The following is a 57671-nucleotide window of genomic DNA, read 5'->3' on the forward strand; positions in this document are numbered from 1 at the left end:
GAAGCTGAACAAACAGCTTAGGACTAATTTTAACAAATTCGGTCACATTAATGCAAGCTTTTGCGAAGTAAAAGCTTGCATTAATGTGAGCCTTGGTTTTAGGACATTTTAACTTTCGCTTGACACACCGCCATATCACGGTTTTACAATTCTTTAGGCTCGTTTAAATTTTCTTTTTGATTTATAAGATTTTTTCCACACTAAAAAATAGATTAAAGCGAAAATGATTGCCGTAAGCGCCCCAATGCTGTCTAAAAATATATCTTCTAACAAAGGTGTCCTATCAGGTGTCAACCCTTGATGGAACTCATCAAAAGAAGCATATCCAACTGCCAGCATCCATGAAAGAATTGCCGTCAAGTAAATGCCGCTTACTCGATCCTTTAATCCTAAAAACCAAAAAAGGGCCAATAAAAAATACGAACCAAAATGAGCTGCTTTTCGGATAAAGAATTCAATAAAATCATTGTAGCCGCTAGCACCTATACTCACTTCGCTGCCTGCATACGTAAAACGAACATGACTCAATAAACCTTTTAAGGGTTCATTTGCCAATAATTGGTCCAATAGGCCAGTGACTGATTGATCGCCGTAAGGTTGGGAAGAACTGTAAAAAAGTACCCCCATCATTAAAAAGGCCATGCCCAAGTAGATAGTACTTTTGATAGTTGTATTCATAATTCTCTCCTCATTTTCGTGTTAAAATAAACTTCAATTATATATTTTACCGTAAATACATAGATTTTTGTATAAATTAATTCTACAATAAGAGAGGAAGATTAAAATTTAGAAAGGAAGTTATGGATGAAATATAATATTAACTGGGACATGGACTCTGTTTTTTCCGGTGGAAGTTCATCCGCCGATTTGCAAGAGAAAATCCAGCTCATGAAACAGCAGTTAACAGATTTTTCTCAGAAAATAACCGATTGGGAATGGAAGAATGATCAACCATTATACACGGAGCTAAAAGATATTTTAACCTTACAGGAAGCACTCTCTTTTGGTTTGAGCGAGTCCAGTACCTTTATTCGCGGTCTAATGTCTGCTGATGTTACCGATAAACAAGCCGGTGCTGTTTACGGAAAGATTACTGAGATACGCAGCTCTTTTTCTACTGTACTGACTGTTTTAACGAAAAAGACAGTGGCTATCCCAGATAGTGAATGGGAAAAACTGATTTCACAACCTCCGTTTAATGAAGTTGCTTTCGTCTTAAACGAAGATCGGACTCAAGGGAAAGAATTATTAAGTGAAGAGGAAGAAGCTTTGATCAATAGTTTATCCTTGGATGGATTTAATGGCTGGGGTGATCATTATAACTCTATCGTTGCCACTATCTCCATTCCTTTTACGGAAAAAGACGGTAGTATCACGCAGCTTTCCGCTGGGCAAGCTCAGAATAAAATGGAGTCTGACCCAGATACAGCCGTTCGTCAGCAACTATTTACGGAGTGGGAAAAAGTCTGGAGCAAAAAAGCTCCTTTGTTTTCTGATTCTCTAAATCATTTAGCCGGTTTTCGTTTAGCAAATTATAAAGCGCATGGCGTAACAGACTTTATGAAACGGCCATTGGAATACAACCGTATGAGCAAAGCTACTTTAGATACTATGTGGGAGACGATCAATACCAATAAATCCATTGTCGTAGACTACTTAAATCGCAAAGCTGCTTTGCTCGGCAAAAATCAGCTTTCATGGGCAGATGTAGAAGCGCCCGTTTTATTAGGTGATTATGCACCTCAACGGTATCCTTTCGATAAAGGGGCAGACTTTATCGTAGAAAATTTCCGGAAATTCAGTGGAAAAATGGCTGATTTTGCTCAATACGCTTTTGATCACAGTTGGATAGAAGCAGAAAACCGAGGTGGAAAACGTCCTGGCGGGTATTGCGCCAATTTACCTGAGTCGGGTGAATCAAGGATATTTATGACTTATGCAGAGTCTCCAAACGAAGTATCCACTTTAGCTCATGAACTAGGACATGCTTTCCATAGCAGTGTGATGCGTGAATTACCAGCTTTGAATCGCGGTTATGCTATGAACGTTGCAGAAACGGCTTCTACTTTCGCAGAACTCATCGTTGCAGATGCGACCGTTCAAGAAGCTCAAAGCGAAGAAGAAAAAATCAATTTATTAGACAGCAAGATTCAACGTGCGGCTACGATGTTTATGAATATTCAAGCACGTTACCTTTTTGAAACTCATTTCTATAAAGAACGCCAAGAAGGCATTGTTACTGAAGATCGCTTAAACGAGTTGATGGAAGCTGCTCAAAAAGAAGCTTTTGAAAATAGTTTAAGTGACTACCACCCTGCTTTTTGGGCAAGCAAGCTGCATTTTTACAATACTGGAGTACCTTTCTACAATTTCCCTTATACATTTGGCTACTTGTTCAGTATGGGAATCTACGCCAAATCCTTAAATGAAGGAACAGAGTTTGAAGAACAATACATTTCCTTATTGCAAGACACGGGTTCTATGACTACTGAGGATCTGGCTCAAAAACATTTAAGTGTTGATTTGACTCAGCCTGACTTTTGGCAGCATGGAATCAATTTGATTGCAAATGATATTCATACATTTATGGCAATGACAGAAAAATATACTCATTAACTTATCGAAAGGACTGTTCACTATGAAATACAGTTTAACTTGGGACTTAGAATCTATTTTCCCTGGAGGAAGCGAATCTGCTGCATTACAAGACAAATTAGCTTTATTAGACAAACAAGCAACTGAACTAACCAACTCTGCTAAAGAATGGAATCCAGAGGCAGACAGCCCTAACTACACGGCCTTAGAAAAATTATTGAAGGTACAGAATGCTTTAATGGATGGAATCTCACAAACTTATACCTTTATTGAAGCTCTTCGTTCAGAAGACGTCAACAATAAACAAGCGGGAGCTTTATTTGGAAAGATTTTCGCTGTTACAAGTCGCTATCAAACAGCTCAAACTATCTTGACGAAAAAATTTGTACAAATTTCTGATACGGATTGGGCGCAATTGATTCAATTACCTGCTTTTAAGCCTGTTGAATTCGTTTTGAGTGAAACACGGTCGGAGGGAAAAGACCTCTTAAGTGAACAAGAAGAAAAGTTGATCAATGATTTATCCATCGATGGTTTTCAAGGTTGGAGCAATCACTATGATTCTCTAGTAGCTCAAATAGAAATCCCTTTTAAGGAAAAAGATGGAACAATTATTTACTTGTCAGCTGGACAAGCACAGAATAAAATGTACGGCGATCCAGATCCAGCCGTTCGTGAACAGCTCTTTGAAAATTGGGAAAAAGCATGGAGTTCACAATCTGCTCTGTTTTCTGACACGTTGAATCACTTGTCTGGGTTCCGTTTAGCGAATTATAAAGCACACGGTATTACAGATTTTTTAAAGAAACCGTTGGAATACAACCGTATGAAACGTGAGACGTTGGACGCTATGTGGAAAGCTATTAGCGATAACAAACAACCTTTTGTCGACTACTTAAATCGGAAAGCTCAATTATTAGGAAAAAATCAGTTAGCTTGGCAAGATATCGAAGCTCCTGTTATTGTCGGAGATGCTAAACCGAAAAAATATCCTTATGATGAAGGTGCTGATTTCGTAGTAGAAAACTTCCGTAAATTTAGTCCTAAAATGGCTGATTTTGCTCAACAAGCCTTCGATAATCAATGGATTGAGGTGGAAGATCGTCCTGGAAAAGCTCCCGGCGGTTATTGTTCAAGTCTTCCAGAAAGCAAAGAATCACGTATTTTTATGACGTATTCTGAATCTGCTAATGAAGTAGCTACCCTTGCTCATGAATTAGGCCATGCTTTCCATAGCGATGTGATGAAAGATCTGCCGGCAATGAACCAACAATATGCCATGAATGTTGCTGAAACAGCTTCTACATTTGCAGAACTCGTCGTTTCAGATGCTACGGTCAAAGATGCTAAAACAAAAGAAGATAAAATAACATTATTAGACAGCAAAATGCAAAACGCTTTAGCCATGTTCTTGAACATCCATGCTCGTTTCTTGTTTGAATCTCATTTTTATGAAGAAAGACAACAAGGTATCGTAACTGATGAACGCATTTCAGAATTAATGAAAGAAGCTCAAAAAGAAGCTTATCAAGGTGCTCTAAGCAATTATCACCCTACTTTCTGGGCCAGTAAATTGCACTTTTATATCTCAGATGTTTCTTTCTACAACTTCCCATACACTTTTGGATACCTGTTCAGCTTAGGTATTTACAACAGCTCTGTAGAAGATGGAGCAGGTTTTGAAGATAAATACATCGGCTTACTGAGAGATACTGGCCGTATGACCACTGAAGAATTAGCTCAAAAACACCTGAATGTCGATTTAACAAAACCAGACTTTTGGCAAGCAGGTATTTCTTTAGTGAAACAAGATGTGGAAACTTTCTTGGAATTGACCGAACGTTATCTAAAATAATGTTTTAAATAAAAACTAAGACCACCTATCAAGCTATTTCTTGATAGGTGGTCTTAGTTTTATTTTTTTTCAGTAGCCTTATTTGAAGATTTAGGTACCAATACCGTTAAATGCTGCGGCAATACTTGCAATGTCAGAGGTAAAGAATCACCTTCGTCACCATCGACATTTGCTACTAATTCTTTCGTTTCCTTTATTTGGATCGTTCCTGTTTTAAATTTTCGGTAAATAACTTTTTCATCCTCAATTGCTTTACCAGTAAATATTTTTGGAATCACTTTCAGCTTATCGATAACTGTTTTTCCTTTTAATGCCAACAAATGCAAATACCCATCATCTGTACTTGCATTAGGCAATAATGACTCAAATCCTCCTACTGAATTGGTTAGAGCTACTAAGACCAGAATAGATTCTTGCAAAATTTTTTCTTCATCCAAATCCAATTCAAAAGTGTAAGCTTCATTAGTACTAAGAGCTTTTGTTCCTTCTAAAAAATAAGCTAAAGGCCCTAGTTTAGTCTTTTGTTCTACATCGACCCCTTGTACTGCTTTTGGAATAGACCCAATAGCCACAACATTCGCAAAATAATGGTCATTGATTTTACCAATATCCAACTGTTTTCTCTCTAAAGTATCCAACCGAGCGATTGCTTCTTCAGGATCTAGAGGAATCCCTAATGCTCTGGCTAAATCATTTACTGTTCCTAAAGGAATAAAACTAAAGTCGGGCCTATATTCTTGTTCTGCTAATCCATTTATGCCTTCATTTACTGTCCCATCTCCCCCCATTACAAAAACAGCTGCTATCCCTTCCTCAGCTGCTGTTCTGGCAAAGTAAGCAGCATCTCCGCCTTTTTCCGTAAACTTAACGGTTACTTTATCATAGATCCCTGATAATTTTTTTTCAACTGCACCTGCTAAATTTTCAGCTTGTTCATTACCCGATGAAGGATTTACGATCAATACTGCTTCACCCATTCACATCACCTCATTTATCATTTCAAAACTTGTATAATTCTATTTTACGCATTTTAGATTTGTATAGCTACTTTAATGCTAGAAAAGACGCATAAAAAGAAGTTTTAAACTCTTCTTTTTATACGTCTCTTTTTTACATATTATTTAGCTCTATTTTAATATCTACCATAGAATACTGTAAAATTACCCCAATATACATTAGATTTGAAGTTGCTTACATAAGCTGGACCAGTGCTTGATTGAGATCCAACCATACTTCCATTACCTGTATAAATAGTTACATGGAAGATTCCACTTGGACTGCCATTGTTACTAAAGAATACTAAGTCTCCTGGTTGAGGGCTTGTTACTTTAGTTGATGAAGTATATTGAGCTCTTGAGTTACTTGGAATAGATTTTCCGGCTTTTGCAAAAACATATTGCGTAAATCCAGAACAATCGAATCCACTAGTTGACTTTCCACCCCAGCGATAAGGTATTCCTTGACCAGTTAGGCTGCCAGCAACTTGTAATACACTTCCGCTGGATACCACTGGTGCTTTTTCTTGTTCTTTTTCCTTCTCAGCTTCTTCTTTTGCTTTTTGAGCTGCTTGTTGTGCTTTTTCGCGCTCTCTTTGTTCTTTAGCTTGCTGTTCTCTTTCAGCTTGTGCCTTTTCTTGAGCTTCAGCTTTTTGAGCTGCTGCTTGGCTTGCTTGATTGTTATTTTGAGAAGATGGAGATGCAGTTTCTGTAGTTGAACTTGCATTTGATTCTGTATTCACGGCTTCAGTTGTTTCTGATACAGTCGCTGCAACAGACTCTTCTTGAACAGTCTCTTCAGAACTAGCTGTACTTTCTTCTTGCTCAGCGGCTGCAATTTGCGCTGCTTCTTCAGCTTCAGCAGCAAGACGCTCTTCTTCTTCTTTTTGTAATTGAGCTTCTGCTTCTGCTTGAATGCTCGTAAATTGAGCGACTTCTTGTTCAGCAGCTTCTTTTTGAGCAAGGAATGCAGAAATATCTTCTTCAGTAGTGGCCTTTTCCATAGCTAATTGAGCAACCAACACTTCTTTTTCTAGTAATTGTTGATCCATTTCTGAACGAGTTTGCTCTAATTCCATAGCAATTGCATTTTGTTGGTTGATCTTTTGTTCTGTTTGTTCAGTTTTCTTTACTACAGCTTCTTGATCGGCAATTTGTTCTTGAACTAAACTTTTATTTGCATCTACTAAGTCTGTTACTACATCAATTCTTCCGATGATATCGGCTAAAGATTCTGATTCAAGGATAAAATCTATGTAATTTTGACTGTATCCACTAGTTTGAACTGTTCGTGCTTGTTCTTTTAACTTTTCATTTCGTTCAGCTATTTTTGCTTCCAGCACTTCGATTTCATCTTTTAATGTTTGCATTTCTTTTTGAGCTGCTTCAATATCTTTGGCTAGTGCAGCAGTTTTTTCTTCATTATTGGTGATATTATTTGTAATAGTTTTTAATTCACTTTCAGTTGTAGAAACTTGAGATTGAATTTGGTTTAATTGAGTATTTTTTTCATTGATCAATAATTGAGTATTTTCAGCTTCTTTTTGAGCTTCTTCAATCTTATCAGTGTATTGTTCAGCTGCGACTTGAGTTGGTAAAATAAGGGAGCTAAATGTCATCGTTCCTAATAATGCGATAGTTACAAATTTCTTTTTCACAGAATCTTCTCCTCCAACGGTTGTTTTACTTCTTTCAAAGTCAAGGTATCCTTCTGGAATCCTTTTTACGATAAACGAAGTATAGCATACCTTATATATCAGCAATGTAACGTCAATATTACAGAATGATTAACAGCTCATTTGTCGAAATTCAGTCACAACTCCATCAAAAAAAAACTTTTATTTTCCTTTTTTATTGCTTTTCTCCCAAACTACTTAAACGCACACTCTATATGATGATCATTCATCAAGCCAGCAGCTTGCATATACGCATAACAAACGGTTGGACCCACAAAGGAAAATCCTTTTTTCTTTAAATCTTTCGATAATTTTTGTGACAATTCGTTTTGTGTCGGCACTTCTGACTCATCCCTAATTTGATGATCAATTGGTTGTCCATCTACATAGCTCCATAAATAGTGATTAAATGAGCCCCATTCTTTTTGAACTTCAATAAGAGCTTTTGCATTTGTCACAATAGATTTCACTTTTAACCGATTGCGAATAATATCAGGACTTTCTAAAAGTTGGGCTTGTTTTTCTATAGTATAGTCTTTGATAATATCTGGATTGAAATCATCAATAGCTTGACGATAGTTCTCTCTCTTTTTAAGGACGGTTTCCCAACTTAATCCTGCTTGCATGGTTTCAAGGATCAGCAGTTCAAATAATTTTGCATCATCATGCAATGGTTTTCCCCATTCTTTATCGTGGTACGCTTTCAGCAAATCTGTTTTTGCCCAAGAACATCGTTTCATCTTCATTCCTTCTTCCTCTACTTTTAAGAATTTCTGCTTATATGTCTTTTTTTCATCACTTTTTCCAAGTCCTTGATTTTATTTCTTTATATGGTGTATAATGTGTTGCTAGAATAGCAGACTTATATAGGTAAACCGTTTTTGCCTATTGTTTAGTGAATATTTTGGAGGTTATAACATTGACTATGGATTATCGAGTACTACTTTATTATAAATACACTACTATCGAAGAGCCAGAAGAATTTAGACGTCAACACCTTGCTTTTTGTAAAGATAACGAATTAAAAGGAAGAATTCTAGTGTCTGAAGAAGGTATCAACGGTACTGTTTCCGGTACTATTGAGGCTACTCAACGCTATATGGATACTATGCGTGCTGATGACCGTTTTTCAGATATGGTCTTCAAAATAGATCCCTCTGAAGGTCACGCATTTAAAAAAATGCATGTTCGTTACCGTCCAGAGATTGTCTCATTAAATTTGGAAGATGATGTGGATCCTAATGAAACTACAGGGAAATACTTAGAGCCAAAAGAATTCCGTGAAGCCTTGTTGGACGAAAATACAGTTGTCATCGATGCTCGGAATGACTATGAATTTGACTTAGGTCATTTTAGAGGCGCTGTACGTCCAGACATTAAAAATTTCCGTGATTTACCAGAATGGATTCGTGAAAACAAAGAACAATTTATGGATAAAAAAGTAGTTACTTACTGTACAGGTGGAATTCGATGTGAAAAATTCTCCGGCTGGTTATTAAAAGAGGGCTTCGAAGATGTTGCCCAATTGCATGGCGGAATTCACACTTACGGCACCGACCCAGAAGTTCAAGGAGACTTATGGGATGGAAAAATGTACGTATTTGACGAACGCATCAGTGTCCCAATCAACCGTAAAGAACACGTGGTTATAGGAAAAGACTGGTTTGACGGAACTCCTTGCGAACGTTATGTGAACTGTGGCGATCCAAAATGCAACCGCCAAATTATTACCTCTGAAGAAAATGAACACAAACATTTACGCGGTTGTTCTCATGAATGTCGTATTTCTCCAGAAAACCGCTATGTCAAAGAACACCATTTAAGTCGTGAAGAAGTTGCCGAACGTTTAGCAGCTATCAGCGAAAAATTGCCTGAAACAGTTTAAAAAGGAAAGAACATTTGACCAATCAAAAAAAGCCGTCTGACGCAAAGCTCATTTGCACCAGACGGCTTTTTTCATAGTATCGACTCTTTAGTGAATCTAGCCAAATCTTTACTATCCTTTATAAGCTTTTTCCAATTCAGCAATATCCATTTTTTTCATTTGCAAAAAGGCATCTGTGACGCGTTGCTTTTGTTCCTCATCTTTAGTGTCCATCAAGTCCTCTAAAATACTTGGAGAAATTTGCCAAGATACACCAAAGCGGTCTGTCAGCCACCCGCATTGTTCTGCTTCAGGAACTACAGAAAGTTTGTTCCACAAGAAGTCGATTTCCTCTTGCGTATCACAATTCACTAATATCGAAAAAGCTTCATTGAATTTAAACGCATGTGCTTCCACACTATCCATCGCTGAAAATTCCTTTCCTGCCAAAGTAAATGATGCATACTGCAGCATACCGTCTTGTTCAGGATTCTCTTTAGGATCATAGTAAGAAACGTTTTCTACTTTACTGTTTTCAAATAGAGACGTGTAAAAATCAATAGCTTCTTTTGCTCTTCCAGCTTGTTCACCAGCATACATCAAATTAGGAACGATTTTTTGCTCAAACGGCTGATTTGCATAAAATAGCTGCCATGAAACACCATAGCGGTCATTTATCCAGCCATACCACTCATTAAAAGGATAGTTGCCTAAATCCATTAAGACTGTCCCTTTTATTGATAAAGCTTTCCATAGATGATTGATTTCTTCTTTCGTAGTACAATTCACCATGAGGGAAATAGACGGATTTAATTGGAAAATGGGCCCTGCTGAGATAAACATGAAATCTTGTCCCTGTAATGTTAACGATACGGTGTCTGAATCGCCAGCAGGGGTCCCATGAAGTTGAACAACAGAATCTATTGTTGAATCTTCAAACAAAGAGGTGTAAAATTCGGCTGCTTCTACAGCTTCTTTATCAAACCAAAGATGTGGCACTATCTTTTGCATGTTAAACTCTCCTTTTTTATAGCCATCTTTTTTCATTTATCCATCTATATGCAATGACTGGTGAACGATTTGTGAATAAGGAACAACGTATAATCCATTTTCTTGAGACCATTCAGCATAGATAATTTTTTCAGGATCTGGATATCCAGCATTCGACAGTTCTTCCAACAACCAGTTTTTTTCTTTTCCAATGCTTTTGAGCGTCTTTTCCTCCATCTGGCCTTCATCAATCAGTAAGACGGTCAAAATAGACTCTACGTCAGATTTTTTCATCACGCTCACTTCTCCACCCGTCTCTAGGATAACGTAGCGGGCTTCTTCCAAAGAAAAACAATTTTGACTTCTCAGCAATGCACGTAACTGTTCCATCTCCATGTGATTTTTCCCTAGTTCCTCTTCATTCAATTGGCCATTTTGAATAAGAACGCTGGGTTTCCCTTTAACGATATGATTGATTTCATCATTTTTCTGGACAAATACTTCTATCCCATAAATCAACATTCCCCAAACAGCTAAAGCAAATAAAATATGTCCAGCATGGACAGCATCATCATAAATGGACTCTTCAAGTATCCCTCCTAAAACGAGTGTATAAATCAAATCAAAAGGGGTGATTTCAGACATGGCTTTTTTCCCTAACGTCCGCATAACAATCAACAAACCAACTAATCCAACTAATAATTTGATCCCTATAGTGACAAACATTTTTCGACCTCCTACTATTCTACTGAATAAAAAAGGGGATTGAATTCCTTTTTTGTTTCTCCTTTAATTGTAAACCGTCACAACAAAAAATCCATCAAAGAGACTTAAAAAAAAAACAAAAAAGAGGTATTCGTATAAGAGAACAATTCTTACACAAATACCTTTTTTAGTGGTTTCTTCTAACTGAGTATTAAGGCATCTTCATTCAACACACTACCGCTGTTTTTATGGAATAATTCCAGTAGACCTGGAATGGTTAACTGTTGTTTTTCTTCTCCCGTAATGTCCACCACAATATGTCCTTCATTCAACATGATCAATCGATTTCCATATTGAATAGCTTGTTCCATATTATGTGTGATCATTAAAGCCGTCAAGTTTTCTTCCTGAATAATTTTATTGGTCAAGTTCAATACCATTTGACTGGTTTTTGGATCTAAAGCAGCAGTGTGTTCATCCAATAATAATAATTTAGGGGTTACCAAACTAGCCATCAACAGCGTAACGGCTTGACGCTGTCCGCCTGATAACAATCCAATTTCCATTTTCATTCGTTTTTCCAGTCCTAACCCCAATCGTTTCAAGGCTTCTTGAAACAGTTCACGTTGCTCTTCTTTTACTCCTACTCCAAACCCGCGTTTTTTTCCTCTCTTCCAAGCAACTGCCATGTTTTCTTCTATAGTTAAACGAGAAGCTGTTCCCATACGAGGATCTTGAAATACGCGGCCAATATATTTAGCTCTCTTCATTGTCGGCTCTTTGGTGATGTCTTTTTCATCTAACAGAATCGTGCCTTCATCTACCATAAAACTTCCTGCAATACTGTTCATTAAGGTAGATTTTCCGGCTCCATTTCCTCCAATAATCGTGATAAAATCTCCTTCGTTTATCGTCAAATCGATCCCTTTTAACACGTGGTTCTCATTCACTGTACCCATTTCAAAACTTTTATGGATATTTTTCATTTCTAAAACAGGTCTCATAAAACTTCGGCTCCCTTCTTATTCTGTGGACGAATATTTTTTCTCGATTTTCCTGGCAGTTTAACTAGGGGAGAGGCTAAAGCTGCAATCAGCAGTAATGCAGAGAATAATTTCAGGTCTTGCGGATCAACGTTCATTTCTAGTACTAACGACAGCATCAAACGATACAGAATAGAACCTATAACGATAGTCATCAATCGTTTAGCAAATGTCATATTTCGGAAAATGACTTCCCCAATAATAATAGAAGCTAATGCGATAACAATCGTCCCGATACCGCTACTGATATCTGCAAATCCATTGTCTTGAGCAATCAATCCACCTGACATGGCAATCAATCCATTACATAACATATAAGAGATGATTTCCATTTTATCGGTATTGATCCCGTTTGCTTCACTCATCTCTGGATTGTCCCCTGTTGAACGAATTGCCAATCCTGTTTCTGTACTGTAAAAGACTTTTAAACATAGAATGACAAGAATTACTACGATTCCACCTACTACAAAAGTAGACAGCTTTGTCCCTACGCCCCACGATTCTACTGTTCTCATCAAAGTCGGTTCACCTAACAAATTGACATTGGCTTTTCCCATAACCCTTAAATTAATCGAATAAAGCCCTGTCATCGTAATGATTCCAGAAATCAAAGAAGGGATTTTCAATTTGGTGTGCAGCAATGCTGATATGACTCCAGCCAACATACCACTAACCAAGGCACACAATACGGCTATCCATGGTGGAACCCTGTTGACAATTAAAGTCGCTGTAATAGCTGCTCCTAATGGGAAACTACCTTCCGCTGTCAAATCAGTAATATTCAAGATTCGAACATTTAAATAAACTCCTATCGCCATCACTGACCACAATAAGCCTTGGGACGCACTTGATAATAAAATATCCATTAATTTTTACCGCTCCTTCATTTACAACCGCAAATTGTTTTATTCTGGCAATACAATACTATCCGGATCGATACCTAATGCTTCTGCCATTTCTTTATTGACAACTAATTCCAAACTATCAGAAGTTTCAACAGCGATATCTGCTGGATCAGCATCTTCTTCAATAATTTTCAGGGCCATTTTTGCTGTTTGCCGTCCTAAATCTTCATAATTGATCCCATATGTTGCCAACCCTCCAGCTTCTACTTGTTCAGCTGATCCAGCAACAACCGGCAATTGATATTCGATGGCAATATTTCCTACAGTTGCTGCTGTACTGGCCAGTGTGTTGTCTGTTGGAATATATAATCCGTCTACATCTTGTGCTAAAGTTGTCAATACTTGCTGTACATCATTTGTTGAGGCCACCGTTAACACTTCAACAGTAACTCCTTCAGCTTCTAAAGCTTCTATAGCTAAGTTTGCTTGAATCTCTGAATTGGGTTCTCCAGCGTTATAAATAATTCCGATCGATTCTGCTTCAGGTGTAAGTGAAAGCAGAAGTGCTATTTGTTCTTCAATGGGAACCATATCGCTTGTTCCCGTAATGTTGCGTCCTGGAGCTTCATTACTGTCGACTAATCCTGCATCAACAGCATCCGTAACAGCTGTGAAAAGGATCGGGTCTCCACTTGTTTCATTAGCTAATGACTGAGCTGCTGGAGTCGCAATAGACAAAATAACATCGTTTTCTCCTACCAATTGCTGACTCATACTTTGAAGGTTCGCTTGATCTCCTTGAGCATTTTGGTAGTCGACTGTTAAGTTTTCTCCTTCTTTGTAGCCTGCATCCTCTAATTCAGCTAAAAAACCTTTACGAGCTGAACTTAATGATTCGTGTTCCATAAACTGCAGGACTCCTATATCGATTGAGCCATCATCTGCCGAACTACCTGAACCACAAGCTGCTAATACCAATCCAGCTAGTAAAGTGATTCCTCCTGCTACTACTTTTTTCATTTGTGTTGTTTTTTTCATTTTCATTTCCCCCTAGTTTTTTTTATTTATTTGATGCAACATTTTTCTTTCCTCACCTCTCTTTAAATAAAATAAAAGCACCTATTTAGATGATAAAAATCTAAATAGGTGCAAATCGTATACATTATTGATTGATTTTTTTAGCAGCCACTTAGATTTTTTCATCTATGCGGCTGGTTTTTAAACATTCTAAAATGCTTTAGCCACTATAGACACAAACTTGGTTCTGTTTGCATCCATAATGTTTATGTCTACAAACAGCGTCTAAAATAGCTAAAGTAAAAATTATTCAGATTTATGTGTTCTTTTATTATCAGTGTTTTCATTAAGAATCACTCGCAATCTAAATTTGATATTATTAGTATAATGGAATGATAATGAGAATGTCAACCGCTAAATTAAAACAAACTCATTTTAGTACCGCCTTATTTTAATTCTTATTGAATAGTTCTTTTAATTTTGAACGTTTAGTTGACAAAATAACACTTTTTAGCAACTATATTTTTTGTCATTAAGATAAAAATTTTCTTTTTTTTTTATATTTGGTATAATGAGCGGAGCAATATGGAAGATACAAGAACCTGATTTAGATAGGGAAATACTGTACTTCCTTTTTTTATATTCTAATTTGCAACGATACTTTATAGATTATGAGGTGATTTACATTTGAACGATTCTGGAAATAATAATGGTCCTTCTCTATGGGATAAGATTTCACAAACCGGAAAGTCTGTTTATCAAGAAAGTGCCCGTTTTATACGTAAGAGCTGGGAAACTTTTAGTGATGAAATTTATCCCAAAGTAAGATCATCTGTAAAAAGGACTTATCTTTCGTGTAAAAAAGGGTTAAAAAAAGGCTGGCTTTCATTTAAAACATTTAGTCTGGCTCTTTTAGCGAGAATAGGAGCTTTCTTTTCTTCTACTAAGGAAAGTTTGCAAAATAAGTGGACTGCCTTCCAGGAAGAAAGAAAAAAGAATAACGAACAGACTGTCGAAAATGAAGCTTCTTATGCTGATGAAGAGAATATGGATTCTACAGAGGTATCTTCTGAAGACAATGAGAAATCCTCTACCTTCTTAGGAAAAGCTGTTTTTGGTTTCAATGTAGCTTACAACGTGACTAGAAATCTTGTTATTATTCTTACGATTCTTTTGCTTATTGGTGGAGCTTTTGCAGGCGGAGCTGGAATGGGGTTGTTCGCTTCATTGGTATCCGGACAAGAGCCGCCTGATTATGAAGAAATGCAATTAGCCATTGGCAATGTAGAACAAACCTCTACTATGTATTATGCTGGCGGAGAAACAATCAGTGATTTTAGGTCTGATTTAAAAAGGACTAATATTCCATTAAGCGAAATTTCTGAGGACGTCCTTAACGGTATCGTTGCTACAGAAGATGAATACTTCTGGGAACATCCTGGAGTTGTTCCAAAAGCGGTATTGCGTGCGCTGGTACAGCAATTACTGGGATCTAGCGTATCCTCAGGCGGATCCACTTTGACGCAACAATTAGTCAAACAACAAATTTTATCTCCTGAAGTTACCTTTGAAAGAAAAGTAAATGAAATCTTGATTGCCTTTCGGGTAGAAAATTATTTTTCCAAGGAAGAAATATTGCAGGCTTACCTGAATGTCTCCCCATTCGGCAGAAATAGTTTGGGGCAAAATATCGCTGGTGTACAGGAAGCTGCAACAGGTATCTTCGGTGTAACTGCCAAAGACCTCACACTTCCGCAAGCGGCTTTCATCGCAGGACTTCCACAAAACCCAATCACTTATAGCCCTTATACAAATGCAGGTGAAGTGAAAGAAGATCAGTCAAACGGATTTAATCGAAAAAATGAAGTATTGTTCCGTATGTTCCGCGAGGGGTATATTACTGAAGAGGAATACAGCAGTGCACGTGAATACGACTTGACACAAGATTTCATTCTTCGTCAAGACAGCGAGCAAGAAACAAATTCTTTCGCGTACGATGCTGTGGAAACAGAAGCTCGTACAATCGTGATGGAAATGCTCTATACGACTGACGGATATACAAAAGAGGAAATTGATGCTGACTCTGATTTGTACCAACAGTACTATGAACGAGCTGACGATGATTTACGTCTAAATGGATATAAAGTGTATTCCACTATTGATAAATCCATTCATGATGCATTAGAAAAAGTGGCTTCTGAATATGGCCCTACTTTAGGACAAACGAAACAAGCTCCTGCCGTTTATGATCAAGACAGCGGTTCTTATATCCAACCAATGGAAGAAGATCCGAAAACCGGTGAATCTGTTCCTAAAATGGTGGATATCCAAGTTGGTTCTTCTCTGGTAGACAATGCAACTGGTCGAATCATTGCTTTTGTCGGTGGGACAAATTACATGGACAATATGCTGAATCATGGATTATACGTAGAAAGACAACCCGGATCGACCATAAAACCGATACTAGTCTATGCTCCTGCTTTAGAAAATGGTTTGATCACACCTGCAAGTATGGTGTCGGATTCACGTTTATTCGTGCCAAACTGGTCTAATGGACGGATTGAAGGGAAAGAAGTAACAAACGTCGGAAACGTCTATTCAGGTAAAAATGTTTCTGTCAGAGAATCTTTAGTGAATTCCATGAACATCCCTACATCTCGTATTTATTTAAAAATGTTAGAAGACAACTCTGCTCCTGGTGAATATCTGCCATTAATGGGAATTGGTGCAGATGCTGTTCATCCGAATGAATACAAAAATGCTGCATTAGCTCTTGGCGGTACAGGTAATACAGAGGTTAATGATGAAGGTGTGATTGTCAGCAGAACTTATGGTCCAACTATAGTAGAAATGGCCAGTGCTTATACTACATTAGCCAATAAAGGGACCCATGTTGATGCATTCCTTATTGAACGAATTGAAAACAAAAATGGTGAAGTGATCTACCAACATGAATCTGAAGCGACAAAAGTGTTCACTCCTGAAACTGCTTATATGACAGTTGATATTCTTAGAGGAGTTATGGAGAACAGTACTGTGAAAGGTACTGAAGATTTATTGAATTTCTCTGCAGATATTGCCGGAAAAACCGGAACATCTAATGATCGAGAAGATATTTGGTTTATTGGTATGACCCCTACAGTAACATTAAGTACTTGGATGGGTTATGACGTAGACAATATCTCCATCGAAACTGAAAACGGCGTTCACCCAAGTAAAAGAAATCTCAACTTTTGGGCTAGGTTAATGAATGCTGTGTATGAAAATAATTCTACTTTGATAGGTACGGATAAAACCTTTGTTCAACCAGAAGGCATCGTGACAGATACCATATTGGCTGAAACTGGTATGAAGTCTGGGGAGATTACAGTCCCAGCTGGTTCAGTTGCAGCAGCCCAACAGTCAGAATTGCAATATGCAAAATTTGAAGAAAGAGATTCAAACACAACTCCTTCCAGTTGGTTGCAAGATGGATCTAAAGTATCTATTTCTGGGCAAACGAAACAAGAGATTTTTGCAAGTGATAAAGTTCCAGGTACGACCACTTATGATTTCTTAATTGGTAGCCCAGCTCATATCCAAAATGCTTTTTGGAAATCAAAAGCTGGATCTGGTGCTCAGCCACCATCTAGTGAAGAGAACGAAACGGAATCTGAAGAAACATCTCCTGATGATGAAAACAGCGAAGAGTAGATTAAACTGAAAAAGCCGACCTTGGAATTTACCAAGGTCGGCTTTTTTGGATGATTAATTCTCTGAACGAGTCGTTCCTCTATTAGCTACATGATAAGGCAAGACAATTGTTTTTTCATCTGTTTCTTCCTTATTCATCAATTTAGTCAACAGTCTCATTGCTACCGCACCAATATCATATAGAGGTTGAGTAATAGTACTTAATTTTGGACGTGTCATTTCAGTCAATTTAGAATTATTTGCTGTTACAATTTCAAAATCTTCTGGTACTTTAACGCCTCTGTCCAGTGCACCATTCAAGATACCTACAGCTAATTCGTCATCTCCAACAAATGCAGCTGTAGCACCAGATTCAGCTAACTTAGTAAAGACTTCTTCTCCAGTAGTAAATGTATATTCTGATTCAAATACTAAACTTTCATCGTATTCCATATTAGCTTTTTCTAATGCTTCTTTGTATCCAGCTAAACGATATACACCATTGATCGGTTCAGTTTGCAACCCAGAAACAAAAGCAATTCTTTCATTACCGGATTTAATCAATTCTGTGACTACTTCTTCTGTCGCATTTTTGTAATCAATGTTTACACTGCCCATTTGATCATCAGGATCTACAGTTCCAGCTAAAACAACTGGGGTTTTAGAACGGGAAAATTCAGCTCTCATTTCATCTGTGATTTTGTGACCCATGTAGATGATTCCATCTACTTGTTTTGCAAGTAAGGTGTTTAACACTTGAACTTCTTTTACATCGTTTTGGTCTGAGTTAGCTAAAATAATATTGTATTTGTACATAGTTGCAATATCATCGATCCCTCTTGCTAAAGAAGAAAAATACAGATTCGTAACGTCTGGTATAATAACTCCTACAGTCGTTGTTTTCTTGCTTGCTAAACCTCGTGCTACGGCATTTGGACGATAATCCAAGCGATCAATAACATCCAAAACTTTTTTTCGTGTAGTAGGTTTTACATTCGGGTTGCCGTTAACAACACGAGAAACAGTTGCCATTGAAACATTTGCTTCACGAGCAACATCATAGATTGTAATTGTTTGTTTTTCCATTATAAGTATCTCCTTTAAATTCAGTTCTGTTCACTTTTTTATCTCACTTTTCAATATGTATAATCTACCAAATCTATCATAAGATTGCAAGCGGTTTATATTTATTTTCATGAAAATTTCACAATTGTTTTCAGACAGCGGTTTCAATTGTTCTTTTAAAGTAGTTATCTGGCCTATTTTAATGCTACAATAAGATAGAAAAACAAGTTCTCTAGAAAGTAGGTCATTAAAATGTTAAAACAATTAGAACTATTGCAAGAATGGTTGGAAGAAGAAAATAAAGAAGCAGTTTTTATCAATGATCCAGGAAACGTAGCTTACTTTAGTGGTTACGAAAGTGAACCGCATGAAAGAATTTTAGCTCTGATGGTTTTAAAAAACGCTTCTCCTTTTCTTTTTGTACCAGCTTTAGAAAAAGAAGATGCTTTGAATAGTGCATGGGAGTATGATGTATTTGACTACTTAGACCATGAAAACCCGTGGGAATTGATTCGCCAAGCGGTTGAACAGCGGGCAGGATCTTTAACAACCTTAGCTATTGAAAAGGAGTTTTTGACTGTTGCTCGTCTAGAACAATTGCAAATGGTATTCCCTAAAGTAAATTTTTCAGATGCTACTCCTAAAATCCAAGGGATGAAATTAATCAAAACAAAAGATGAAATACAAAAAATGAGTGAAGCTGGAAAATGGGCTGATAAAGCTTTAGAAATTGGGTTTAAAGCGATTAAAGAAGGTATTCAAGAACAAGAAATCGTAGCTGAAATTGAATACGAATTAAAAAAAATGGGTATCAAAAATATGAGTTTTGAAACAATGGTATTAACCGGAGACAATGCTGCTAGTCCACATGGTGTTCCTGGAAATCGACGTATTCAAAAAAATGATCTTGTTTTATTCGATTTAGGGGTTGTGCACGATGGGTATACCAGTGACGTGACACGTACTGTTGCCTTCGGAGAACCTAGTGAAAAAGCTCGAGAAATCTATGAGATTGTTTTAAAAGCGAATGAAGCGGCAATAGCAGCGGTCAAACCAGGGGTAACCGCTGGAGAACTCGATAAAATCGCCAGAGACATTATCACTGATGCCGGTTACGGTAAATATTTTAATCATCGATTAGGACACGGTTTAGGAAGCAGCGTACATGAATTTCCTTCCATTATGGAAGGAAACGATTTAGTGATTCGGGAAGGTATGTGTTTTTCTATTGAGCCAGGTATTTATGTTCCCGGTGTTGCCGGTGTTAGAATTGAAGATTGTGTATATGTAACTGCCGATAGTTGTGAAGTATTTACACATACTCCTAAAACATATACTAGTATTTCATAAAATACTGACTTTAAGAACATCAAAAAAGAGAAGCGGATTTTTAGTCCCGCTTCTCTCTTTTGATGTTCTAAATGAATCGTTAAATCCCTACATTTGTATTAGTAGTTTTTTCCCCATCACTATTTTCTTTTGTCTGTTCGGTACTAGTGTTGGTTGTACGATAATCAGGGTCTTCTTTTGCTTTTTCTTGATCATAATCGAAATCCATTGTAGCTCTTTCGACTTCTTTTTTCATATTATCAGAAGTAAATTGAGGCATTTCTTTTGCTTTTTCCATGTCAGAAATGACTTTTTCATTTTCTGTTTGGAAGTCTTCTTTTGCTTCTGAGCCTTTTTCTTTCATTTCATCCGTAGCATCTTTCACTTCAGACTGGATATCTTTTAAATCTTCTTTCGCTTCTTGTGTACTTGAAGACATTTGACTCTTCATTTTATTAGCTGTATCTTTCAAACTGATTTTAATGTCATCTGTTGCATTTACTGCAACATCTTTCATTTCAGTTCCTTTTTCTTTTGCAATTTGTGAATATTCTTTAGCTGTTCCTTTAGCCTTATCAGCTTGGTCAGAAAGATCTGATCTCAATTCTTTCCCTGATTTAGGTGCAAATAACAGTGTAGTCGTTGCAGCAGCTGCTGCTCCTAAAATTGCTCCTAATAAAAATCCGCCTTTTTTACTCATACATTATCCATCCTTCCCAGTTTTGATCTCAGTATTGATTAGTTTGATTCTTTTTTATTTTTTCTTTTGCGATTCATGTTCATCGCTGTCTTACCTACTTTTGTTGCCACTCCTGTTTGTGCAGTACGTTTCGTCACTCCTGTAACACGATCCGTTAAGTTACGTGTTGAAGAGTTTAAACTTGAAACAGAAACCCCCAAATCTCCAATAGCTTGGAATAAAGGATCTGTTTTGCCCAGCTTGCCATTTACGTCATCTAATGTAGTGTTGGATTTATTCAATAACCCCTCTACTTCGATTAATAAATTATCCGCATCTTTAGTAATGACACGAAGACTGGAATTCGCTTCCTTAACTGTGCTGGAAACTTCTCCCATAATTTTTGATACTTTAAGCAAGACAATCACTAAAAAGACCACTAATACTGCAAATGCAACTGCAGCAATTAATGCAGCAATTTCTCCACCTGTCATATGAATCCCTCACTTCCTATAAATTTTATCGTGTTATTTTTTAATAGAAGCTTGTGTGACTTATACAATTGAGCCAGCTATTAAAAAACGTTTTCCTATTCGAATATAGAATACCATTTAAAAAAAAGGACTTCAAACAATACGAAATGGAATACACAAAAAAATTTATTATTTTTTTCTTACTTAATCAGATACTCATTTTTCCCCTTTATAAAATGCGGTTTTTAGAAGTTAAAACTCGGTTGGTTTTATTTATCGCCTTTTTTTGTTAAGATATAAATCAATGTGAGTTAATTTTTAACGAGGTGAAGAAAATTGGATGAAAGTAACGTTACAGATAATGTAGTAAATGAGGTAGTAGAAAAAACAAGTCTCTTTAATCAATATTGGAATTCCATTGATTGGAATGAAGTAATCAGTAATGTTTTGACTACTGCAATTCAAATTATTTTTTTCCTAATATTATTTTACATTGTGAAAAGAATTGGAGATTTTTTAATCAGCCAAGCTTTCACTAGATATAGGAAAAAAGAGAGCATTACTATCAATCGACTGAATACATTAAATAGTCTATCAAAAAATCTTTTTCATGCATTACTAGGATTTCTAGTAGCTTATTCTGTTTTAACTGTCTTAGGTGTACCTGTCGGATCCTTATTGGCTGGAGCTGGAGTGATCGGGTTAGCCTTATCTTTAGGTGCTCAAGGTTTTGTTAGTGATATCGTAAACGGATTTTTCTTGTTGCTTGAAAAACAATTGGATGTCGGAGATGTGGTCGAATTGGATACCGTTTCAGGTACCGTTGTCGACGTAAATTTAAAAACTACTCAAGTCAAAAGTTTCGATGGAACGCTGAATTACGTACCCAACCGTTACATTACTATTGTCAGCAATAAATCACGCGAGGACATGCAAGTAATGATCAATATCCGTTTATACCCTGATGCAGATGTCCAAAGAGTTTCTAGTGTCATTCAAGAGGTTAATGAACGTTTAGTACCTCAATACCCTGAAATTACTGAAGAACCATCTTACACAGGTCTCATTGATATCGGAGATGGACAAACAGGGATTCGAATTACCATGTATACCTTGAATGGTCAGCAATATAGTGTTCAACATAGCTTTTTCCAAGAGTATGTTACCAGCTTATCGGAAGCCGGTATAGAAATACCTATAACGACTTTTAATATGAAAGCTTAAAAAAAATACTCAAACCGTCAGCAATAGACAGTTTGGGTATTTTTTTGATCTCTTTTACAATACATGATTTCCTTTTTGCTCTAAAAAGTCGCTAACCGTTTGGATTGCAAAGGGAATAGCTGATTCGTCAGGCGACATTTGAGGGTGATGCAATCCAAAAGGAGTGTCTACCCCCAACCAGAACATCGTTCCAGGAACCTTGTCTAATAAGTAACCGAAATCTTCTCCTGTCATGGCTGTTTCTGCTTCTTGAAAATGAACGCCTTCTTTGTTTTCCATAAATTCAATAAACTCAGCCGTTTCTTTGGGGGAATTGATGACCGGCAAGTAACCATACATATTTAAGTCCACATCTACTTTACACTGATAAGTCATTTCGATTCCTTTAGCAATTTCTCTGAACCTTTTTTGAACCATATAGCTCATATCTTTGGTCAAAGCTCGGATCGTTCCTTCAATGTTGGCATGGTCACTTATCACATTGCCGGCGGTTCCGCCATGAAATGATCCTAATGTCACTACTGCTCCTTCTATCGGATTGACATTGCGACTCACGATTGTTTGCACTTGATTGACAAACTGACTCGCGGCTACGATCATATCGTTTGTTGTTTGAGGATACGCTGCATGTCCTCCTACACCTTTAAAAGATACTTTTACATCACACGTAGAAGCAAAAAGAGTCCCCACTTTAGTAGAGATGGATCCTACAGGTTGATTAGGATCTACATGCAATGCATAAAATTCATCTGGCATCCAGTCGTTTAAAAAGCCTTTGTCATAATAAATTTTGGCTCCGCTAACTGTTTCTTCTGCTGGCTGAAAGAAGAACACTAAATGATCTTTAGTTGGGTGATCACTAAAATAAGACAATAACCCTAACGCAATAGACATATGTACGTCATGTCCACAGGCGTGCATTCTTCCTGCATGCGCTGATTCAAAAGCTAAATCTGTTTGTTCTACCACCGGCAGCCCATCGATATCCGTTCTCCAGCCAATGGTTCTTTTTCCTTCTGTTCCTCTGACACGCACCAAAATAGCTGTTTCATCTGTTTGTATTTCTAAATGCTCACTTGACAGCTGGTGGATAACGTTCAGTAAATATTCATATGTTTTGTACTCTTGCAGTCCTATTTCAGGAATCAAGTGCAAATCTCTTCTTATCTTAATAAATGGATCTAAGTTATTCATTAATGGCAATTCTCCTTGTTAAATCTTTTATATAAACGATAGGATCCTACTTTTTAAATAGACAGGCAAAACTTAAAAAAGCCCGCCTCTAATGAGGCGGTTATTTCGAAGTTTGGTTACATCTAAGGAATTAGTTCAGTATCGTCTCTTCTTTTTCGTGAACATCATAATGGTGTTCGAATTCATGCATCAAATGATTCACCGATTTCAATATTTCTCTTCTGGTAATAATACCTGAGAACTTATTCTCATTGTCTACCATACAAATAAAAGGATTATCTACAAGCAAGTGCAGCATATCTTCCAATTCATAATCCTCATCTAAAAGAGCGAAATCCGTTCTCATGACTTCCCCTACTTTCAGCACATCCAGCTGATCGTAGTGCATTTGACGAACCCCAGTGATAGCTTCCATAATAAGAGGGATTGAAATCAATCCTCTCACATGCGATTGTTTATCTAACACTACAATTACATTAAAACCGATTTTTGTTAACACGAGTAAAGCATGACTTAGATTATTTTCCATTTGTACATGAGCCACTTCACTAGCGGGGACTAAGAAATGGTCCTGATTTTCTAAAAACATCGCTTGGATTTTACTTCCAATCATTGATTGTTTCCTCCTATAAAGCACATTCTGCCCTTCATATTTTATAACAAAATGACACAAAATCCTATTTTTTCGAGTTAACTTTAGAAAATTTTAGAAAATTAGTTGTATTTACATTTAAAGACCATTTTCAGCTTCGCGTAAAATGCACCACTAAATCATCCAGTAGCTTATGTTCACGATCGTAGTAAGTAACAGTTACCTCTTTTTCTGCTATATCCATTATCGCATAAGTCTTAATATTGTATCTCCCCCTTGGTTGTAAAATACTTCCTGGATTCAACAAGATGATATTTCCTCTTTTTTCGACTCCTAGTTCATGAGAGTGTCCAAAAAAAGCAAAATTCGCATGGACTTCTTTGGCAGCCTTTAAAAGAGGGTTCATGGTAGATTTTACATCAAGAAAATGTCCGTGAGCCATAAAAAAACGTTCATTCTCAACATCTATCACTTGCTCCAATTTTAATTCCGTATCAAAATCCATATTTCCTTTCACCGTTACAAAAGAGTCCCAAATTTCATCTGTTGCTTCTAACTCAGAATCTCCACAATGAAACATCCGATCCATTTTATCCTGATACAATTCTTTTAATTCTACCAGCACATCTCTATCTCCATGGCTATCACTAACAACGAGTATTTTCATTACCTGATTCTCCTCATCTGTCGATATTCGAAACCCACTCATCCCATACTTTTTCCAATTCTTGTAAAGCTTTCGCACGATGACTGATCGCATTTTTCTCATCTTCTGTCATTTCTGCCATTGTTTTATCCTTATCGGCTACATAAAATAACGAATCGTAGCCAAATCCATTATCACCTCTAGGAATAGACAGTATTTGTCCTTCTACTTCCCCCTCGACCACTAAGCTTTCTTTTCCTGGAGCTGCTAATGCAAGTGTACAATGAAATTGAGCCGTTCGTTCTGCTGGCGGTATATGAGTCAATTCATGCAGCAACTTAGCATTGTTTGCAGCATCACTCTTCATTTCTCCAGCAAATCGTGCAGAATAAACACCCGGATTGCCATTAAGAAAATCTACTTTCAATCCAGAATCATCTGCCAGTACCATTATATTGAATTTTTCAGCAATCGTTTCAGCTTTTAACAACGCGTTCTCAGCAAATGTAACTCCTGTTTCTTCCACATCTGGAATTTCTGGATAATCCAACAATGTTTTAATCGTAAAACCTTTTGCAGCAAACAGACTCTCAAATTCAGAAGCTTTGCCTTTATTTCTAGTAGCAATAAGGATTTCTTTACTTGCTGTAGTTAACGGATAGTCTGTCAATTTATGATTCATTCGTTTGCCCTCTCTGATCGCTTTGTTTTGCAGCTTGATCAATTCTTTAATCCCTTTTTTTCCTAATTCCATCATTTCAAACATCTCATCTTGAGAAAAAGCTGTTTTTTCTCCGGTACCTTGAATTTCAGAGAATTTACCACTTGAGGTCATCACAAAATTCATATCTACCGCAGCAGCACTATCTTCAAGATAGTCTACGTCTAACACTATTTGATCATTTGTCAGCATACCAACACTTATGGCTGCAATATTCTCTGTAATTGGATTTTCTTTTAGTACTCCTTGATCCAACAATTGTTGGATGGCTAAATTCAAAGCCACAAAACCACCTGTGATACTAGCTGTTCTCGTTCCGCCGTCTGCTTGAATCACATCGCAATCGACCACGATCGAGCGTTCTCCTAATTTTTCTAAGTCTACCACTGAGCGTAAAGAACGGGCTATCAATCGTTGGATTTCCATCGTTCTCCCATTTATTTTACCTCTTGCGGCATCTCGTTGTTTTCTTTCTTGCGTAGCTCTGGGAAGCATACTATATTCTGCATGGACCCATCCACTATGCTGACCTCGTACAAAGCGAGGAACCTTATTTTCTACTGTTGCAGTACAGATAACTTTTGTTTTTCCAACTGAAATCAATACAGATCCTTCTGGATGGATCAAATAGTTGGGTTCAATAATGACTTCTCTCATATCATGTAGTTTTCTTCCATCTTTACGCATAAACAGACCCCTTTATTAACCTTCAAATGCTATTTTTTTATTAGTCCGCTGTACCTAATCGGATTTTTTCGACTTCTAAGTGGACTGCTCCCAGCCACTGAGAAGCGATGTCATGAAACATCTGCTTGGATCCTGTAGTATAAAATTTACGCTCACTTACGCTGTTTTTTTTGCTTTCTTCTGCTAAATTAAAGTAATCTAATATCGTACTCACTTCACTGATCGTCTCAGCACCAGAATCAATCAGCGTAACTTTTTCTCCCATCACATTTTGAATGATTGGACGCAATAAAGGATAATGTGTACATCCTAAGATCAAGGTATCTAATTGCTTATTTTTTAATGTTTTCAGCGTTTCAGCAACTACTTTTTTAGCAATCGCGCTTCTAAATTCATTACTTTCTACTAATGGCACAAATTTTGGACAAGCTAAACTAGTCACATTGACTTCTTTATCTTTAGAGCGGATCAAATTTTCGTACATTTTGCTTTTTACAGTTCCTTCTGTACCGATAATTCCTACCCGGTCATTTGCCGTAGCTTTAATAGCAGCTCGACTTCCTGGCAAAATCACGCCGATTACTGGAATAGCCAGTTTCTTTTTAATGTCTTCTAATGCAACCGCTGTAGCTGTGTTGCAAGCTATTACCAGCATCTTAATATCTTTGCTCAGCAAAAACTGAGTCATTTCCCAAGTAAACTGTAGGATTTGTTCTTGCGGCCTAGGACCATAAGGACAGCGAGCTGTATCTCCAACGTAATAAATAGATTCATTCGGCAATTGACGCATAGCTTCTTTTACAACCGTTAAACCGCCCACACCTGAATCTATAAAACCTATTGCTTGTTTTGTCATATTTTAACAACCTTTATATAAATTATACTGCTCTAGTGTTTATTGTCCCTTTTTTAACATAAAAATTCAAGTCTATATCGATTTCTTTAGGCAGTTATTTTTATTTTTTAGCTCTTTTCAATTGTTGAATTACTTTTGTCAATCTCTTCTTTTTTCCTTTCACCTGTATAAAAAAAAGTAGGCTTCTTATATCAATCCATGTATAATAATGAATGAAACTATTGAGGTGAAGACATTGGGAAAGAAATTAAATCGCGAAGAACTTAATCTTGATTCAGCAAATGTACCCGTTAATTTATTTGGTCATGAATTAATTCGATCTGAATTACTGACCAATCTATTAGGCAAAGATGCAGAATCGATTTTATATTGGGCTGGTAAAGAATTGGCTAGAAATCACCCTTTAACCAGTTATGAAGAGATCGTTCATTTTTTTGAACAAGCTTCTTTTGGTTCTCTTACTTGCACTAAAGAAAAACGGAGTTCTCATACATATATATTATCAGGCGAAATCATTGATTTGCGTTTAGCAAGCAAAGACTCTGTTTTCTCATTAGAAGCCGGCTTTTTAGCTGAACAGATGCAGCAGATAACTGAAATGTATACAGAAGCTTTTGCTGAAGTCATCAAAAATAAAGAAGTTGTCATCACCCTAAAATGGGATAAATCAGATTCAGTTGACAGCAACGAATAACCAAAAAATACCAGCAAAAGGCTTAACCTTCTGCTGGTATTTTTTCATCTCTTCCGTATACTATACTTTTTGTTGAGCTCTCATAGATTTAATAGATGTTTTCATCGTTTTAAACATACCTGCATCAGAATAAATCAAGACACTTGAGCGGTAAAGCAGCAGTGACAACCAAGTAGTCAACAGTACAAATACTATCAACACTACAATGGATATGATAACCCCTGTACTTGTGACCGTATCACTCGCAACTCTAAATGGCATAATAAATGATGTAAACAAAGGAATATACGAACCTATTTTTACAATTATATGGGTAGGATTATAAAAGGCAAACATTCCTGCGTAAAACCCTGCAAGTGATAAGAAGACGATTGGAGTAACAGCTTTTGAAACATCTTCTACTTTTGACACAAGAGAGCCTAGGAAAGCTGCGAGAATAGCGTAGAGAACGATTCCTAGGATAAAATAAGCTAACGACGTTCCCACTAATCCTTGGAAAATAGCAGAGATATCGATTCCTTGAAGCAAATCTTGGACAAAATTCAGTTGTAAAGCGATCAATCCCAGTACAACGTATATCGCGATTTGTGTAAAACAAATGAGTACAATCGCCACTAATTTCCCAAAGAAATGAACGGTTGAAGAAACACTGGACAGAATAACTTCCATGATTCGCGTTCCTTTTTCAGAAGCAATTTCTTCTCCAATAATGCTGGAATAGGTCATGATAAACATGAATACTGCAATCCCCACAGCATAAGCGCTCCCCATACGTAAAGCGTCTTCAGCACTCTCTGTTGTGGTGATTCCTCCACCTTCAAATTCAATCCGCGTTTGTTCAAGTGTTGCCGGTGTTAAAATACTGGCAATATCTTCTTGCGTCAACCCTAGATTTTCGGCTTGCTGAATCTGTTGAATCGAAGACAAAACCCCAGTTAGATAGTAAGTATCCACATCTTGGCTGTTTGGTGAGTAGACATAATTTCCTTGATACAATCCATTTTCTTCTTCTACGATTAGATAACCGTCTAGTTCTTCAGCTTCCATAGCGGTTTCCGCATCTTCAACCGTGGCAATAGCAGTGTTGACCTCAAATTGTTCTTCCTCAGCTTGAAAAATAGCTTGTACTTGTTGGTCATCTGATAGTACAGCAATCTCAGGTATTCCGCCATTTTCTGACTCAGAAACAAAATAAATGATAGCTGCAATGACTAACAAAATAATAATAGGTGCAAAAACCATTGATATAAAACCTAACGACTTGACATTTTTTCGATAAACTTCACCGACTATAACCCAAAATTTATTCACCCGGTTCACCAGCTTTCAATTTAAAAATTTCTTCTAATGTGGGAGGTTGTTGGCTAAAAGTTGGAATAAAGCCATCTTTCGTTACAACATCAAAAATCTGTTTCCCATACGAAGCATCTTCTAAATCCAATAAATAAACGCCCTCATTAGTGGTTTTGACACTTTTCACTCCGGGAAGTTCACTTAACTCTTGTTGACTCATAGGCGTTTCCAAGAATAGTTTTGTACGGCCAAATTGTTCTCGTATTTCTTTTACCGTGCCTTTCAAGACCACTGATCCATCACGCAGCATCAATAAATGATCGCAGATTTCCTCTACATTATTCATGTTGTGACTTGAAAAAATAACACAGGCCCCTTGTTGACGCAATTCTTTGATCCCTTCTTCTAAAATACCTGCATTCACCGGGTCTAATCCACTGAATGGTTCATCTAGAATAACTAATTTGGGTTCATGAAGTAACGTCGCGATCAATTGAACTTTTTGTTGATTCCCTTTAGACAACGATTTTACTTTATCCGTTTTTTTCCCTTTTACCTGAAATTTTTCCATCCACATATCGATCAGTGATTTTACTTCTTTTTTGCTTTTCCCGCGTAAACGACCAAAATAAATCAGCTGATCTTCAATCGTTACTTTAGGATACAATCCTCTTTCTTCCGGTAAATAACCAATAATATCATAATCAGCTTTTGTCAGCGGCTTTCCGTTCCATAAAATTTCTCCAGAATCTGACGTTAAAAAATCGAGAATCAAACGGAATGTAGTTGTTTTCCCAGCTCCATTCTGGCCGATCATTCCTAAAATCTCGCCTTCTTTAATTGTAAAGCTAACATCGTCAACGGCCGTCAATGGGCCAAATGTCTTTTTTAAATGTTTGGCTTCTAACATATTTTATTCCTCCATTCACTAAATTAAATCTTACCTATGTACATTTTCAATAGTAGCATACCTATTTAAGTTTCAAAAATATTTCCTATATTTTTTCATGATATCTGTCAAATATTTTGACCTTCATCATGAAGTTGGTTAGAATAAGATGAACTTAACTTATTTATCACAAGATTATTATTTAGAGGAGAATGCACATGGACAATCAACAGAAAGTTATGGATTCAAAAAGTGGCTTTCCACAATTTATGGCAAGTATCTATGCTTGGATGGCTGGAGGAATTTTGCTTAGTGCTTTAATGGTTTACTTATTACTTTATACTTATACGCCGATTGCTAACGCGTTTTGGAATTTGATGACCGCCACAAATGGAATGGCTTTTTATGGTTTCATTATTTTAGAATTAGTTTTGGTATTCAGTTTTCGCTTTAATCCCGAAAAAGTGAAAAGCCCAGCAAATTATGCTGTGAAATTTATTTTATATTCTATTGTGAACGGTATGACATTAACGCTCGTCTTATTAGCTTATACAACAGCTAGTATTCTAAATGCTTTCGTTTCTACATTTGCATTATTCGCTGTTATGAGTTTAATTGGTTTTGTAACTAAGAAGGATCTATCTTCATTAGGTGGAATCTTGATGAGCATGTTGCTTGGATTAATCATTGCTTCACTAGTAAATCTATTTTTCTTACAAAGTACTGCCGCTGATTTCATTCTTTCCATTATCACAGTTCTCATTTTTGTGGGTCTAACAGCCTATGATACGCAAAAATGTAAAAAAGTTTACAGTTACTATGGAGGAACAGCCCTTGCCAGCAGCGTGGCCATTGGATGCTCTCTAGAATTATACTTAGATTTCATTAATATTTTCTTAGCTATTTTGCGTATTTTTGGAAAACGCAGATAAATAAGAGCTAAAATCACTCATTAAAGCAAAAAAATAAAGGAAAGGGAAAAATCCCTTCCTTTATTTTTTTGCATATTAGCGCCATGCTCTGCTCTCTGGTTTCAAACGAGCTGCGCAAAGCAGACCATACGCCTATAAATTCATCCCCAACTGTCAGGAAAGTACCTCTGGCTGTTAGGGATGAGTTTATATTCGATGGTCTAAACGCTTTGCTCCGCTCTCTGCTTTTAAACGAGCTGCGCATGGCAGCTCTCTCTACCAAAACACTCAAGGCGACTGTTAGGAAAAACCACCTAACTGTCGTCGCCTTGGGTGGTTTGTCCGGTGAGCTGAACGCCATGCTCCGCTCTCTATAAATAATATAAATTTTCTGATGGGTAAGCTGGGTCGCTAGTGACGTCAATGCCTAATTTCCGCAAAACTTGTTCGTCGTCGCTGTTCAGCATCACTGTAGAATGAGCTTGCACTCCATTTAATTGAGCTAATTTGCTGTAAGCCAATTGAGCCATTGGGTTGGTCACGGCACTGATGGCTAATGCGATCAGTATTTCACTGGCTTTCAAAGTCGGCAGTTTACTGTGCAGATCATTTTTTTTCATATTTTGAATGGTCTCTAAAATCATTGGCGATAATAAATGGATGTCGTCTGAAATATTCGCCAATTCTTTGATCGAATTTAGAATGGCTGCTGAACTAGAATCCATCAAAGGCGTAGTTCTTCCTGTAATTACTCTGCCATCTTGCAACTCAAAAGCAATGACAGCTTGTATATCATTGGTATCTGAATGTTTTTTAACTTTTTCTGCATATCTGCGAGCTGGTCCCACAGGAACACGATCTAATTGTTTTAATTCTACTTCTTCCATAATCAGCTTCATCCGATTCAAGACTTCTTCATCCGCCAGACCTTTTTTAAAATCGGCTTCCGTCGCAAAGCTTCTGCGGATAATTTCTTGTTTAGAGGCTTCTTTTACTACCTCATCATCAATGATCCCAAATCCAACTCGGTTGACACCCATATCGGTTGGAGATTGAAAAACAGATTCTTTTCCAGTAATTTTTTCAATGATTCGTTTGATAACAGGGAACGTTTCTAGATCCCGATTGTAATTTACCGCAATTTCATTATATTTTTCATAGTGAAAGTTATCAATCATATTGACATCTTTTAAATCTACCGTAGCTGCTTCATAAGCAATATTTAAAGGGTGTTTCAAAGGGACATTCCACACTGGAAAAGTCTCAAATTTAGAATAGCCGGCTATTTTCCCGTGACGACGTTCATGATACAACTGATTCAAGCTGGTTGCTAATTTCCCACTTCCTGGGCCTGGTGCCGTAACTACCACGATCGGTTTAGTTGTGGGGATATAAGTATTTTTCCCAAATCCTTCTTCGCTGACGATCACATCTAAATTGGATGGATACCCTTCAATGGATTCATGAGTATAGACTTTGATGTCTCTTCGCTCCAATTTGTTGATGAACATCTTTGTAGACGGCTGACCATGGTATCGTGTAATAACCACACTATTTACTTCCAATTCATATTCTCTCAATTCATCGATCAAACGGAAGACATCCATATCATACGTAATACCGTAATCGCCCCGAATTTTATTGCGTTCAATATCTCCAGCATAAACACAAATAATAATTTCAGATTTATCTTTCAACTTTTGCAGCAACTTGATTTTTGCATCTTCATCAAATCCAGGCAAGACACGCTTAGCATGCTTATCCCCAATCAATTTACCACCAAACTCTAAGTATAACTTATCGTAATTATTCACTCGTTCTAAGATATATTTTGTTTGCTCCTCGATATATTTTTGCGGATCAAATCCTAATTTTTCCATATAAACCCTCCATATATTATCCACTCAATCCTCTTTATATTGTGAAGACTGGATTACTTGTGTACTATCGCTATTTTCTCCAAAAATAAAAAATAGAGCTTTTTTATCAGCTCTAATTTATACGCATCTCGAAAACTCGGTTTTCTATACGTTTTAACCTTACCTTATTTTCAACTATTCATAAAAACCGATTTTATCGCCCTTATCTATTATAGTATCTTTAGCTGAAGATTCAATGATTTTTTAAAAAAGATATAGCGAACAAATTAAATAATCCAGCACGATTTATAGATCATGAGCAAACTGTTGAAAAGACAACTTGCCCTCTCCATGTTCAGATTCTCCGTGGCCTCGAGTATCTAATGCAATCACAGTATAAAAATGACTAAAAAAAAGTTATTTGGTGTTGAAAAACAGAAGAACTTTCTCCATTTCCATGCAGCAACAACAAAGGCAGTCCTTTTCCCGACACGCAACAGTATAATTCCCATTATCTGTTGGAATATAAAGTGATTTCATGACTCTTCTCCTTTTTCACACAGTATAAAGTATCTCTTGTCACGTTCCAAACAAAAAAATCCCGTTATGAACAAGTACATTTGTTCATAACAGGATTCTTCTCCTTTAGAAAATCAAAAGTTCACGTTTAAAACGATCTCGTTTAAGATAGTCGATTTCTCTCCCTTTTTATGCACGAAAATAGCCCGTTCTGGAGATAATGCATTTAAATCACTAATAGACAATTGATTTCTACGCAACACATACTCCAATGGACAATCCAATTGACCGTCTGCATTTTCAATCAAATCTTCCGCGCATACAGTTAATGTCCGCGTCACTTTATTTCCTTCAAAAATCATCTCATATTTATCTACAGCTTCATCTAATACTTGTTCATTCATAGCTTGACGCCTCCCATAATACTAAAAAAATGAGAAATTTGAATTTTGACTGTTTTACCATTCTTCTCTGCATGCTTATAACCTTTAATTACCTGTTTCCTATGTACCGAAACAGAAAAAACGTCCTTTTTTGACGGTGTCTTTTCAACAAACGAACAGTACGAAAGATGGTGTTTCTATGGATTTATCATTTTTATGAACCAATTATAGCAAATTAGTATAGAAAGTATACTTTTTTTTAGAGACGTATTAATTTTGTCACAAATATATGGACAATTCTTTTCGAAATTTATATTCAAGGTCAATTTTAATAAATACTGATTAATAGTACTATGCTATAGAATTCCTTACAGTCCAATATATCTAAATTCTTCATCATCTAAGGTTGGTAGAAAATCTAAGTTGCTTAAATACTAACTTCTCGAAATTTATGGAGGGATCAAGATTACTGGTAGCCATGTAAAGGCTGCAAGCAAGGAGGCGCTAGTGGCATGTACCTATCCTTGTCTGTTCTCCGCTTCGATGCACATACCGTATCCGTACGTAGCTAAAGATCTAATGCTTCGGCACCCTCCAAGCAGCCCTATGGCTCTCACCCAATAACCTCGTTTCCTTCAGTGCTTTCCTCACCAACGCCATAAAATAGGTAGCCTTTATTATATCATCGACTAAACAAAAAAACGCTCTCGACTAATGAATGAACGGCTCATTAGTAAGAGCGGATTTGCTTTATAGATATTTGATCCTAATGGGATAAGACAATTTTATAAAATTGTCATTGGAAATGATTCTATTTTTATTTTTTTGCAGTTTTTCAATTATTATTCTATTCCTTTTTGATAGTAAATAGGCTCTGTTATTTGAAAGTCAGTGGCTTTAATCCAAGCAAGTATTTGTTCTCCAAGAATACCTGCCATACTGGAAGAAGCAAGTATTTGTTCTTTTGTGATGTGATTGACATGAACCCCAGAAGTGATAACGCAATGCCCTGGAATTTCTTCTTTGATCAGTAAAGCAATTTTTTTGCTAAGACATCATCTTTATGAAAACGCCCTGAATGGCTGGGAAATCGGATAGTTTCTAATTCCGATTCTTGGGTAAAGGTAGTAATGGTACCAATATGAGGGGTCTCCCCTCCAGTAATCGAAATAATCAGATCTTTTCCAATTACTTTTACACTAGCTTGCATAGAATAATTTTCCATAGTAGTATGAAAGTATTTCTCTTCCACTGCCATGCTTATTCTCCTTTCCAACGCCCTCCAGTAGTATTCTCAATTCCTAATGAATCTAAAATTTTCATAGAATGATGATCAACTAAATCTTGGATCGTTTTGGGTTGATTATAAAAAGCAGGAATAGGTGGAATAATTTGAACACCCAATTTTGCTAATCTAGTTAAATTTTCTAGATGAATTGCACTCAATGGCGTTTCTCTAGGTACCAATATTAATTTGCGTTGCTCTTTCAAAGTTACATCCGCTGCACGAGTAATTAAGTTATCACCCAATCCAAGGGAAATAGCGGCTACTGTCCTCATACTAGCAGGTATAATGACCATGCCATCAGTTAAGAAAGATCCGCTCGCAATTGCAGCACCCAAATCATTCACAGAGTAATGATAATCAAATAAATCTCTCATTTCACGTAAAGTCATATCTGATTCCTGTCTTAAATTTTCACCAGCCCAAGTACTGATCACTCCATGAGTCTCCACATCAGGAATCTCTTTTAGTTTTTTAATTAAGTCAACTGCATAAATCATTGCAGAAGCTCCACTTACACCAATCACTATTCTTTTTTTACGATTCACTATAAAAAGTCACTTCTTTCATTGATTTAAAAACAGTCTACATATCGTTAATTTATTACATTTTATTTTTGTGATAATTCTACAAATTTAAAATTATTCTCTTACTTAAGGTATTTTTCCCAATCTTCAACTTCTTTGAATTGAGCTCGTACAAATATTTCTTTCATATCAAATGGTACAGTACCATCAAGAATAGTCTTAGAACTCATACCACGGAACCGAATCGTTGACGGATTGTATTGAGGTAACTCGGATGGATCTAATGGATGATTACGCATGCCTGAAAGGACCATAATATCTTTATCTCCTTGGAAACGCGTATTTAATGTCCACATAACATCATTCATGTCGAAAATGTCTACATCATCATCAACTAAAATAACGGTTTTTAATTCTTTAAAAGCAGAAAAAGCTAAGATAGCCGCTTGACGTTGAATTCCTTCATCTGCCTCAGTTTCTTTATGAATTTGTATAATTGACATGAATTTACCGCCTCCAGCAGGAGGATTGTATACGTTCGTTACTTTTCCAGGAATAGCTTTATCGACTAATCCAAGAATACTTGCTTCAGTAGGGATTCCAGCCATTGAAACGTGTTCTTCACTGGGTCCGATCGTTGTTTGCATGATTGGGTTATCTTTTCTATGTGTAACAGCTTTAACTTTAACGACGTTCACTGCTGGATTTGCATCCCCGTTATAACCAGGAAATTCAGGCATAGCATGACCTGTTTGAGTGTTAATATCTTCTTGCATTCTTACATTCGGCATAATCTCAGCTTCAATAACAAATTCAGAGCGAGCAATGCTCACTTCGTCAACAACCACACCATCCACAATCTGAACCGGTTCGTTGCGCAAAGCTCCTGCTACCCATAATTCATTGTATCCAAGCGGTGTTGTGGGTGGTTCAAAAGTCGTTCCAATGCTGATGGCCGGATCTAAACCAATATTAATCGTAATAGGCATAGGTTTGTTCAATTTTTCAAATTGCTCTTGGAAATGTCCAATATGACGACCTCCTGGCATAACATACATACCGATTGTGTCTTCATCTTCTAATACCATACGGTGAATCGTTACATCACTCATTGTTTTTTCTGGGTCTGAGCCTAAGACAACCCCCATAGTGATATAAGGACCAGCATCATATTCTGTATTTGTTGGCGCTGGAATAATTTTACGTATATCAAATCCTGGATCAGTTGCTAAGTGTACAACCTCTTGAGCAGGGGCTTCTTCTTTAGAAATTTTTACTGGTTTAACAGGATTTTCAACAGATTTTTGCAATAGTTTACCTAATGTTTTGTAATCATGGTGGAAAATTTCTCCAACACGTTTCCTACTAGCCATGATACCAATAGTTACTCGTTTACCAGGAAAGTTTTTGATATTATTGAACATCATAGTGGGTCCTTCTTGTGTAGGTCGTTGTACTGTCCCGCCAGCACCGATGTAACGATACACTCCAGACAGCTCTGCTTCTGGATCAATTTCAATATCTGTTTCATGGTATTGTTCATCTATATTTTTTAATTCTTCGAGAACTTTACGTAAATCATATGGTTGATTTGATAACATTAAAAATTCCTCCTTGTTTTGACTACAGGTTAATTCTAGAGTCCAAGGAGGATAAATACAATTCTACTTCGTAAGTCAATTATTCCATAATGGAATATAGTTTAAACAACTATTCATTCTGCATCATTTTGCAAATAATACCAAAAGAGTTCTGAAGCCAATGCATGTTCTCCATTTCTTCTTATAAATGACAAATAAGTCGTTTTATTTGGTGTAATAGGAACTATCACAACCTTATCTGTTAATAAATTGGTCACCGTTTTTTCCATCACAATTGATACCCCAAATTCGTTAGAAACCATGTTCATAATGAGGTCAATTCTAGTTCCTTTATACGTAATATTAGGATGGAAGCCCACTTGATGACATAAGTCAATAACCGGTTCGTAAAGATTCGTCTCTTTTCCTAACAAAAGAAAGTTATCATTTTGCAACTGAGATAAATGAATGTTATTTTTTCTTGCTAAAGTATGCTGTTCAGGCAGGAGCGCGACAAATTGATCTTTCTCAGTCATAATCGTTTCAAAATTCCCTGCTAATGGACTGAAAGTTCTTGCAAAAACGATTGTGCTGTTCCCGTCCCATGGAAAAGGAACTAATGCAGCACTTTCAGATTCTTTTAATTGGACTTGGATTTCAGGATGTTGCTTCACAAAATCAGTTAACCTTGAAAAGCCTTCATAATTCGGCATGGTAGGAATGGAATAAACAGTTAACATTAAATTTCTTTCCGTTTCATACTCCCTTAGGGTTTCTTTTAAAGAGTAATATTGTTCCACAACTTTTTTAGCATAAGGCAATGCTAATTTTCCCGCTTCTGTTAATTCAATTGTACGATGTGACCGGTGAAATAATTTAACAGCCAATTCTTTTTCTAAAGCTATAATTTGTTTAGAGACATTTCCTTGAGTTGTATATTGTCGTTCAGCTGTTTCTGTGTAATTTTGTGTTTTTGTCAAATCAATAAAAATCTCTAATTTCTGAATTTCCCCTTTTAATCCTTCCTTACTATTCCATTTAAGAATACTGTACCAAAAATTTGAATTGGTATGAGAAATATAAGTTGCTAGAATAAATTCGCATTAAATTTTTTGTGGTGGATTAAGATAATTTGTCATTAAGGTCTACCATACATTTTTTCGAGAGGAGTTTTATTTTTATGCCAACAGGAGTTATTATCAATGCATTGTCAGTTTTACTTGGGGGTTTAGCCGGCGGCTTTTTAGGAGATAAACTGTCAGAGAAATTTAAAACAGAAATCACTATGATTTTTGGAGTTTGCTCAATGGGGATGGGAATTTTTTCTATTGCACCCATGAAGTATATGCCGGCAGTTATTTTTGCCTTAGTGATTGGGACTGGAATTGGTTTAGCTGTACATTTGGGAAACTACATCAATCAAGGGGCAATGTTGATGCAACGCCCTATTTCCAAGTTATTTCCAAATGATAAGCACGGAATGTCACAAGATGAATTCATCAGTACACTAATTACAGTAATTGTACTCTTTTGTGCTAGCGGTACTGGTATCTATGGTAGTTTAGATTCTGGCATGACCGGTGACAGTTCAATTTTGATTGCAAAATCGATTCTTGATTTTTTTACTGCTGCTATTTTTGCTTGTAATTTAGGCTATGTCGTTTCAATTATAGCTATTCCACAATTTATTTTCTTTTATATCTTGTTTTTATTAGCAACAATCATCTTCCCATTAACTACACCTGATATGATTCTAGACTTTAAAGCTTGCGGTGGTTTTTTGATATTGGCTACTGGTTTTCGGATGATCAAAATAAAGATGTTTCCAGTTGCTGACATGATTCCCGCAATGATCCTTATCATGCCCTTAAGCTGGGTCTGGGTAAATTGGGTTTTACCATTACTTTAGAATGGGGAAAAAGCCCACAACCTTGTCTTCTTAATTAAGACTGTATTTTTGAACGTGTTCTAAAAGCTTGAAACATGCCTACAAATAGAACTCCAATTATGACAAAAAAATCTCATAATTGGAGTTCTATTTGTATTCAGTGGTCAAACCACTTTTGCATAACTCTAATATGGTTAAAGTAATAAACATACTACTTTATTATTCTCGGATGTTTCTTCCATTTATTTAGTATACGTTTTTTTCACAAACTCTAATGCGTTATAGGCCGTTATTTCATGTTGCTCAACGGCTGATATAACGGCTTTACCATCTCCAGCTTGATTACCATAATTTCCAAACTGAGCATGGTTACCGCCCTCTATAACAATTTCTGTTAATTTGCGCAACTCACTAAATGCTTCTAAGTAGGAATCCATATTTAATACTTCATCATTGGTCCCATAAATAGAAAGTGAATCTAGTGATGTCTGAGATAATTCTCCTGCTGGATAAGAAGCTAAAAAGATAACTCCTCTTAAAAGTGAAGAGTGATCTTCTGCAAATGAAGATGCCATAACTCCGCCTAGAGAATGGCCTGAGACATACCAGTTACTGATATTTTCATTTTCTTGTATTACTTTACCTGCCGCTTGACTATCAAAAACCGCCAAGTTAAACGGCATTTTCAGCAAATAAACTTCTATTCCCTTTTCTGCTATGCGCTGCATCAAAGGCGCATAAGCTTCTTCTTCTACTTTTCCGCCTTGATAAAATACTAATCCAGCATCGTATAGGTTTTCGTTTGGTTTGAACAGGAAATAATCCTCAGTCTTTACCACTTCCACTTGATTTGTAGTGGATAGAGCTTCAATGGCTCTTTCTTCTGGTTCATAAGCTGAAGAAACATACCAGGTAAAAGCTGCACTTAAAATCAGCACCAGCACTCCTACAATGATCAGTCCTGTTTTTAATTTTTTCTGTTTCATTCGGCAACGACTCCTTTTTGTTCATATTAGGATTTCTTAGAACAGCATAGCATTTTAGCCGCTAAAATAACGGTTCTTCATCTTCTAATGTTGGTAAAGAAATTTCCTTTTTCACCCATTTGGTGCATGAAAAAAAAACCTTTCTGTTAATGTAGATTTTGATAAAAATACAAAACAGAGGGGTTCTATATGTCAAATTCAGGTGATAATCGTTTAAGTTTCAACAAAAAATATTCAAATTTCTTCAAAAAATGAAGAATTATCTTCCTATGGTGGACTCATTCTAATACGTGAATTCCTTGAAAAGATTCATTTTGACCAATTGACAAAGAAAAATGTGTACTTTGAAGATAATCGAAAATACTTTCCCCATTCAAAAGACACAACTTTTCTTCAATTACTGTATCAAATCATTTCAGGTTATAAGGCGGATAGCACAGCCAATTCCTTGCGGCATGATTCCATTTGTAAGCTCATCTTAAATGAAGATGAAGGAAGTTCACAGTCGACTATCTCTCGGCTTCTTTCAGAAGCAACAGAAAAAATACTGGAATAACTGTTACTCATCAAGGCAACTTGCTCCTTGATGTTCAAACACTATTCTTCATCAAGGAAACTTGCTCCTTGATGTTCAAATACCATTCTTCATCAAGGCAGTTTGCTCCTTGATGTTCAAACACCATTCTTCATCAAGGCAGTTTGCTCCTTGATGTTCAAACACCATTCTTCATCAAGGCAGTTTGCTCCTTGATGTTCAAACACCATTCTTCATCAAGGCAGTTTGCTCCTTGATGTTCAAACACTATTCTTCATCAAGGAAACTTCTTCCTTGATGTTCAAACACCATTTTTCATCAAGGAAATTTTCTCCTTGATGCTCAAACACCATTTTTCATCAAAGAAACTTGCTACTTGTTGTTCAAACACCATTCTTCATCAAGGAAACTTCTTCCTTGATGTTCAAACACCATTTTTCATCAAGGCAGTTTGCTCCTTGATGTCCAAACACCATTTTTCATCAAGGAAACTTCCTCCTTGATGTTCAACGCTCATTCTTCATCATCATGGTTTACTTCTAGGTACTCTACGCCCCAAATGGATGAATAAACACGAGTTTTGAGTATCAACTCATAAAACTATGAATTATTCAGAACCGACATCACATATTGTAGAACCAAAATAACTTGCTTAAAAGCTAAGAAAAAGAAGCTAGGTTCTATACCTAACTTCCTTCAAAAATCGTTTATTTGTGTTTTTCCAACACTTCTTCAATTTGCTCTTTGCTGTGGTAGCCGATCAATTTATCTACTACTTCGCCATTTTTTTTCACTAGTAATGTTGGGATACTCATAATTCCAAATGAAGCTGGAATTTGAGGGTTTGCGTCTACGTCCATTTTAACAAATTTTACTTCATCGCCGATTTCTTCGTCTAATTCATCTAAGACTGGAGATTGCATACGGCATGGCCCACACCAAGTTGCCCAAAAATCTGTTACTGATAAGCCATCTTTTGTTTCTGTTTCAAAAGTTGCATCTGTTACTGCTTGTACCATAGTTGAATTCCTCCTATAAATTTCCTTACTACATTCACTTAACTTATAAATAGTAAGTTCTAGTTATTCATATTATAACAAACTCTAAAATAAATTTCTACCCTTATGCTCTAATTTTTGAATTCTACAATTGTTGCACCATTTCCACCTTGATTGGCGGGAGCATAACTAAATCCTTTAACCGATGGATGCCGTTTTAAGGCCTCTGTTACACCTTTACGCAATGCTCCGGTGCCTTTCCCGTGGACGATGGTTACTTGCGGGTAATTAGCTAATAGCGCCGAATCCAAGTATTGATCCATTCGGGCTAATGCATTTTCATATCGTTCGCCTCGCAGATCCAATTGAGGAGATACATGACTTTGACTAGCTGATTTTAAGGAGGTCATTTTACGAGCCGGTTCTTTTTCAGGAGCTGTCAATACTAGATCACTTTCATCTAGTTTCATCTTCAACATCCCCATTTGAACAACCCATTGTTTATCGCCAGCTTTTTCAACGATCGTTCCTTTTTGTCCGAATGATTGAACTTTAACGTCATCTCCTGGTTTCAAGGATTGTTTAGCCTTTTCTTTTTTCAAGACTTTGTTCTTGGCTAGTGCTTCTTCGTGTTTTAAATTTGCTAAACGAGTCTTCGCATCAATAAATTCATGTTCTTTTACAGAACCGTCAAATCCGCTTTCCACTTGTTTATTACGCAAGTCAGCAATGACTTTTTCAGCTTCTTCTTGTGCTTCTTCAATGGTTTGATTGGCTTTAAGTCTAGCTTTCTTCACTAATTCATCTCGCTCGTGCCAAAAGTCTTGAACAGCAGTTTTTAGATCTTGTAATAAAGCATCGGCTTCATCGACGTGTTCTCTTACTTCTTGGTATTCCATTTCTGTCATCTTACGGGTATTTTCTAGATCAGCAATCATTTCATTCAGGTTTTGCGTTTCTCCATCAATTAAGTGACGAGCATTTTGAATGATGTCTGGACTCAGACCCAATCGCTTAGAAATCTCAAAAGCATTACTTCTACCAGGAACACCAAACAGCAAACGATATGTTGGACTCAATGTATCTACATCAAATTCCATACTCGCATTGATCGTTTTAGCATGGTTGTATCCATAAACTTTTAATTCCGGATAATGAGAGGTTACCATAACAGAGCTGCCAATTGAACCAATTTGATCTAAAATCGCAATGGCTAAAGCTGCTCCTTCTTGTGGATCCGTCCCAGCGCCTAGTTCGTCTAAAATAATCAAACTCTTATCGTCCATTTTTCTCAATATCGAAACGATATTCGTCATATGAGAAGAAAAAGTACTTAAACTTTGTTCAATGGATTGCTCGTCGCCAATATCCGCGAATACTTCATGAAAAATACCGATTTGACTTTCTTCAGCTGCAGGAATTTGTAACCCTGACTGCCCCATTAATTGAAGTAACCCTAAAGTTTTCAAAATAACGGTCTTCCCACCAGTATTCGGACCGGTAATAACGACAGCTTGATACTCACCCCCAATAAAGATATCATTTGCTACTACAGCATCTTGATCCAACAAAGGATGGCGTGCACTGTATAACTTCACTTCATTTTCTGAATGAATCTCTGGTCTGACTGCCTGGATACTTTTCGCATAACTTGCTTTAGCACCAATAAAGTCTAGCTGAGCAAGCAACTGCATATTATTAGTGATTTCCTTACTGTATGGTGCAATCTCATTAGATAATTCCGCTAAGATGCGATCTACTTCATGTCTTTCTTCTATTTGCAATTGTCGCAAACGGTTGTTTAATTCCACCACTGCTTTCGGCTCAATAAACAAGGTCTGTCCTGTTGAACTTTGATCGTGCACGACACCACCAAAATATCCTCGGTATTCTTGCTTCACAGGAACTACATATCGGTCATTTCGAATAGTAATCAAGGCATCACTTAAGTACTTGGCACTTTTTCCCCGAATAACCGATTCTAATTTTTCACGAACTGCATTCTCCCCTTTTTTGATTCCCGTTCGAATGCCTCTTAGAGCAGTACTAGCATCATCCAAAACATGTCCATCTTCATTCACTGTAGAGCGAATACGTTGATTTAACTGCGGTGTAGTAACAAATTGTTGTGTGATGTCATACAACCGATAAAATTCAATTCCCGTTTCTTCCAAATCATCAAAAAAACGGCGGATCTCAGTCGTTGTCGTCAATATTTTTCCTATTTGGGAAATTTCTACACCGTTCAAGGAAGCACCAATATCCAATCTTTTCAGATGAGGTCGAACATTCTCCAATCTGGGTATCGGCATCCTTCCGCGTAACCGTTCAATCTGCACACCATCAGCTGTTTCATCTTGCCATTGCTGCACCGCTTCCAAAGATTGGGAAGGTTTCAAGTCTAATACTAATTCTTTTCCCAGACTAGAAGATGCATGAAAAGCTAATTCTTGAATGATTTTTTGAAATTCTAATGTTTTTAATATTTTTTGATTCATGTTTTCACCTCGTTTAAGCTGTTTCTTCTCTTTTTGTTCAAAAACAGTCATCCATACGCCAAGAAATCGTTTCTGCTGTATCGAAGAAACGATTTCTTTTTTTCTATCAAATTAGACATCCTATTAAATGATGGTACTTACCCACCAATTGTAAATCTGGTTGGATAGTGCTGGTGTATTCTCCACGATCATTCTCGCTAAAGCACTATTGGCAAATTGTTCTTGGATAAAATCAATAGGAAGCATCGTTAGAACGAACAATACTAAAAAGATACCTACATAAGAAACAATTCCACTCAATACAGCCCCGCCGATTGAATTTGCCTGTTTAACGATAGGCAGGAATTTAACCCCTTGAGCTAAACCACCTATAAAACGTGTTAATAACCAGCCAATAAATAAAATCAGCAAGAAAGATATCCCATGATAAAAGGCCTCATCCAATTGTAATCCTAATGCGCTATTGTAAAACACAAAAGAATCGTTGAGTGACGCTGATGGATAAGGAATCATCAATTGCAAATATTCGCTTAATGCTAGGTAATATTTTCCAGCAAAATAATAAGAGGCTAGAAAACCTAACGAAAGAATCAATTGTAATACCAAACCTCTTCTTGCTCCGCTATATATACCAATCAATAAAAAAACAATGATTCCAATGGTCATCCACATACTTTTTGCTCACCCTTTTATTGTTCGTTCAATTCTTTTTGTTGAACAGTCTCTATTTGTTGTTTAAGAAGTTGCATTTCTTCTTCCATACTCTGCATTTTGATCTGCATCTCGATTTGATCTGAAACCGCATTAACAGCTGCCAACACAGCTCTTCGCTCCGGATCTAATCCTTTAGTTAATTGTTCGATTTGCTTTAATTGTTCATCCAGTGTTTTTTCCACGACTTGCAGATGTTTTACCGAGCGTGCCCCGATAATGGTATACTCTTTGCCTGCTATCGTTGCTTTATACCGTATTTTATCTTTAGACACTGCACACCCTCCTAGTTAAGCACATTTCATTTTATTTTAACATGAAATGAATGTAAAATGTAGGTTTTTGAAAAAAAACCAGGAATTGAAGCATAGCGCTTCTTCCTGGTAATTGAACTTACTATATTTTTGGATTCTAAACGATACAAAGGGGCAATAAATTTATTCACCAGAGTCTAATCGCTTCTGAGCAAAAATCATTTCGATATAGTCTTTTAGCTGGCTCCAATTGCGGTTGTTCGGAGAGTAGGTAACACCGATAACTGGTATGTCTTCGTCTAGTTGCAGTTTGATTTCTGCTACCTCATGATCAGTGACGATTAGTTCGATCCCATCTTCAGGAAAATTTTCCTCGGTTAAAAGAAAACTTTTGAATGTATAAGGGAACCGCACATCAATTATTTCTTTTAAATATCTCTCATGATATAGTCCAAATTGAGAGAGAATAAGCGTATTGATTCTCCTGCGTTTTTTCAAAATTTCAGATGTCAAATTTTCCCAAGTAGAAATGAGAATATAGAAAAAATCAGTAGTATCCGATAAAACGACTCTTCCCCATTTTGTATCTTTAGACTTATGCAGTAACCTTTGGGCTGTTCCCAAAAAACAATCATAAGTCCCTTCATTATTTAAAACACTAAGTTTATTATTACCTACCAGCGAATAGTTTAGTCCTTTAAACTCTAGTTTATAAATATATTGACTAAAGAGACGGTTCTTAAGCTCCTGTTTATTTACTAAAAAAACAGACGCTTCTTTAGATAGCGCTTCCAAAAAAAACTCAATATCATTGTACACACCCAATAATTCAGGGTTAGTTTGTATTGCTTCCTGTTTAAAATTTAAGTAACGGCTTTCCAAAAAAAAGCTGATCATCGTGACATCTGCTATAGTTATCTCAAATGGCAAATGATAGGTAGATTCAAACATAAAGTCTTTTATCCGTTTTGATATTGGAATCATAGTTTGAAAATTTTCTTCGACATGGTATCCTTGCGACAAACGCTCAAAGTAAAGAATAAGCCAAAGAGTGATTTTACTGATCAAAGTAACCGATAGAGAAAGATCCATTTTTTCTTTAAATGCTTTGACCAATTCATAAGCTTCTTTTTTATAGGCGTAATCTAACTTTAGAAAAGAACTTCCGTATTCTTCCCAGAACAATACCCCATAAAAAAATAAAATGTGTTTTTCGCTTCCGCTTATACGAATCGGCTTCTGTTGAATGTCTAGATTATACTTCTTTAGAACAGCTCTTACTTGTTCAATACTTCTTTTAATAGAAGACGTACTCGTATAAAGCGCATCAGCATATTCTTCTAAAGTATGACAAGACTCAGAAAAGAGTAGATTGATAAACTGGACATTTAAACATTCGTGCATAATTTGTTGATAAAAGCTGTCCATATAAAAAGTATCTTGCACAATTAAACGAACACCATTTTGTTTGGAGGTTTCAAAATCTAATTCATTTGAAAAAGAAAGTCGAAAATAGTTGATGTCAGACTTTACTGTACTTTCGGAGCAAGAAAGTTGTTCAGCAATCTTTTCAATTTTCCGCCAATCTTTATTTTGAATCAGACATTCAATCAAATTGAGCCTTCTTAAACTACTTGAATCTAATAATTCACGCAAGATGCTCACCTCATTCAATTAAGTTAAGTTACGTTAGATTTAACATTATTATACCATAACGTGTCTAATTGTAGGTTCAGTTTTCTAACTTCCTAACACAAAAAAACTGCTTATGAGGATAAGCAGTTTTTTTGTGCATAAGATGATGACGTAGAGCGAGGTAGTTTGTCTGCTTCTCCTAGAAAGGAAGCGAAGAGAGGCGTTTGGTTCTTCTGTTGTCTTTTTTATCCTTTGAGATTTTGATAAGTAAAAAAATACTTCCTTAAAGTTGCTATTCATTACTGACTAATTTGTGACAAAAATAAGGCAGCAGAACAACTATTTTAAAGAACTTTACTCTTCAAGAATCAAAATAGATGTTTTTATCATATATGACATTTTTAAACGAATATTTAAAAGTTTTTTTTATATTTATTAAGTCCAATGAATTTACGAGTGGCACAGTGCAGGGCAATTGACAGAGAGTATTGTAGGTAAGAAACCTTTACTTGCAATTCGTCACCCCTTTGCTATATATTAAGTTCACTTTAACAAAAAAACATGAACTTTACTTTTCATTTTGTATACTTTGAAAAGTATATTTTGACCGTTATTTTATCTCCATCTATTTGACATTTGATAAAAAATTTATTTCCATTAAATACTTGTGTCATATGTGATAATTTTTCATCTTAAATAAAAAACTATTTTTGGGTTCTGTCTCGTAAAATAAACTTTTTCTTGTACAGCCTGTTATACTATTAAAAGAAACATTTGGACAACAAACGATTAGTTGTCTTTGAAAAGAAATTTTTATGAAATGAGTGGTAGGATGTCTAACGAAGTGCTTTTAGTATCTAAAACGACACTAAATGAAATGAAAGAATATTACAAAAGTTATTTAAAGCCAAATACACCTCCAGGTAGTCTCTTTGCTGCTAAAAAAGGAGCGGTCAACATTACGGCATACAAATCTGGAAAAGTGTTGTTTCAAGGAAACAACTCTACTAATGAGGTAACGATTTGGAAAGCTAAAGGAGAAATCACCAAGAAGAAACCTAAAGTAAAAAGCGTTGACTCTTCTTTGCCTAACGGCTTTAGTGACTGGTCTGTTTTAGGTAGTGATGAGGTAGGAACCGGCAGCTATTTCGGACCATTGACGGTCGTTGCAGCTTATGTCGATCGCTCTCAGTTTGAACTATTGAGAGAATTGGGCGTGCGTGATTCTAAGGAAATGACGGATAAAGAAATTTGTCGTGTGGCAAAAGATTTGGTTACTTTCTTACCATATAGTTTACTGAATGTAATGCCAGAAAAGTACAATCATATTCAACCAACAATGACTCAAGGAAAAATGAAAGCCGTACTGCATAATCAAGCTTTGCATCACGTGTTAACTAAAATTGCACCTATTACACCTGAAGCGATTTTAATTGATCAGTTCGAACTGCCGACAACTTACTTTAAACACATTCAAGATCAAACTGTCCAAGTAAAAGAAAATGTTTATTTTCAAACAAAAGGCGAAAGTCATCATTTAGCAGTAGCTGCGGCTTCCATCATTGCTCGTTATGCTTTTTTAACTGGTTTAGAGGACCTGACAAAAGAAGCTGGTACAAAAATCCCATCGGGAGCCGGATCCAATGTGGATTTAGTCGCTGCAAAATTATTAAAACGCGGCGGTGTGTCTTTATTGAACAAATATGTTAAACTTCATTTTGCCAATACTGAAAAAGCTAAAAAAATTGCAGGATACAAATAAAATAAAACTAGTAGAACATCCAAAATGGACATTCTACTAGTTTTGTTTTTAGCGTATTTCTGCGTTTAGTTGTTTTGCTAAAGCTGTTTTCACTTCTTCAAAAGCTTTTGTGACTTCTTCTTCCACTAAAGTTGCTTCAGGATTTAGATAAGCTAATGTATAAGCCATTGATTTTTTACCCGTTGCAATATGTTCCCCTTGGTAAAGATCGAACAAACGAACGTGTTGCAAGTATTTTCCGCCTTTTTCCACAATAACATCTGCAATTTGTTGGTTTGTAGTTGTTTCATCCACTAATAACGCAACATCTCTTGTCATACCAGGGTATTTAGGAATCGAACGATAAATTGTCGGTTCTTTTTCTGCTTCAATAACAGCATCAAAATTGATTTCAAAAGCATAAGTCTCATTCAAATCTAGTTCATTTGCTGTTACTGGATGAATTTGACCCATAAAACCAATTTCTTTGCCTTCTAAAGTAATAGCAGCCGTACGACCCGGATGCATCTCAGTGTAATTAGCCTCTTGTACATAATCTATTTTGCCCACTAGTCCATAAGTTAAAAGCAACTCTTCTAGAATTCCTTTAAGAACATAGAAATCAACTTTTTGCCCTTCTTCTTGCCAATCCGTTGCAAGCATTGAGCCAGTCAATACACCGGCTAAATGTTCTTGCTCATGCGGCAATACTTGGCCTGCTTCATGATAGAACACACGACCAGTCTCAAACAAGGCTACATGGTTGTTATTGTGAGATAAATTATATTGGACATCATCCAACAAACCGCTTAACAGATTCATTCTTAATGTGCTGCGTTCTTCACTCATCGGCATGTCCAGTTGTGTAGCTTCGCTTTCACGCATCATAAAGCGGCTCGCTTTTTCTGGAGTCGTCAATACATAACTAATGGCCTGCGTTAAACCAGATCCTTCTAAAAAGCGTCTGGTATGACGAACTAAGCGTTGTTTTGTAGACAATCCACCAGGAATAGACTCTGTTTTTGGAAGTGTAGAAGGTAGATTATCGTACCCATAGATTCGAGCGATTTCTTCAATCAAATCAGCCTCGATATGAATGTCCCAACGTCTAGGTGGTACTACGACTTCAACGTTGTCTGCCGAGATCGTTACGCTAAAATCGAGTTGTTGGAAAATAGCTTCTACATCTTCAGCAGAAATTTCAGTCCCCAATGAACGATTGATTTTAGTTAACGTAGTAGTCACAACAGCAGCATTTACCTCTACTGTATCTACCGCTGACACGCCAGAAACAACTGTTCCTTCTCCTAATTCTGCCATTAAAGCAGCAGCGTGTTCACTAGCTTGTTGCAACGTTGCCAAGTTGATCCCTTTTTCAAAACGTGAACTGGATTCACTACGTAAATTCAATTCTTTAGCCGTTTTACGGATCGAGATGGGTTCAAATAAAGCCGCTTCTAAAGCTACTGTAACCGTATCGTCTGTAATGTGAGAATCTAGTCCGCCCATCACTCCGGCTAAAGCTACTGGTTTTTCACCATTCGTGATCACAATGTTAGCTGGAGTCAATTTGCGTTCTTCTTCATCTAACGTCACTAATATTTCGTCTTGTTTTGCACGACGAACTAAAATTTCTTTTGATTTTAACTGATCATAGTCAAAAGCATGTAGCGGTTGACCGTATTCCAATAAAATATAGTTTGTGATATCGACAATATTATTTAATGGACGAATACCTGCATTCATTAATTTCGTTTGCAACCACATAGGACTTTCTTTTACTTTTACGTCTTTGATGACTCGAATCGAATAAATTGGCGCATCCTCTTTATTTTCAATCGCTACTGATAGATAATCTTCAGCTTTTTCTGACGCGTCTTCTTTCAATTCTATCGTTTCAAATACAGGTTTTTGATTGTAAACAGCTCCAACTTCGTGAGCAACACCGCGCATACTTAGTGCATCTGCTCTGTTTGCTGTAACAGCCAAATCAAGAATAGCATCATCCATAGCTAAATAAGAGAAAACTTCTTCTCCGGGAACAGCTTCTTCGGGTAAAACATAGATACCGTCTGCGTATTTTTTGGGAATCACTTTGTCTGAGTATCCTAATTCTTCTAGAGAACATACCATACCATTTGAAACTTCTCCGCGCATTTTACTTTTTTTGATTTTTTTATTGCCTGTAATACGAGATCCAGGTAAAGCCACAATGATTTTTTGACCTGCTTCAATATTGGGAGCTCCACAAACAATCTGTGAAAGTTCCTCTTCTCCAATGTCCACTTGGCAAATGTGTAAGTGATCTGAATCAGGATGATCTACAACTTTTACTGCATGACCAACAACGATTTTTTTTAATCCTTCTTGAGGAACTGCTACATCTTCCACTTCAATTCCGGTGCGACTTAATTTGTCCGCTAAATTTTCCGGAGTAATAGATTCTAAATTTAAATATTCTGCTAACCATTTATAAGATACATTCATGGGACTACTCCTTTACCTTGAATTGATTTAAGAAACGCAAATCATTTTGATAAAAATGACGAATGTCGTCAATTCCATATTTCAGCATAGCTACGCGCTCTGGACCAAGACCAAAAGCAAAACCACTGTATACAGAAGAATCAATTCCTGACATCTCCAACACGTTAGGGTGTACCATCCCGCCACCTAAAATTTCGATCCAACCAGTGTGTTTACATACATTACAGCCGTCTCCTCCACATTTGAAGCAGCTGACATCAACTTCAACAGAAGGTTCTGTAAACGGGAAGTAACTTGGACGCAAACGGATCTCACGATCAGCACCAAATAATTTCTTCGCAAAAAGATCTAATGTTCCTTTCAAATCAGCCATACTGACTTGTTCTGAAACAACTAGTCCTTCAATTTGATGAAATTGGTGAGAGTGAGTCGCATCATCACTGTCTCGACGGAATACTTTCCCAGGACTGACCATTTTTAAGGGTCCATTTGAAAAATCATGTTTATCCATTGTACGAGCTTGTACAGGGGAAGTGTGTGTTCTAAGCAATACTTCATCCGTAATATAGAATGTATCTTGCATGTCTCGAGCTGGATGGTCTTTAGGCAAGTTCATTCGTTCAAAGTTGTAATTGTCTTCTTCAACTTCTGGTCCTTCAATAACTTGATACCCCATGCTAATAAACAAATCTTCGATTTCTTCCATGATTTGTGTCAATACATGGCTTTGTCCTTTAGCAACTTGCTTTCCAGGTAAAGTCACATCGATCGTTTCTTCAAGCAGAGCTTGATGAATCGCTTCTGTTTCTAAAATCGTTTTGCGTTCTTCAATAGCCCCTTGAATAGCATCACGGACCACATTAGCTAAAGCACCTACTATTGGGCGTTCTGAAGGATCAAGATCCTTCATACCTCTGAGTACTTCTGTAATAGGACCTTTTTTACCAAGATACGCTACGCGAACTTGATCTAAAGACTTTAAATCAGCAGCTGATTCAACCTTGTTTAACACTTCAAGTTGCAGCGTTTCAAGTTTCGTTTTTAATTCCATTTTTCTACTCCTATCCAATTATCATTTTTGAACACACAAAAAGCCCCATCCCTATAAAAGGGACGAGGCTTAGATTCGCGGTACCACCCTAGTTTAAGTCAAATAGACTTACACTCAATTGCATAACGGCGCATACCGGAACTTTTTTCATTACGTTAGTGTAAATTCCAAAGTCAACTCAGGAAGTGAACTTCATTCGACTGTTTTTACAAATGCTTCCAGCCAACGGCATTTGCTCTCTTAAAAAAACTGTTCAAATTACTCTTTTCCGTCATCGTTTCTGTGAACTATTCAATTCTCATTTAGTTTAACCGAATCCAAGTGAATCCGTCAAGCTTATTTAGGGGTTATTTGCATTCTTCGGGAGCGATCCATTGATCTGCCCAAAGCTGAACTTCATTCATAACGCCTCTAAAAGCAGTTCCTTTTTCCGTCAATGTATATGCAACACGCATTGTAGCATCTGGATCAACCGTACGCATAACGATGCCTTCTTTTTCCAATTCTTTTAAGCGTTCTACTAATACTCGATCACTTACTTCTGGAATAGCTGAAGCAATATCTTTAAAACGGCGAGGTCCATCTAGTAATACATCGATGATAAGGCCTATCCATTTTTTCCCTAAAAATGAAAAAGTCCGTTCAAATTTAGGACAAATCATTTTCTGTTTAGACTCGCAGATTACAGTATTTTGATTTTCTTTTTTAACAGTTATCATCCTATTTCACCTCTTTTTCCTATAGTATAGCACATTTCATTATTAAAAGTAAGTAGATTTCCGTCAATTTGACTATTTCTCATTAAAAAAACCCACTTAATTATCTCATTAAATGGGGGAACGAACCTACTTTATTGAGATACATTTACTGGTTTCAAGCGCGTCCAAACATTTTTAGCTTTATGTCGTAAATTGGTTTTAAGCAGCTGTGGCAAAGGAGTTAACACTTCTTTGGTCGCACAATACTTATCTACTATTGTTACTACATAACTTTCTTTGAACTTAGGTAACTGACGTATGCAAGCAGGAGATGCCAACCACATATGTTTTACAATAATATCGCACTCTAGGTCGGTTAATTCTGTCAATAATTGAGCATTTTTCAGAGCCACATGGGGATGGTAAGAGGCATGTGAATACCCTGAATAGCTTGAAGCAAAGGTTTCTCGATCTTCATGGAAAAAGTCATGAAGCAAACCTGCACGTGCTATAGCTCGACAATTTAAATTCAATCTTTTAGCAATTTTGTAACTCGTATAAGAGACACTGATTGAATGTTCTAATCTCGTTGAAAAATGATGATGTGTTATGGTCTTTAAACTTTGTACTTCTTCGCATTGAATTAAGTCTTCAATTAAAGCCACATAATCAGAATCTAATTTCCAGCTAGCCTGTGTCATTCAAGAACTTCCTTTATCAAATTAGTATGATGCTTTATTTATGTTGTGTCTTATCATACAGCGTTTAAGTATAAAATAAAAGCGTATTTCATTGAATTCATCATTTCTTACTATAGACTTAACATTTTTGTCATAATCTGTATCAAGTTTACCTCAGCTTTTGAATCATTAGCAGTCTCTCTTTTTTTTTAGAACTGCACGAGGCACTCCACATTGCTACTGAGCTTGCTTTGTGAAACAAAGCTTAGCGAATTGGTACAAAGCGAATGCAATGAGACTTTGCCTCAGTTTATAGTTTCTATTTTCTGGCCGTATCTACCAAGCGGCCTCCGCAGCTTATAAGCTGAACATTAGAATTCCGGCTGCTACTGCTACGTTTAGAGATTCTGCTTGTCCAGTGATAGGGATGTATAGATTTTTGGTAGTTTGTTTTAATAGTTCTTTATCCATACCGTTTCCTTCATTTCCCATCACAAGACCATAAATCTCGGGAGCATTGATTTCACGGTAAGAAGCTGCATCTTCGTTCAGCTCTGTTCCGTAAATCGGGAAATGATGAGATTTAAACAAGACAAACCACTCATTCAAATCACCTTCGTAGACCGGAAAATGAAAATGTCCTCCTTGAGTTGAACGCAACACCTTACTATTGTATAAATCTACCGTACCTTTTCCTAATACTACTCCTCCATAACCTGCAGCATCAGCTGTTCGGATCATCGTACCAACATTTCCAGGATCTTGAACATTATCTAAAAGTAAATAAGGTTTTGTAAAATTTGCTGGCGTACCAGGCATTTCTTTTTCAACAATAGCAAATACGCCCTGTGGTGATTCAGTATCACTTAAATAATCCACTATTTCTTTTGAAATCATGACTACCTTCTCTTGGGGATATTTTTCAAATAGTGTCTCTTTTACTTGTTCAGATACTAAAAATTCTTGGATAGGAGCATTGTGCTCCATCGCTTCTGCTATTAGATGGAAGCCTTCAATCAAATAAACTCCTGTTAATTCTCTTCCTTTTTTTGTATGGAGCTTTTTCCATTTTTTCACTCGATCATTCTTCTTAGATAAAATTCTTTCCATTTTATAAATACCTCTCTTCATTTGCATAGAGTTAGTGTACTAAAAAAAGGTGTGGAACAAAAGTCCCACACCAATTATTCTATTTATTTTTGTTGTACTTTACGTTCTATAAATTACATTCCAAGATATGGTGCTGGATCTGTACGTACTCCATTTTTGTATACTTCAAAATGTAAATGGATTCCTGTTGATCCACCAGAAGTACCCATAGTTCCTACTTGTTGTCCTTGAGAAACTTTTTGTCCAACACTTACACGTAAACTACCTGGTTGCATATGTGCATACAGCGTTTCAATTCCATTACCGTGGTCAATTTTCACGTACCAGCCCCATGAACTATGGTACTGAGCTCTCACTACTGTACCACCTTTTGAAGCTACGATTGGGCCACCGCCGCCAAAGTCCATTCCGCCATGTAATTTATTGACATGTTCGATCGGGTGGAAACGATATCCGTAGGGAGAAGTTGTGTATCCATTAGACGGACGAATGAAGCCAGAACTTGATGTTGTAGAACTTGAACTAGATGAAGAAGAACTACTTGAACTAGACGAGCTGCTTGATTCGCTTGAAGAACTGCTTGAGCTAGATGAACTACTTGATGTAGTAGCCACTTTGCTTGCTTCAGCTTCTTTTGCTGCTGCAGCTGCTTCTTCAGCCGCTTTACGTTCTCTGGCCTCTAATTCTTGACGTTCTTTTTCTTCACGAGCTTTTTGCTCAGCAATGATACGATCTTGTTCAGCTTTCATTTCTACACTTAAAGTACTTGTTTTAGCTGCGATAACTTCTTGCTCTTTCACAAAAGCATTTTTTTGTTCTTCAGTCATATCATAATTAGCAGCTACTTGGATAATTTTTTTATCCAACTCATCTTTTTGAGCCACTAACGTATTGCGGTTCATTTCAATTTCACCTTTTAGTGTTTCGATAGCGACACGTTCGGCTTCAGCTTCAGCTTCTTTAGCTTCTAAGGCTTTTTGATCTTCAATTTGAGCTACAACGATTTCTTGGTTGGCATCTACTAATTCGTTGACCACTCCAACGCGGCCTAACAAATCTGAAAGACTTTCAGCAGAAATAACGATGTCTAACAAATTAGCAGAGTTTCCATCTGTTTGTACTGCTCTAGCTTGGTTATCAATTTTTTCTTGTCTTTGTGCAATCAATACTTTTAATTCTTCAATTTCTTTTTGCAATTGTGCAACTTTTTCTTCTGCTGCTTTCAATTTCTTTTCTTGTTCATTTAATTCACGAACAACTTGATCGATATCTTTTTGTAAATTAACGACATCAGTTTCTAAAGCAGACTTTTCCTCTGCTAAAGTTTTTAAAGTTTCTTCTTGTACGTTGATGTTGTTTTGGATATTTTGATTTTCTTGTTCTAACTGTTCTTTTTCTTGACGCATGTCTTCTAAAGTATCAGCCGCTGCTTCAGTCGGCATAACCAATGGACTGACTAACATAGATGCTGCAAGTAAACCAGTAAGTAATTTCTTTTTCAATTTATTTCCTCCATATGATCAATTCGCTTTTAGTAAAATTCAGTTGTGTTATATTTAGTAAATTTTTTATTGTTTTTTCGCTAAGAAAAATATAGCACACAAAAAAACATTCTAAGATTTTAGTTGTGTAACAAAACGCAAGCAATATTACAGAATGATTACCGCAAACGTTTTCGTCGTATTCTACTCCTCCTAAACGTCTATCTAACAGTAATTGTTCAAATTTCATTCAATTTTACTTTTGTATTTTAAAGCGTTTTCAAATACGTTCGTTTTACTGATTTATCAAGACTAAACTTGTTATTTATTAAAGAAATCTTTAGAATTCAGTTGTTATTTTGTAAAAGTTTTAACTAAAAATAAGACAAAAAGTGTTCAAACATTACGTTATGTATTTTAATCAAAATCTCATTTAATTTCTTTCTTCTAAAAAAAAACCTGTTTTTTTCTACTTTCATAAAACTAGTCTTAAAAAAACCACTCATTTTGAGTGGTTTTTTTAGGACTAGTTTTTTTCTATTCATACCGAACAACAGGTTTTCTTGCAGCAGTTACTTCATCTAATCTTTTTACAGATGTATGATGAGGTGCTTCTGTAACTAATTCAGGCGTCTCATTTACTTCTTTAGCGATTTGAATCATTGCATCTGCAAATTTATCTAAGGTTTCTTTTGATTCCGTTTCTGTTGGTTCGATCATTAAACACTCTTCTACAATCAAAGGGAAATAAATCGTTGGTGCATAATATCCAAAGTCCAGCAATCGTTTAGCAATATCTAATGTACGAACGCCTAATTTCTTTTGTCGATTCCCAGATAATACAAATTCATGTTTGCATACTTGCTTGTAAGGAGAATCATAATAAGGCTCTAGGCGCTTGCGCAAATAATTTGCGTGAAGTACGGCACTTTCGGAAGCTTTTCTTAATCCACTGGCTCCCATGGTACGTATATACGTGTAGGCGCGTACGTTGACACCAAAATTGCCAAAATAGCCTTTGATTCTACCAATAGATAATGGATAGTCTGAGTTTAATTCGAATCCATTAGTTGTTTTTTCAATTCTCGGAACAGGCAGATAAGATTCTAAATAAGCTTTTACACCTACTGGACCCGATCCTGGACCGCCTCCTCCATGAGGTGTACTGAACGATTTGTGCAAGTTTAAATGAACAATATCGAATCCCATAGCACCAGGTGATGTAATTCCCATGATGGCATTCAAATTAGCGCCGTCGTAGTACAGTAATCCGCCCACTTCATGAACAATATCTGCTATTTCAAGAATATCTTTTTCGAAAATACCTAAAGTATTCGGATTGGTCAGCATCAATCCAGCTGTATCCTCTCCGACTTCTTTTTTCAAGGCAGTCAGATCAACTGTTCCATCATCATTTGAAGGAATCTCCACGACATCAAAACCTGCGATTACAGCACTTGCTGGATTGGTCCCATGAGCTGAATCAGGAACAAGTATTTTTCGTCGTTTGTCCAGATCGCCAGTTTTTTCATGATAGGCTTTAATGATCATCAGACCTGCCCACTCACCTTGTGCGCCTGCTGCTGGTTGCAAGGAAATAGCATCCATGCCAGATACGACTTTTAAATCTTCTTGGAGTTCGTACATCAATTGGAAAGCACCTTGAAGAGTTCTAGTCGGCTGAAGAGGATGGATAGAGGCAAATCCACTATAACGAGCAACATCTTCATTGATTTTCGGATTGTATTTCATCGTACATGAGCCAAGTGGATAAAAGCCATTGTCTATACCGAAGTTTTTATTAGACAGAGCCGTATAATGTCTCATCAATTGAGGCTCTGAAATTTCCGGCAATTCGGCAGCTTCCTCACGCAAAAAGTTTTTTGAGAACTTTTCTGCTAACGAAATAAGCGGAACATCACTTTTTGGCAAACTATAAGCTGTTCTTCCTGGTTGACTGATTTCAAATAAGATATCCGTGTAATCATTCATGAGTTAATTCCTCCAGTACAGAAACCAAATCATCGATCTCTTCTTTGGTTCGTTGATCGGTCACACAAAGAAGCATCGTATTCTCCATTTCATAATCAGGTTCCAAGTCATAACCGCCAATAATCCCTTTATCCAAAAGCAAGCTGTTTACTTCTGAAACAGGACGGTTTAATTTCACTGCAAATTCATTGAAGAAAGGAGATTGGTTATAAATGCTAAAGCCTTTATTTTTTAATTGGTTCGCTAAGTAATCAGCTTTGTCC

The 57671-nt window shown here is 36.6% G+C and carries 49 protein-coding genes, 1 pseudogene and 1 other annotated feature (1 of these 51 running past the window's edge); of the genes and pseudogenes, 11 read left to right on the top strand and 39 right to left on the bottom strand.

All coding sequences use genetic code 11. The features are described from left to right. Positions 1–153: 153 nt before the first annotated feature. Positions 154–678: a VanZ family protein gene (locus tag ACEN4I_RS09370; protein WP_407102789.1), complete on the bottom strand. Its 525-nt coding sequence runs from the start codon at positions 676–678 to the stop codon at positions 154–156. A 126-nt stretch (positions 679–804) separates the two neighbouring features. On the opposite strand from ACEN4I_RS09370, the gene ACEN4I_RS09375 reads away from it, so the two are divergent. Both ACEN4I_RS09375 and ACEN4I_RS09380 read left to right on the top strand, forming a co-directional pair. Continuing rightward, positions 805–2616 (top strand): M3 family oligoendopeptidase, encoded by a 1812-nt coding sequence (locus tag ACEN4I_RS09375; RefSeq protein ID WP_407102788.1) that lies wholly within the window; start codon positions 805–807, stop codon positions 2614–2616. Between the two features lie 22 nt (positions 2617–2638). Beyond that, complete coding sequence (locus ACEN4I_RS09380) at positions 2639–4450, top strand: M3 family oligoendopeptidase (protein WP_407095655.1); 1812 nt, start codon at positions 2639–2641, stop codon at positions 4448–4450. Positions 4451–4509: 59 nt separating this feature from the next. On the opposite strand, the gene ACEN4I_RS09385 is transcribed toward ACEN4I_RS09380, so the two are convergent. The 3 genes from ACEN4I_RS09385 to ACEN4I_RS09395 all read right to left on the bottom strand — a co-directional run bounded on the left by ACEN4I_RS09385 (position 4510) and on the right by ACEN4I_RS09395 (position 7861). Then, complete coding sequence (locus ACEN4I_RS09385; RefSeq protein WP_407095654.1) at positions 4510–5427, bottom strand: diacylglycerol/lipid kinase family protein; 918 nt, start codon at positions 5425–5427, stop codon at positions 4510–4512. 155 nt (positions 5428–5582) lie between these two features. Then, the gene (locus tag ACEN4I_RS09390) at positions 5583–7103 is read right to left on the bottom strand and encodes an NlpC/P60 family protein (protein WP_407095653.1); all 1521 of its coding nucleotides are present in this window, start codon (positions 7101–7103) and stop codon (positions 5583–5585) included. 212 nt (positions 7104–7315) lie between these two features. After that, positions 7316–7861, bottom strand: coding sequence for a DNA-3-methyladenine glycosylase I (locus tag ACEN4I_RS09395; RefSeq protein ID WP_407102791.1), 546 nt, complete (start codon positions 7859–7861; stop codon positions 7316–7318). Positions 7862–8046: 185 nt separating this feature from the next. Here ACEN4I_RS09395 and ACEN4I_RS09400 point away from each other — a divergent pair, with 185 nt between their 5' ends. After that, entirely contained in the window at positions 8047–9006 is a 960-nt protein-coding gene (locus ACEN4I_RS09400) for a rhodanese-related sulfurtransferase (RefSeq protein WP_407095781.1), read from the top strand. Positions 9007–9117: 111 nt separating this feature from the next. Here ACEN4I_RS09400 and ACEN4I_RS09405 read toward each other — a convergent pair whose 3' ends face one another. The 5 genes from ACEN4I_RS09405 to ACEN4I_RS09425 form a co-directional block, all read right to left on the bottom strand. Beyond that, positions 9118–9996: a VOC family protein gene (locus ACEN4I_RS09405; protein WP_407102787.1), complete on the bottom strand. Its 879-nt coding sequence runs from the start codon at positions 9994–9996 to the stop codon at positions 9118–9120. Positions 9997–10032: 36 nt separating this feature from the next. Continuing rightward, positions 10033–10701: a DUF421 domain-containing protein gene (locus ACEN4I_RS09410; protein ID WP_407095651.1), complete on the bottom strand. Its 669-nt coding sequence runs from the start codon at positions 10699–10701 to the stop codon at positions 10033–10035. 179 nt (positions 10702–10880) lie between these two features. Beyond that, positions 10881–11684: an ABC transporter ATP-binding protein gene (locus tag ACEN4I_RS09415; protein WP_407095650.1), complete on the bottom strand. Its 804-nt coding sequence runs from the start codon at positions 11682–11684 to the stop codon at positions 10881–10883. Beyond that, on the bottom strand, positions 11681–12589 hold the full coding sequence (locus ACEN4I_RS09420) for an ABC transporter permease (RefSeq protein ID WP_407102786.1): 909 nt from the start codon (positions 12587–12589) through the stop codon (positions 11681–11683). The genes ACEN4I_RS09415 and ACEN4I_RS09420 overlap by 4 nt, the downstream gene beginning before the upstream one ends. 39 nt (positions 12590–12628) lie before the next feature. Then, positions 12629–13606 (bottom strand): ABC transporter substrate binding protein, encoded by a 978-nt coding sequence (locus ACEN4I_RS09425; RefSeq protein ID WP_407102785.1) that lies wholly within the window; start codon positions 13604–13606, stop codon positions 12629–12631. A gap of 666 nt (positions 13607–14272) precedes the next feature. Between ACEN4I_RS09425 and ACEN4I_RS09430 the strand changes: the two genes are divergently transcribed. Then, the gene (locus ACEN4I_RS09430) at positions 14273–17278 is read left to right on the top strand and encodes a transglycosylase domain-containing protein (RefSeq protein ID WP_407102784.1); all 3006 of its coding nucleotides are present in this window, start codon (positions 14273–14275) and stop codon (positions 17276–17278) included. A 54-nt stretch (positions 17279–17332) separates the two neighbouring features. Here the strand turns inward: ACEN4I_RS09430 and ccpA are convergent, their stop codons facing one another. Beyond that, positions 17333–18343 (bottom strand): catabolite control protein A, encoded by a 1011-nt coding sequence (gene ccpA / locus ACEN4I_RS09435; RefSeq protein ID WP_407102783.1) that lies wholly within the window; start codon positions 18341–18343, stop codon positions 17333–17335. A gap of 231 nt (positions 18344–18574) precedes the next feature. Between ccpA and ACEN4I_RS09440 the strand changes: the two genes are divergently transcribed. Continuing rightward, a complete protein-coding gene (locus tag ACEN4I_RS09440) occupies positions 18575–19672 on the top strand; it encodes an aminopeptidase P family protein (protein WP_407095645.1) in 1098 nt (365 codons plus the stop codon). Between the two features lie 79 nt (positions 19673–19751). On the opposite strand, the gene ACEN4I_RS09445 is transcribed toward ACEN4I_RS09440, so the two are convergent. Next, positions 19752–20351, bottom strand: a complete 600-nt coding sequence (locus tag ACEN4I_RS09445) for a YtxH domain-containing protein (RefSeq protein WP_407095644.1) — start codon at positions 20349–20351, stop codon at positions 19752–19754. Positions 20352–20389: 38 nt separating this feature from the next. Next, positions 20390–20824: a DUF948 domain-containing protein gene (locus ACEN4I_RS09450; protein ID WP_407095643.1), complete on the bottom strand. Its 435-nt coding sequence runs from the start codon at positions 20822–20824 to the stop codon at positions 20390–20392. A 315-nt stretch (positions 20825–21139) separates the two neighbouring features. On the opposite strand from ACEN4I_RS09450, the gene ACEN4I_RS09455 reads away from it, so the two are divergent. Then, positions 21140–22027, top strand: coding sequence for a mechanosensitive ion channel family protein (locus ACEN4I_RS09455; RefSeq protein ID WP_407102782.1), 888 nt, complete (start codon positions 21140–21142; stop codon positions 22025–22027). 54 nt (positions 22028–22081) lie between these two features. Here the strand turns inward: ACEN4I_RS09455 and ACEN4I_RS09460 are convergent, their stop codons facing one another. The 5 genes from ACEN4I_RS09460 to racE all read right to left on the bottom strand — a co-directional run bounded on the left by ACEN4I_RS09460 (position 22082) and on the right by racE (position 26723). Further along, positions 22082–23221: an N-acetyldiaminopimelate deacetylase gene (locus tag ACEN4I_RS09460; RefSeq protein WP_407095641.1), complete on the bottom strand. Its 1140-nt coding sequence runs from the start codon at positions 23219–23221 to the stop codon at positions 22082–22084. A gap of 130 nt (positions 23222–23351) precedes the next feature. Continuing rightward, positions 23352–23834 carry a cyclic-di-AMP-binding protein CbpB gene (cbpB, locus tag ACEN4I_RS09465; RefSeq protein ID WP_407095640.1) on the bottom strand — a complete coding sequence of 161 codons (483 nt, stop codon included), beginning with the start codon at positions 23832–23834 and terminating at the stop codon, positions 23352–23354. 130 nt (positions 23835–23964) lie between these two features. Next, positions 23965–24480, bottom strand: coding sequence for a metallophosphoesterase (locus tag ACEN4I_RS09470; RefSeq protein ID WP_407095639.1), 516 nt, complete (start codon positions 24478–24480; stop codon positions 23965–23967). A 13-nt stretch (positions 24481–24493) separates the two neighbouring features. Next, a complete protein-coding gene (rph, locus tag ACEN4I_RS09475; protein WP_407095638.1) occupies positions 24494–25867 on the bottom strand; it encodes a ribonuclease PH in 1374 nt (457 codons plus the stop codon). Between the two features lie 40 nt (positions 25868–25907). Further along, positions 25908–26723, bottom strand: a complete 816-nt coding sequence (racE, locus tag ACEN4I_RS09480; RefSeq protein ID WP_407095637.1) for a glutamate racemase — start codon at positions 26721–26723, stop codon at positions 25908–25910. A 235-nt stretch (positions 26724–26958) separates the two neighbouring features. Between racE and ACEN4I_RS09485 the strand changes: the two genes are divergently transcribed. Beyond that, entirely contained in the window at positions 26959–27417 is a 459-nt protein-coding gene (locus tag ACEN4I_RS09485; RefSeq protein WP_407126110.1) for a YslB family protein, read from the top strand. 60 nt (positions 27418–27477) lie between these two features. On the opposite strand, the gene ACEN4I_RS09490 is transcribed toward ACEN4I_RS09485, so the two are convergent. Beyond that, a complete protein-coding gene (locus tag ACEN4I_RS09490) occupies positions 27478–28728 on the bottom strand; it encodes an ABC transporter permease (RefSeq protein WP_407102780.1) in 1251 nt (416 codons plus the stop codon). Further along, complete coding sequence (locus ACEN4I_RS09495; RefSeq protein WP_407102779.1) at positions 28721–29620, bottom strand: ABC transporter ATP-binding protein; 900 nt, start codon at positions 29618–29620, stop codon at positions 28721–28723. The genes ACEN4I_RS09490 and ACEN4I_RS09495 overlap by 8 nt, the downstream gene beginning before the upstream one ends. Positions 29621–29817: 197 nt before the next feature. On the opposite strand from ACEN4I_RS09495, the gene ACEN4I_RS09500 reads away from it, so the two are divergent. Beyond that, positions 29818–30531 carry a Bax inhibitor-1/YccA family protein gene (locus tag ACEN4I_RS09500; protein WP_407095633.1) on the top strand — a complete coding sequence of 238 codons (714 nt, stop codon included), beginning with the start codon at positions 29818–29820 and terminating at the stop codon, positions 30529–30531. Positions 30532–30881: 350 nt separating this feature from the next. Here the strand turns inward: ACEN4I_RS09500 and ACEN4I_RS09505 are convergent, their stop codons facing one another. From ACEN4I_RS09505 to ACEN4I_RS09530, 6 genes and pseudogenes are all read right to left on the bottom strand, one after another. Continuing rightward, positions 30882–32390: a DUF1846 domain-containing protein gene (locus tag ACEN4I_RS09505; RefSeq protein WP_407102778.1), complete on the bottom strand. Its 1509-nt coding sequence runs from the start codon at positions 32388–32390 to the stop codon at positions 30882–30884. A gap of 632 nt (positions 32391–33022) precedes the next feature. Continuing rightward, entirely contained in the window at positions 33023–33292 is a 270-nt protein-coding gene (locus ACEN4I_RS09510) for a hypothetical protein (RefSeq protein ID WP_407095631.1), read from the bottom strand. 821 nt (positions 33293–34113) lie between these two features. Next, positions 34114–34529, bottom strand: a pseudogene (locus tag ACEN4I_RS09515) (amino acid decarboxylase). Between the two features lie 2 nt (positions 34530–34531). Further along, positions 34532–35107: a UbiX family flavin prenyltransferase gene (locus tag ACEN4I_RS09520; RefSeq protein ID WP_407095780.1), complete on the bottom strand. Its 576-nt coding sequence runs from the start codon at positions 35105–35107 to the stop codon at positions 34532–34534. Between the two features lie 98 nt (positions 35108–35205). Then, on the bottom strand, positions 35206–36684 hold the full coding sequence (locus ACEN4I_RS09525) for a UbiD family decarboxylase (protein ID WP_407102777.1): 1479 nt from the start codon (positions 36682–36684) through the stop codon (positions 35206–35208). Positions 36685–36797: 113 nt separating this feature from the next. After that, a complete protein-coding gene (locus ACEN4I_RS09530; RefSeq protein ID WP_407095779.1) occupies positions 36798–37709 on the bottom strand; it encodes a LysR family transcriptional regulator in 912 nt (303 codons plus the stop codon). Between the two features lie 134 nt (positions 37710–37843). On the opposite strand from ACEN4I_RS09530, the gene ACEN4I_RS09535 reads away from it, so the two are divergent. Beyond that, positions 37844–38572 (top strand): DUF554 domain-containing protein, encoded by a 729-nt coding sequence (locus ACEN4I_RS09535; RefSeq protein ID WP_407102776.1) that lies wholly within the window; start codon positions 37844–37846, stop codon positions 38570–38572. Positions 38573–38793: 221 nt separating this feature from the next. Here the strand turns inward: ACEN4I_RS09535 and ACEN4I_RS09540 are convergent, their stop codons facing one another. After that, complete coding sequence (locus tag ACEN4I_RS09540) at positions 38794–39537, bottom strand: alpha/beta hydrolase (RefSeq protein WP_407102775.1); 744 nt, start codon at positions 39535–39537, stop codon at positions 38794–38796. A 232-nt stretch (positions 39538–39769) separates the two neighbouring features. Here ACEN4I_RS09540 and ACEN4I_RS09545 point away from each other — a divergent pair, with 232 nt between their 5' ends. After that, positions 39770–40093, top strand: a complete 324-nt coding sequence (locus ACEN4I_RS09545) for a transposase (protein ID WP_407102790.1) — start codon at positions 39770–39772, stop codon at positions 40091–40093. A gap of 686 nt (positions 40094–40779) precedes the next feature. Here the strand turns inward: ACEN4I_RS09545 and trxA are convergent. From trxA to ACEN4I_RS09570, 5 genes are all read right to left on the bottom strand, one after another. Beyond that, positions 40780–41091 carry a thioredoxin gene (gene trxA / locus ACEN4I_RS09550; RefSeq protein WP_407095627.1) on the bottom strand — a complete coding sequence of 104 codons (312 nt, stop codon included), beginning with the start codon at positions 41089–41091 and terminating at the stop codon, positions 40780–40782. 110 nt (positions 41092–41201) lie between these two features. Then, the gene (locus ACEN4I_RS09555) at positions 41202–43568 is read right to left on the bottom strand and encodes an endonuclease MutS2 (protein WP_407095626.1); all 2367 of its coding nucleotides are present in this window, start codon (positions 43566–43568) and stop codon (positions 41202–41204) included. A 123-nt stretch (positions 43569–43691) separates the two neighbouring features. After that, complete coding sequence (locus tag ACEN4I_RS09560; RefSeq protein ID WP_407095625.1) at positions 43692–44240, bottom strand: CvpA family protein; 549 nt, start codon at positions 44238–44240, stop codon at positions 43692–43694. A 17-nt stretch (positions 44241–44257) separates the two neighbouring features. After that, entirely contained in the window at positions 44258–44554 is a 297-nt protein-coding gene (locus tag ACEN4I_RS09565; RefSeq protein ID WP_407095624.1) for a cell division protein ZapA, read from the bottom strand. Between the two features lie 162 nt (positions 44555–44716). Further along, positions 44717–46189, bottom strand: a complete 1473-nt coding sequence (locus ACEN4I_RS09570; RefSeq protein WP_407095623.1) for a helix-turn-helix domain-containing protein — start codon at positions 46187–46189, stop codon at positions 44717–44719. 811 nt (positions 46190–47000) lie between these two features. Here ACEN4I_RS09570 and rnhC point away from each other — a divergent pair. Then, complete coding sequence (gene rnhC, locus ACEN4I_RS09575) at positions 47001–47930, top strand: ribonuclease HIII (RefSeq protein ID WP_407095622.1); 930 nt, start codon at positions 47001–47003, stop codon at positions 47928–47930. Between the two features lie 48 nt (positions 47931–47978). Here rnhC and pheT read toward each other — a convergent pair whose 3' ends face one another. The 8 genes from pheT to gcvPA form a co-directional block, all read right to left on the bottom strand. Next, positions 47979–50396 carry a phenylalanine--tRNA ligase subunit beta gene (gene pheT / locus ACEN4I_RS09580; protein ID WP_407102774.1) on the bottom strand — a complete coding sequence of 806 codons (2418 nt, stop codon included), beginning with the start codon at positions 50394–50396 and terminating at the stop codon, positions 47979–47981. A gap of 4 nt (positions 50397–50400) precedes the next feature. Further along, positions 50401–51447, bottom strand: coding sequence for a phenylalanine--tRNA ligase subunit alpha (pheS, locus tag ACEN4I_RS09585; protein ID WP_407095620.1), 1047 nt, complete (start codon positions 51445–51447; stop codon positions 50401–50403). Between the two features lie 55 nt (positions 51448–51502). Further along, positions 51503–51731: a binding site (T-box leader), on the bottom strand. Between the two features lie 63 nt (positions 51732–51794). Then, on the bottom strand, positions 51795–52166 hold the full coding sequence (locus tag ACEN4I_RS09590) for a winged helix-turn-helix transcriptional regulator (protein ID WP_407095619.1): 372 nt from the start codon (positions 52164–52166) through the stop codon (positions 51795–51797). A 131-nt stretch (positions 52167–52297) separates the two neighbouring features. Then, positions 52298–52846, bottom strand: coding sequence for an HD domain-containing protein (locus ACEN4I_RS09595; RefSeq protein ID WP_407095618.1), 549 nt, complete (start codon positions 52844–52846; stop codon positions 52298–52300). A gap of 336 nt (positions 52847–53182) precedes the next feature. Continuing rightward, complete coding sequence (locus ACEN4I_RS09600) at positions 53183–53935, bottom strand: TrmH family RNA methyltransferase (protein WP_407095617.1); 753 nt, start codon at positions 53933–53935, stop codon at positions 53183–53185. 113 nt (positions 53936–54048) lie between these two features. Further along, positions 54049–55437, bottom strand: coding sequence for a peptidoglycan DD-metalloendopeptidase family protein (locus tag ACEN4I_RS09605; RefSeq protein ID WP_407095616.1), 1389 nt, complete (start codon positions 55435–55437; stop codon positions 54049–54051). A 516-nt stretch (positions 55438–55953) separates the two neighbouring features. Next, the gene (gene gcvPB, locus ACEN4I_RS09610) at positions 55954–57408 is read right to left on the bottom strand and encodes an aminomethyl-transferring glycine dehydrogenase subunit GcvPB (RefSeq protein WP_407102773.1); all 1455 of its coding nucleotides are present in this window, start codon (positions 57406–57408) and stop codon (positions 55954–55956) included. Then, positions 57401–57671: the 3' portion of an aminomethyl-transferring glycine dehydrogenase subunit GcvPA gene (gene gcvPA, locus ACEN4I_RS09615; RefSeq protein WP_407102772.1), read on the bottom strand. It continues 1082 nt past the right edge of the window; 271 of the gene's 1353 nt are visible here — the last part of the coding sequence; its start codon lies off the right edge, out of view — the gene reads right to left on this strand; its stop codon occupies positions 57401–57403. The genes gcvPB and gcvPA overlap by 8 nt, the downstream gene beginning before the upstream one ends.

Origin of the sequence: Desemzia sp. FAM 23990, assembly GCF_045528485.1 — a bacterium.
Classification (GTDB): Bacteria; Bacillota; Bacilli; order Lactobacillales; family Carnobacteriaceae; genus Desemzia.

Excerpts from the sequence above, each read along its gene's own strand:
- ACEN4I_RS09370 (WP_407102789.1), bottom strand. The coding sequence starts at position 678 with ATGAATACAACTATCAAAAGTACTATCTACTTGGGCATGGCCTTTTTA.
- ACEN4I_RS09375 (WP_407102788.1), top strand. The coding sequence starts at position 805 with ATGAAATATAATATTAACTGGGACATGGACTCTGTTTTTTCCGGTGGA.
- ACEN4I_RS09380 (WP_407095655.1), top strand. The coding sequence starts at position 2,639 with ATGAAATACAGTTTAACTTGGGACTTAGAATCTATTTTCCCTGGAGGA.
- ACEN4I_RS09385 (WP_407095654.1), bottom strand. The coding sequence starts at position 5,427 with ATGGGTGAAGCAGTATTGATCGTAAATCCTTCATCGGGTAATGAACAA.
- ACEN4I_RS09395 (WP_407102791.1), bottom strand. The coding sequence starts at position 7,861 with ATGAAACGATGTTCTTGGGCAAAAACAGATTTGCTGAAAGCGTACCAC.
- ACEN4I_RS09400 (WP_407095781.1), top strand. The coding sequence starts at position 8,047 with ATGGATTATCGAGTACTACTTTATTATAAATACACTACTATCGAAGAG.
- ACEN4I_RS09405 (WP_407102787.1), bottom strand. The coding sequence starts at position 9,996 with ATGCAAAAGATAGTGCCACATCTTTGGTTTGATAAAGAAGCTGTAGAA.
- ACEN4I_RS09410 (WP_407095651.1), bottom strand. The coding sequence starts at position 10,701 with ATGTTTGTCACTATAGGGATCAAATTATTAGTTGGATTAGTTGGTTTG.
- ACEN4I_RS09415 (WP_407095650.1), bottom strand. The coding sequence starts at position 11,684 with ATGAGACCTGTTTTAGAAATGAAAAATATCCATAAAAGTTTTGAAATG.
- ACEN4I_RS09420 (WP_407102786.1), bottom strand. The coding sequence starts at position 12,589 with ATGGATATTTTATTATCAAGTGCGTCCCAAGGCTTATTGTGGTCAGTG.
- ACEN4I_RS09425 (WP_407102785.1), bottom strand. The coding sequence starts at position 13,606 with ATGAAAAAAACAACACAAATGAAAAAAGTAGTAGCAGGAGGAATCACT.
- ccpA (WP_407102783.1), bottom strand. The coding sequence starts at position 18,343 with ATGGAAAAACAAACAATTACAATCTATGATGTTGCTCGTGAAGCAAAT.
- ACEN4I_RS09440 (WP_407095645.1), top strand. The coding sequence starts at position 18,575 with ATGTTAAAACAATTAGAACTATTGCAAGAATGGTTGGAAGAAGAAAAT.
- ACEN4I_RS09445 (WP_407095644.1), bottom strand. The coding sequence starts at position 20,351 with ATGAGTAAAAAAGGCGGATTTTTATTAGGAGCAATTTTAGGAGCAGCA.
- ACEN4I_RS09450 (WP_407095643.1), bottom strand. The coding sequence starts at position 20,824 with ATGACAGGTGGAGAAATTGCTGCATTAATTGCTGCAGTTGCATTTGCA.
- ACEN4I_RS09460 (WP_407095641.1), bottom strand. The coding sequence starts at position 23,221 with ATGAATAACTTAGATCCATTTATTAAGATAAGAAGAGATTTGCACTTG.
- cbpB (WP_407095640.1), bottom strand. The coding sequence starts at position 23,834 with ATGATTGGAAGTAAAATCCAAGCGATGTTTTTAGAAAATCAGGACCAT.
- ACEN4I_RS09470 (WP_407095639.1), bottom strand. The coding sequence starts at position 24,480 with ATGAAAATACTCGTTGTTAGTGATAGCCATGGAGATAGAGATGTGCTG.
- rph (WP_407095638.1), bottom strand. The coding sequence starts at position 25,867 with ATGCGTAAAGATGGAAGAAAACTACATGATATGAGAGAAGTCATTATT.
- racE (WP_407095637.1), bottom strand. The coding sequence starts at position 26,723 with ATGACAAAACAAGCAATAGGTTTTATAGATTCAGGTGTGGGCGGTTTA.
- ACEN4I_RS09495 (WP_407102779.1), bottom strand. The coding sequence starts at position 29,620 with ATGTTAGAAGCCAAACATTTAAAAAAGACATTTGGCCCATTGACGGCC.
- ACEN4I_RS09500 (WP_407095633.1), top strand. The coding sequence starts at position 29,818 with ATGGACAATCAACAGAAAGTTATGGATTCAAAAAGTGGCTTTCCACAA.
- ACEN4I_RS09505 (WP_407102778.1), bottom strand. The coding sequence starts at position 32,390 with ATGGAAAAATTAGGATTTGATCCGCAAAAATATATCGAGGAGCAAACA.
- ACEN4I_RS09510 (WP_407095631.1), bottom strand. The coding sequence starts at position 33,292 with ATGAATGAACAAGTATTAGATGAAGCTGTAGATAAATATGAGATGATT.
- ACEN4I_RS09525 (WP_407102777.1), bottom strand. The coding sequence starts at position 36,684 with ATGTTATCAAATCAACCATATGATTTACGTAAAGTTCTCGAAGAATTA.
- ACEN4I_RS09535 (WP_407102776.1), top strand. The coding sequence starts at position 37,844 with ATGCCAACAGGAGTTATTATCAATGCATTGTCAGTTTTACTTGGGGGT.
- ACEN4I_RS09540 (WP_407102775.1), bottom strand. The coding sequence starts at position 39,537 with ATGAAACAGAAAAAATTAAAAACAGGACTGATCATTGTAGGAGTGCTG.
- trxA (WP_407095627.1), bottom strand. The coding sequence starts at position 41,091 with ATGGTACAAGCAGTAACAGATGCAACTTTTGAAACAGAAACAAAAGAT.
- ACEN4I_RS09555 (WP_407095626.1), bottom strand. The coding sequence starts at position 43,568 with ATGAATCAAAAAATATTAAAAACATTAGAATTTCAAAAAATCATTCAA.
- ACEN4I_RS09560 (WP_407095625.1), bottom strand. The coding sequence starts at position 44,240 with ATGTGGATGACCATTGGAATCATTGTTTTTTTATTGATTGGTATATAT.
- rnhC (WP_407095622.1), top strand. The coding sequence starts at position 47,001 with ATGTCTAACGAAGTGCTTTTAGTATCTAAAACGACACTAAATGAAATG.
- pheT (WP_407102774.1), bottom strand. The coding sequence starts at position 50,396 with ATGAATGTATCTTATAAATGGTTAGCAGAATATTTAAATTTAGAATCT.
- pheS (WP_407095620.1), bottom strand. The coding sequence starts at position 51,447 with ATGGAATTAAAAACGAAACTTGAAACGCTGCAACTTGAAGTGTTAAAC.
- ACEN4I_RS09590 (WP_407095619.1), bottom strand. The coding sequence starts at position 52,166 with ATGATAACTGTTAAAAAAGAAAATCAAAATACTGTAATCTGCGAGTCT.
- ACEN4I_RS09595 (WP_407095618.1), bottom strand. The coding sequence starts at position 52,846 with ATGACACAGGCTAGCTGGAAATTAGATTCTGATTATGTGGCTTTAATT.
- ACEN4I_RS09600 (WP_407095617.1), bottom strand. The coding sequence starts at position 53,935 with ATGGAAAGAATTTTATCTAAGAAGAATGATCGAGTGAAAAAATGGAAA.
- gcvPB (WP_407102773.1), bottom strand. The coding sequence starts at position 57,408 with ATGAATGATTACACGGATATCTTATTTGAAATCAGTCAACCAGGAAGA.